Source organism: Streptomyces sp. NPDC096310 (genome assembly GCF_044763125.1).
In the GTDB taxonomy this organism is placed as follows: Bacteria; Actinomycetota; Actinomycetes; order Streptomycetales; family Streptomycetaceae; genus Streptomyces.
In genome coordinates this window covers 56351-109498 of the sequence record NZ_JBIWFO010000022.1, presented here as the reverse complement: position 1 = coordinate 109498, position 53148 = coordinate 56351, and the positions used below count along the sequence as shown (strand labels likewise).

Annotated in this window: 36 protein-coding genes and 6 pseudogenes (1 of these 42 running past the window's edge); 27 read left to right on the top strand and 15 right to left on the bottom strand. The window is 70.1% G+C overall.

Features of this window, described 5'->3' with window-relative positions; translation table 11 throughout:
* Positions 1–26 precede the first annotated feature (26 nt).
* The 4 genes from ACIQ7D_RS30230 (at position 27) to ACIQ7D_RS30215 (ending at position 16899) form a co-directional block, all read left to right on the top strand.
* Positions 27–12005, top strand: coding sequence for an amino acid adenylation domain-containing protein (locus tag ACIQ7D_RS30230; protein ID WP_403942974.1), 11979 nt, complete (start codon positions 27–29; stop codon positions 12003–12005).
* A gap of 68 nt (positions 12006–12073) precedes the next feature.
* Positions 12074–15271 (top strand): amino acid adenylation domain-containing protein, encoded by a 3198-nt coding sequence (locus ACIQ7D_RS30225; protein ID WP_403942972.1) that lies wholly within the window; start codon positions 12074–12076, stop codon positions 15269–15271.
* Positions 15272–15295: 24 nt separating this feature from the next.
* Positions 15296–15469, top strand: a complete 174-nt coding sequence (locus ACIQ7D_RS30220; RefSeq protein ID WP_403942970.1) for a hypothetical protein — start codon at positions 15296–15298, stop codon at positions 15467–15469.
* Positions 15466–16899: an FAD-dependent oxidoreductase gene (locus ACIQ7D_RS30215; RefSeq protein WP_403942967.1), complete on the top strand. Its 1434-nt coding sequence runs from the start codon at positions 15466–15468 to the stop codon at positions 16897–16899. The genes ACIQ7D_RS30220 and ACIQ7D_RS30215 overlap by 4 nt, the downstream gene beginning before the upstream one ends.
* A 137-nt stretch (positions 16900–17036) precedes the next feature.
* Here ACIQ7D_RS30215 and ACIQ7D_RS30210 read toward each other — a convergent pair whose 3' ends face one another.
* Positions 17037–17993 (bottom strand): TauD/TfdA dioxygenase family protein, encoded by a 957-nt coding sequence (locus ACIQ7D_RS30210; protein WP_403942965.1) that lies wholly within the window; start codon positions 17991–17993, stop codon positions 17037–17039.
* A gap of 283 nt (positions 17994–18276) precedes the next feature.
* Positions 18277–19209, bottom strand: coding sequence for a sulfotransferase domain-containing protein (locus ACIQ7D_RS30205; protein WP_403942963.1), 933 nt, complete (start codon positions 19207–19209; stop codon positions 18277–18279).
* A gap of 1300 nt (positions 19210–20509) precedes the next feature.
* Here ACIQ7D_RS30205 and ACIQ7D_RS30200 point away from each other — a divergent pair.
* Both ACIQ7D_RS30200 and ACIQ7D_RS30195 read left to right on the top strand, forming a co-directional pair.
* The gene (locus ACIQ7D_RS30200) at positions 20510–22450 is read left to right on the top strand and encodes a hypothetical protein (RefSeq protein WP_403942960.1); all 1941 of its coding nucleotides are present in this window, start codon (positions 20510–20512) and stop codon (positions 22448–22450) included.
* A gap of 254 nt (positions 22451–22704) precedes the next feature.
* Positions 22705–23421, top strand: a complete 717-nt coding sequence (locus tag ACIQ7D_RS30195; RefSeq protein WP_403942958.1) for a hypothetical protein — start codon at positions 22705–22707, stop codon at positions 23419–23421.
* Positions 23422–23502: 81 nt separating this feature from the next.
* Here ACIQ7D_RS30195 and ACIQ7D_RS30190 read toward each other — a convergent pair.
* Positions 23503–24457, bottom strand: a pseudogene (locus ACIQ7D_RS30190) (S8 family serine peptidase); the annotation flags it as partial.
* On the opposite strand from ACIQ7D_RS30190, the pseudogene ACIQ7D_RS30185 reads away from it, so the two are divergent.
* From ACIQ7D_RS30185 to ACIQ7D_RS30165, 5 genes and pseudogenes are all read left to right on the top strand, one after another.
* Positions 24406–24807, top strand: a pseudogene (locus ACIQ7D_RS30185) (pyridoxal-phosphate dependent enzyme); the annotation flags it as partial. The pseudogenes ACIQ7D_RS30190 and ACIQ7D_RS30185 sit on opposite strands and share 52 nt — an antisense overlap.
* Before the next feature lie 123 nt (positions 24808–24930).
* The gene (locus ACIQ7D_RS30180) at positions 24931–25551 is read left to right on the top strand and encodes a LysR family transcriptional regulator (RefSeq protein ID WP_403942955.1); all 621 of its coding nucleotides are present in this window, start codon (positions 24931–24933) and stop codon (positions 25549–25551) included.
* A gap of 312 nt (positions 25552–25863) precedes the next feature.
* Positions 25864–26247: pseudogene (locus tag ACIQ7D_RS30175) on the top strand (hypothetical protein); the annotation flags it as partial.
* A 260-nt stretch (positions 26248–26507) separates the two neighbouring features.
* Complete coding sequence (locus ACIQ7D_RS30170) at positions 26508–26846, top strand: hypothetical protein (protein ID WP_403943016.1); 339 nt, start codon at positions 26508–26510, stop codon at positions 26844–26846.
* A 130-nt stretch (positions 26847–26976) separates the two neighbouring features.
* Positions 26977–28467 (top strand): helix-turn-helix domain-containing protein, encoded by a 1491-nt coding sequence (locus ACIQ7D_RS30165; RefSeq protein WP_403942953.1) that lies wholly within the window; start codon positions 26977–26979, stop codon positions 28465–28467.
* 198 nt (positions 28468–28665) lie between these two features.
* On the opposite strand, the gene ACIQ7D_RS30160 is transcribed toward ACIQ7D_RS30165, so the two are convergent.
* Positions 28666–29139 (bottom strand): LacI family DNA-binding transcriptional regulator, encoded by a 474-nt coding sequence (locus ACIQ7D_RS30160; RefSeq protein ID WP_403943008.1) that lies wholly within the window; start codon positions 29137–29139, stop codon positions 28666–28668.
* A gap of 492 nt (positions 29140–29631) precedes the next feature.
* On the opposite strand from ACIQ7D_RS30160, the gene ACIQ7D_RS30155 reads away from it, so the two are divergent.
* From ACIQ7D_RS30155 to ACIQ7D_RS30140, 4 genes and pseudogenes are all read left to right on the top strand, one after another.
* Positions 29632–29997 carry a cupin domain-containing protein gene (locus tag ACIQ7D_RS30155; RefSeq protein ID WP_403943006.1) on the top strand — a complete coding sequence of 122 codons (366 nt, stop codon included), beginning with the start codon at positions 29632–29634 and terminating at the stop codon, positions 29995–29997.
* Between the two features lie 245 nt (positions 29998–30242).
* Positions 30243–30437 carry a hypothetical protein gene (locus ACIQ7D_RS30150; RefSeq protein WP_403942951.1) on the top strand — a complete coding sequence of 65 codons (195 nt, stop codon included), beginning with the start codon at positions 30243–30245 and terminating at the stop codon, positions 30435–30437.
* A gap of 118 nt (positions 30438–30555) precedes the next feature.
* Complete coding sequence (locus ACIQ7D_RS30145) at positions 30556–30849, top strand: hypothetical protein (protein ID WP_403943015.1); 294 nt, start codon at positions 30556–30558, stop codon at positions 30847–30849.
* 137 nt (positions 30850–30986) lie between these two features.
* Positions 30987–31799: pseudogene (locus tag ACIQ7D_RS30140) on the top strand (zinc-binding dehydrogenase); the annotation flags it as partial.
* 32 nt (positions 31800–31831) lie between these two features.
* Here the strand turns inward: ACIQ7D_RS30140 and ACIQ7D_RS30135 are convergent.
* From ACIQ7D_RS30135 to ACIQ7D_RS30120, 4 genes and pseudogenes are all read right to left on the bottom strand, one after another.
* The gene (locus tag ACIQ7D_RS30135; RefSeq protein WP_403942949.1) at positions 31832–33244 is read right to left on the bottom strand and encodes an MFS transporter; all 1413 of its coding nucleotides are present in this window, start codon (positions 33242–33244) and stop codon (positions 31832–31834) included.
* A gap of 115 nt (positions 33245–33359) precedes the next feature.
* Positions 33360–34340, bottom strand: coding sequence for a threonine/serine dehydratase (locus ACIQ7D_RS30130; RefSeq protein ID WP_403942947.1), 981 nt, complete (start codon positions 34338–34340; stop codon positions 33360–33362).
* Positions 34341–34414: 74 nt separating this feature from the next.
* A pseudogene (locus ACIQ7D_RS30125) lies at positions 34415–35624 on the bottom strand (IS256 family transposase).
* A 301-nt stretch (positions 35625–35925) separates the two neighbouring features.
* Positions 35926–36420, bottom strand: coding sequence for an RrF2 family transcriptional regulator (locus ACIQ7D_RS30120; protein WP_403942945.1), 495 nt, complete (start codon positions 36418–36420; stop codon positions 35926–35928).
* A gap of 141 nt (positions 36421–36561) precedes the next feature.
* Between ACIQ7D_RS30120 and ACIQ7D_RS30115 the strand changes: the two genes are divergently transcribed.
* Entirely contained in the window at positions 36562–37680 is a 1119-nt protein-coding gene (locus ACIQ7D_RS30115) for an NADH:flavin oxidoreductase (protein ID WP_403942942.1), read from the top strand.
* 48 nt (positions 37681–37728) lie between these two features.
* Here the strand turns inward: ACIQ7D_RS30115 and ACIQ7D_RS30110 are convergent, their stop codons facing one another.
* Positions 37729–38232, bottom strand: coding sequence for a DDE-type integrase/transposase/recombinase (locus tag ACIQ7D_RS30110; protein WP_403942940.1), 504 nt, complete (start codon positions 38230–38232; stop codon positions 37729–37731).
* Positions 38233–38249: 17 nt separating this feature from the next.
* Between ACIQ7D_RS30110 and ACIQ7D_RS30105 the strand changes: the two genes are divergently transcribed.
* From ACIQ7D_RS30105 to ACIQ7D_RS30085, 5 genes and pseudogenes are all read left to right on the top strand, one after another.
* Positions 38250–38441 carry a transposase gene (locus tag ACIQ7D_RS30105; RefSeq protein WP_403943004.1) on the top strand — a complete coding sequence of 64 codons (192 nt, stop codon included), beginning with the start codon at positions 38250–38252 and terminating at the stop codon, positions 38439–38441.
* Positions 38442–38662: 221 nt separating this feature from the next.
* Positions 38663–38986 (top strand): annotated as a pseudogene (locus ACIQ7D_RS30100) (integrase core domain-containing protein); the annotation flags it as partial.
* 118 nt (positions 38987–39104) lie between these two features.
* Entirely contained in the window at positions 39105–40373 is a 1269-nt protein-coding gene (locus ACIQ7D_RS30095; RefSeq protein ID WP_403942938.1) for an acyl-CoA dehydrogenase family protein, read from the top strand.
* Positions 40363–41463 carry an acyl-CoA dehydrogenase family protein gene (locus ACIQ7D_RS30090; RefSeq protein WP_403942935.1) on the top strand — a complete coding sequence of 367 codons (1101 nt, stop codon included), beginning with the start codon at positions 40363–40365 and terminating at the stop codon, positions 41461–41463. Before ACIQ7D_RS30095 ends, ACIQ7D_RS30090 begins: the two co-directional genes overlap by 11 nt.
* Positions 41460–42602 (top strand): iron-containing alcohol dehydrogenase family protein, encoded by a 1143-nt coding sequence (locus ACIQ7D_RS30085; protein WP_403942932.1) that lies wholly within the window; start codon positions 41460–41462, stop codon positions 42600–42602. The genes ACIQ7D_RS30090 and ACIQ7D_RS30085 overlap by 4 nt, the downstream gene beginning before the upstream one ends.
* Positions 42603–42671: 69 nt before the next feature.
* On the opposite strand, the gene ACIQ7D_RS30080 is transcribed toward ACIQ7D_RS30085, so the two are convergent.
* On the bottom strand, positions 42672–43139 hold the full coding sequence (locus ACIQ7D_RS30080) for an SRPBCC family protein (protein WP_403942930.1): 468 nt from the start codon (positions 43137–43139) through the stop codon (positions 42672–42674).
* A gap of 74 nt (positions 43140–43213) precedes the next feature.
* Positions 43214–43915: a GntR family transcriptional regulator gene (locus ACIQ7D_RS30075; protein WP_403942927.1), complete on the bottom strand. Its 702-nt coding sequence runs from the start codon at positions 43913–43915 to the stop codon at positions 43214–43216.
* 134 nt (positions 43916–44049) lie between these two features.
* Between ACIQ7D_RS30075 and ACIQ7D_RS30070 the strand changes: the two genes are divergently transcribed.
* Genes ACIQ7D_RS30070 through ACIQ7D_RS30055 form a run of 4 tightly spaced genes read left to right on the top strand, consistent with a single transcriptional unit; the run spans position 44050 to position 47747 of the window.
* Positions 44050–44814 carry an enoyl-CoA hydratase/isomerase family protein gene (locus ACIQ7D_RS30070; protein WP_403942925.1) on the top strand — a complete coding sequence of 255 codons (765 nt, stop codon included), beginning with the start codon at positions 44050–44052 and terminating at the stop codon, positions 44812–44814.
* Positions 44811–46190, top strand: a complete 1380-nt coding sequence (locus tag ACIQ7D_RS30065) for an acyclic terpene utilization AtuA family protein (RefSeq protein WP_403942922.1) — start codon at positions 44811–44813, stop codon at positions 46188–46190. Before ACIQ7D_RS30070 ends, ACIQ7D_RS30065 begins: the two co-directional genes overlap by 4 nt.
* Positions 46187–46549, top strand: coding sequence for a hypothetical protein (locus ACIQ7D_RS30060; protein WP_403942920.1), 363 nt, complete (start codon positions 46187–46189; stop codon positions 46547–46549). The genes ACIQ7D_RS30065 and ACIQ7D_RS30060 overlap by 4 nt, the downstream gene beginning before the upstream one ends.
* 1 nt (position 46550) lies before the next feature.
* Positions 46551–47747 carry an acyl-CoA dehydrogenase family protein gene (locus ACIQ7D_RS30055; RefSeq protein WP_403942917.1) on the top strand — a complete coding sequence of 399 codons (1197 nt, stop codon included), beginning with the start codon at positions 46551–46553 and terminating at the stop codon, positions 47745–47747.
* 56 nt (positions 47748–47803) lie between these two features.
* Here the strand turns inward: ACIQ7D_RS30055 and ACIQ7D_RS30050 are convergent, their stop codons facing one another.
* The 3 genes from ACIQ7D_RS30050 to ACIQ7D_RS30040 form a co-directional block, all read right to left on the bottom strand.
* Positions 47804–48796 (bottom strand): LLM class flavin-dependent oxidoreductase, encoded by a 993-nt coding sequence (locus ACIQ7D_RS30050; protein WP_403942915.1) that lies wholly within the window; start codon positions 48794–48796, stop codon positions 47804–47806.
* 214 nt (positions 48797–49010) lie between these two features.
* A complete protein-coding gene (locus ACIQ7D_RS30045) occupies positions 49011–49745 on the bottom strand; it encodes an NADPH-dependent F420 reductase (RefSeq protein WP_403942913.1) in 735 nt (244 codons plus the stop codon).
* Between the two features lie 130 nt (positions 49746–49875).
* Positions 49876–50472 (bottom strand): TetR/AcrR family transcriptional regulator, encoded by a 597-nt coding sequence (locus ACIQ7D_RS30040; RefSeq protein WP_403942911.1) that lies wholly within the window; start codon positions 50470–50472, stop codon positions 49876–49878.
* Between the two features lie 254 nt (positions 50473–50726).
* Between ACIQ7D_RS30040 and ACIQ7D_RS30035 the strand changes: the two genes are divergently transcribed.
* Together ACIQ7D_RS30035 and ACIQ7D_RS30030 are read left to right on the top strand one after the other, a co-directional pair.
* Positions 50727–51587 (top strand): LLM class F420-dependent oxidoreductase, encoded by an 861-nt coding sequence (locus ACIQ7D_RS30035; protein ID WP_403942909.1) that lies wholly within the window; start codon positions 50727–50729, stop codon positions 51585–51587.
* A complete protein-coding gene (locus ACIQ7D_RS30030) occupies positions 51584–52525 on the top strand; it encodes a zinc-binding dehydrogenase (RefSeq protein WP_403942907.1) in 942 nt (313 codons plus the stop codon). The genes ACIQ7D_RS30035 and ACIQ7D_RS30030 overlap by 4 nt, the downstream gene beginning before the upstream one ends.
* A 54-nt stretch (positions 52526–52579) precedes the next feature.
* On the opposite strand, the gene ACIQ7D_RS30025 is transcribed toward ACIQ7D_RS30030, so the two are convergent.
* On the bottom strand, positions 52580–53148 hold the end of the coding sequence (locus ACIQ7D_RS30025) for a class I adenylate-forming enzyme family protein (RefSeq protein WP_403942905.1). Its footprint extends 1099 nt past the window's final position; only the last 569 of its 1668 coding nucleotides appear in the window; the start codon falls outside the window, past its right edge; it ends in the stop codon at positions 52580–52582.

Genomic DNA, 53148 nt, shown 5'->3' with positions numbered 1-53148 from the left:
GCGGGCTTGAGGCGCGGATCGCGGAGGTGTCGGGGTACGTTTTCGATCTGGCCGTGGAACTTCCTTTTCGGGCGGTTCTGTTCACCCAGGGTCGGGGTCGTTCTGTTCTGGTGCTGGTGGTGCATCACATCGCGGGTGACGGGTGGTCGATGGGTCCGTTGTGGCGTGATCTGTCGGCGGCGTATGCGGCGCGGTGTGCGGGGCGGGCGCCGGAGTGGGAGCCGTTGCCGGTGCAGTACGCCGACTACGCGTTGTGGCAGCGGGACCTCCTCGGCGACCCGGACGACCCGGACAGCCTTCTCTCCGGCCAGCTCGCCTACTGGCGCGCGGCACTGGCCGGCGCCCCCGAGGAACTCGCCCTGCCCACCGACCGGCCCCGACCGGACGTCGAGAGCCACGCCGGTGAGCTGGTGCCGATGCACGTACCCACCGAACTGCACGGTCGGCTGGTGGAGTTGGCGCGGGCCGAGGGCGTGACGATGTTCATGGTGTGGCAGGCGGCCCTGGCCGTGCTGCTGTCCCGGCTCGGTGCGGGGGAGGACATCACACTGGGCGGCCCGGTGGCGGGCCGTACCGACGGAGCCGCGGACGACCTCGTCGGCTTCTTCGTCAACACCCTGGTGCTGCGCACCGACCTGTCCGGCGACCCGGACTTCACCGAGGTGCTGGCCCGGGTGCGGCAGGCCGCCCTCGGCGCCCTGGAACACCAGGACATCCCCTTCGAGCGGCTGGTCGAGGAGCTGTCACCGACCCGTTCCACGGGCCGCCACCCCCTCTTCCAGGTCGTTCTGGAGGTGCGGTCCGCCCCGCTCACCGTCCCCGAACTGACCGGCGCCGACGTCGAACCGCTCCCGTACGCCACCAGCGACGCCAAGTTCGACCTGGACCTGCAGATCGCGGAGAGCTTCGACGCCGTGGGCCGGCCCGCGGGCATGGCAGGTGCGCTCATCTACGCCACCGACCTCTTCGACCCCGGCACCGCCGAGACCCTCGTCGCACGCCTGTTGCGCGTCCTCGACGGCATGACACGGGATCCCGGCCGCCCCGTGCACACGGTCGACGTCCTCGAACCGGCCGAGCGGCAGCACGTCGTGGCGGAGTGGCCAGGCCGACAGCCGCACTACGCGGGCCCCGACGCCCGCGTCTACGTCCTGGACGCCCACCTCACCCCGGTGGCTCCGGGCGTACCCGGCGACGTGTACGTCATCGACGGCGCGGCCCGGGACGATGACGCCTCCGTACCCTGCCCGTTCACGGACGGCGGGAGCCTCATGCGACCCACCGGCGGCCGCGCTCGCTGGGACCGCGAAGGCCGGCTGCACGCGCTCGACCCGGAGCCCGGCCCGACCGCCGACGACACCGCCGCCGGACCGCCCGCGCGGCGTCCGGTGAGCCTGCGCGAGGAGTTGCTCTGCTCGGTGTTCGCCCATGTGCTGGGTGTGCCCCGGGTGGGGGTGGACGACGACTTCTTCGCGCTCGGCGGGCACTCGCTCCAGGCGGTGCGTCTGGCCAGCCGGATCCGCGCCGTCCTCGGTGTCGAACTCCGCGTCCGCACCCTGTTCGAGGCGCCGACCGTGGCGGGGCTGGCGGTCCGGCTGGCCGAGTCGGACGGTATTTCCGTGCGTCCCGGGTTGGCCGCTGGTCCGCGGCCGGGGCGGTTGCCGTTGTCGTTCGCGCAGCGCCGTCTGTGGTTCGTGGACCGTATGGAGGGTGCGAGCGCGCTGTACAACATTCCGTTGGTGCTGCGTCTGGCGGGCTGTGTCGACGTCGGTGCGCTGCGTATGGCTCTGGGGGATGTGCTGGGGCGGCACGAGACGTTGCGTACCCGGTTCCCGGAGGTGGACGGCGAGCCGTATCAGGAGATCGTGCCGGTCGCGGAGACTCCGGTCGAACTGCCGGTGATCCCCGTGGACGACGGCGGGCTTGAGGCGCGGATCGCGGAGGTGTCGGGGTACGTTTTCGATCTGGCCGTGGAACTTCCTTTTCGGGCGGTTCTGTTCACCCAGGGTCGGGATCGTTCTGTTCTGGTGCTGGTGGTGCATCACATCGCGGGTGACGGGTGGTCGATGGGTCCGTTGTGGCGTGATCTGTCGGCGGCGTATGCGGCGCGGTGTGCGGGGCGGGCGCCGGAGTGGGAGCCGTTGCCGGTGCAGTACGCCGACTACGCGTTGTGGCAGCGGGACCTCCTCGGCGACCCGGACGACCCCGACAGCCTCCTGCGCGGGCAGGTCGAGCACTGGCGGGCCGCACTCGACGGCGCCCCCCAGGAACTCACACTGCCACTCGACCGCCCCCGTACCGCCGGCACCGGACGCGGCGCCGGCTGGGCCGACATCGACGTCCCCACCGAACTGCACCGGCGGCTGGCGGAGTTGGCGCGGGCCGAGGGCGTGACGATGTTCATGGTGTGGCAGGCGGCCCTGGCCGTAATGCTGTCCCGGCTCGGTGCGGGGGAGGACATCACCCTCGGCAGCCCGGTGGCAGGCCGTACGGATGAGACGGTGGAGGACCTGGTGGGGTTCTTCGTCAACACCGTCGTGCTGCGCACCGACCTGTCCGGCGACCCGGACTTCACCGAGGTGCTGGCCCGGGTGCGGCAGGCCGCCCTCGGCGCCCTGGAACACCAGGACATCCCCTTCGACCGCCTCGTGGAGGAACTCGCTCCCACCCGCCACACCGGCCTCCACCCCCTCTTCCAGGTCATACTGGCCGTACAGAACATCCCGCGGAGCGACGTGGTGCTGCCCGGCCTTGAGGTCGACGCCCGTCCGGGCCTGCCCGCCCTGGCCAAGTTCGATCTCGACTTCCAGGTCGTCGAACTCTTCGACGACGCGGGCGAACCGGACGGCATGCTCGGCGGCCTCACCTACGCCACCGGCCTCTTCGATCCCGGTACCGCCGAGACCCTTGTCGCGCGCCTGCTGCGCGTCCTGGACGCCGTCACCACGGCCCCCCACCAGCCCGTCGCTCGCGTCGACCTTCTCGACCCCGCCGAACGGCGGCGCCTGGTCACCGAGTGGAACGCCACCCGCAGCGACACCCTGGCGCTCACCGTCCCGGAACTGTTCACCATCCGCGCCTCCCGCGCCCCGAAGGCCGTCGCCCTCATCTCCGGTACCGAACAGCTCACCTACGGCGAACTGGACGCCCGCTCCAACCGGCTCGCCCACCACCTCGTCGACCTCGGCGTCGCCCCCGAGACCCCGGTCGGCGTCGTCATGGACCGCTCGACCGACCTCGTCACCGCACTGCTCGCGATCCTCAAAGCCGGTGGCGCCTACGTCACCGTCGCCCCGGACCAGCCCGCCCCCCGGATCGCCGAGGTGCTGTCCCGCGCCGGGGTCGGCGTGTGCCTGGCCGACGGCAGGCACGCCGACGGCGTGCGCGACCACGTCTCCACCGTGGTCGTCGCCGACGACGGCGGCACCGCCTGGGCGGACCGCCCGGCCACCGCGGTCACCGGGCGAAGCCTGCCCGACCAGCTCGCCTACATCATGTTCACCTCCGGCTCCACCGGCGAACCGAAGGGCATCGCGACCACCCACCGGAACATCGCCGACCTCGCCGGCGACCGCTGCTGGCGGTTCCCCGGCACCGCCCGCGGCCTGTTCGCCGCACCGCACACCTTCGACGGCTCCACCGTGGAGCTGTGGGTGCGGCTGCTCACCAGCGGCGAACTCGTCGTCGCCCCGCCCGGCCGCCTGGACGCCGCCCGGCTGCGGTCCCTCGTCGCCCAGTACGCGCTGACACACGTACATCTGACGGCCGGCCTGTTCCGCGTCATCGCCGAGGAGGACCCGTCCGCCTTCGCCGGCGTCCGCGACGTGCTCACCGGAGCCGACGTCGTCCCCGAGGCCGCCGTACGGCAGATCCTCGAAGCGGTCCCCGGCATCGTCGTCCGCAGCAGCTACGGCCCCACCGAGGTCACCGTCATCGGCACCCAGATCCCACTGACCGATCCCCGGGGCATCGGCGAGATCGTCCCCATAGGCCGGCCCCTGGACAACACTCGCATGTACGTCCTCGACAACGCCCTGGACCCGGTCCCGGCGGGAGTCGCCGGAGAGCTGTACATCGCCGGGGCCGGCCTGGCCCGCGGCTACGTCGGCCGCGCCGGGCTCACCGCCGAACGCTTCGTGGCCTGCCCGTTCGACGGGGTCGGCGAACGTATGTACCGCACCGGTGACGTGGTGCGGTGGCGGGCCGACGGGGTGCTGGAGTTCGTCGGGCGCGTCGACGACCAGGTGAAGATCCGTGGGTTTCGGGTGGAGCCCGCGGAGGCCGAGTCACTGCTCGCCGCGCACCCGGCCGTGGCCCAGGCGGTGGTCGCAGTCCGGGAGGACACTCCGGGCGACAAACGCCTGGTGGCGTACGTGGTACCGGCGGCCGGCGCCGCCGGGCCGGCCGACGAGCTTCGCGATCACGTCGCCGCCCGGTTGCCGGACTACCTGGTGCCGAGCGCCGTGGTCACCCTGGGCCGGCTGCCGCTGACCGGCAACGGCAAGGTGGACCGGGCGGCGCTGCCCGCCCCCGAGACGGTCGCCGCCGGTGCGCCGGCCCGCCCGCCGTCGCTGCGCGAGGAACTGCTCTGCTCCGTCTTCGCCCATGTGCTGGGCGTGCCCCGGGTGGGGGTGGACGACGACTTCTTCGCGCTCGGCGGGCACTCGCTGCTCGCCGTACGCCTCGTCAGCCGCGTCCGCGCCGTTCTCGGCGCGGAGATTCCCGTGCACGCCGTCTTCGAGACGCCCAGCGTGACCGGACTGGCCGCGGCGATCGACGCGACCGGCGCCACCCCGGCCCGGCCCGCGCTCACGGCCAGGCCGCGGCCGGAGCGGCTGCCGCTGTCGTACGCCCAGCGCCGCCTGTGGTTCGTGGATCGCCTCGAAGGCGCCAGCGCGCTCTACAACATCCCTCTCGTGCTGCGGCTGACCGGCCTCCTCGACACCGGTGCGCTGCGTGCCGCCCTGGCCGACGTGGTGGCCCGGCACGAGAGCCTGCGCACCCGCTTCCCGCAGCAGGAGGGCCGGCCCCACCAGGACGTCGTACCCGCCGGCGAGGCCCGTCCGCGCCTGGACGTCGTGCCCGTCTCCCGCGCCGCGCTCGACGAGCGGATCGCCCAGGCCTCCCGCCACGTCTTCGACCTCGCCGGGGAACTCCCCGTGCGGGCCACCCTGTTCGACGTCGGCGGACCGGCCGCCGGTGGCGCGGCCGAATCGGCTGAAGGGGCCGGCGCGGCCGAGGCGGTGCTGGTCCTCGTCACCCACCACATCGCCGCCGACGGCTGGTCCCTGGCCCCGCTGCTGCGCGACCTGTCCACCGCCTATGCCGCCCGCCGCGCCGGGAGGCCGCCGCGCTGGGAACCGCTGCCGGTGCAGTACGCGGACCACACCCTGTGGCAGCGCGAACTCCTCGGCGACCCCGACGACCCGGACAGCCCCCTCAACGGCCAGGTCGCCTTCTGGAAGGACGCGCTGCGCGGCATCCCGGAGGAGCTGGAGCTGCCCACGGACCGGCCCCGGCCCGCGGTCGCGAGCCGGGAGGGGGACTGGGTGCCGCTGCGGGCGACGGACGAGTTGCACGGCGCACTGGCCGAATTGGCCGCCACACAGGGCGTCACGATGTTCATGGTGTGGCAGGCGGCCCTGGCCGTCCTGCTGTCCCGGCTCGGCGCGGGCGAGGACATCCCGCTGGGCAGCCCGGTCGCGGGCCGCACCGACGAGGCCGCCGACGACCTGGTCGGCTTCTTCGTCAACACCCTCGTGCTGCGCACCGATCTGTCCGGCGACCCCACCTTCGCCGAGGTCCTCGGCCGGGTACGAAGGTCGGCGCTGGGCGCGCTGGGACACCAGGAGGTGCCGTTCGAGCGGCTCGTGGAGGAACTGGCACCGGCCCGGTCCATGGCCCGCCACCCCCTCTTCCAGGTCATGCTGGCCGTACAGAACGTGCCCGCCGCCACCATCGACCTGCCGGGCCTGCGCATAGAGGGCGTCGCCACCGACGTGCCCGGCGCCAAGTTCGACCTCGACTTCCAGGTCGTCGAACGGTTCGACGACGAGGGCCGGCCCGCCGGCGTCGACGGCGGCCTCACCTACGCCGCCGACCTCTTCGACCGCGCCACCGCCGAGACCCTGGCCGCCCGGCTGCTGCACGTACTGCGCGTCGTCGCCGCGGACCCGCGGCTGCGGGTCCGCGACATCGACCCCCTGGACGCCACCGAACGGCACCACGTCCTCACCGGGTGGAACGCCACCGACCGGTCCGAGCCGGCCGCGACCGTGCCCGCCCGGTTCCGCGCGCAGGCCGCCCGTACCCCGGACGCCCCCGCTCTGATCGCCGACGGCACCCGCATGACGTACGCCGAACTCGACGCCGCCTCCGACCGGCTCGCGCGGCACCTCGTGCGCCACGGCGCCGGGCCGGAGAAGTACGTCGCCGTCGTCATGGACCGCTCACCGCGGATGGTCACCGCCCTCCTCGCCGTCCTGAAGACGGGCGGCGCCTATCTTCCCGTCGACACCGGATACCCGGCCGCCCGCATCGAGTTGATGCTCCGGGACACCGGCCCGGTCGCCCTCCTCACCACCAGCGACATCGCGGCCCGGCTGCCCGCGACGACCGCCGTACCGGTCCGCCTCGTCCTGGACGATCCGGCGACGCGTGCCGCCGTGCGCGCCGAGGCCGCCATGCCCCCGGCCCCGCTCCCGCACCTCGACGCCGCCGCCTATACCGTCTACACCTCCGGCTCCACCGGCACCCCCAAGGGCGTCGCCGTCACCCACCGCGCCATAGACCGGCTGGTCCGCCCCGCCGACTACGCGGGCGTCCGTGCCGGAGACGTCGTGGCGCACCTGGCGTCCGTGTCGTTCGACTGCACCACCTTCGAGATCTGGATCACCCTGCTCAACGGCGCCACCCTCGCCGTCGCCCCCGCCGGGACGCCGTCCGTCGCCTCCCTGCGCACCTTCCTGGCCGCGCACCGCGTCACCGTCGCCGTGCTGCCCACCGGACTGCTGCACCAGGTCGTCGACCTCGACGTCGACGCGCTGCGCGGTGTGCGCTCCCTGCTGACCGGCGGGGACGTGCTCTCCGTCGAGCACTGCCGTGCCCTGCTCGGCGCGTTGCCCGGCACCGTCCTGATCAACGGCTACGGCCCCACCGAGAGCACCACCTACACCCACAGCCACCCCGTCGGCCCGGCGGACGTCGACAGCGGCCGGGACATCCCCATCGGCCGCGCCCTGGCCCGCACCCGCGGCTACGTCCTTGACAGCGCCCTGCACCCGGCTCCCGTCGGTGTGCCCGGGGAGCTGTACATCGCCGGTGACGGACTCGCCCGCGGCTACGCCGGACGCCCCGGACTGACCGCCGAACGCTTCGTGGCCTGCCCGTTCGAGGGCGCGGGCGCCCGCATGTACCGCACCGGCGACCTGGTGCGGTGGCGGGCCGACGGGGTGCTTGAGTTCGTCGGACGCGTCGACGACCAGGCCAAGATCGGCGGATTCCGTGTCGAACCCGGCGAAGTGGAGGCCGTCGTGTCCGCGTACGCCGACGTGGCCCAGGCCGTGGTCACCGTCCGCGAGTACGGCCCCGACGACAAGCGCCTGGCGGCGTACGTGGTGCCGGCGGGCCCCGCCGTCGGTGCCGGACTGGTCTCCAGGCTGCGGGAGTTCGTGGCCGAGCGGCTGCCGAAACATCTGGTGCCGTCCTATGTGACGGTGCTCGACCGGCTGCCCCTGACCGCGAACGGCAAGGTGGACCGCGCCGGCCTGCCGGAGCCCGAACCCACGTCCGCGACCGATCCCGGACGCGCCCCGGCCTCCCCGCGCGAGGAACTCCTGTGCACCGCCTTCGCCTACGTGCTCGGTGTGCCGCGCGTCGGTCCCGACGACGACTTCTTCTCTCTGGGCGGGCACTCCCTGCTCGCGGTGCGGCTGGTCAGCCGCATCCGGGCCGTCCTCGGGTTGGAGACCTCCGTACGGGCGGTGTTCGAGGCGCCGACGGTGGCCGGACTCGCCCGGAAGCTGACACAGGCCGTCGGCCCGGTACGGCCGCCGGTGGCGCCCATGCCCCGGCCCGCCGTGCTGCCGGTGTCCTACGGGCAGAGCCGCCTGTGGTTCATGGACCGTCTGGAGGGCCCCAACCACCTCTACAACATCTGCCTGCTGCTGCGGCTGTCCGGGCCGTTGGACACCGCGGCCCTGCGGGCGGCCCTGGCCGATGTGGTGGCGCGGCACGAGAGCCTGCGGACGACCTTCCCCATGGTGGGCGATGAGCCGTCGCAGCTCGTCCACCCCGCCGGAGAAGCGGTCGTCGACCTGCCGACGACCACCGTCACGGCAGCGGAGCTGGCGGAGCGCCGCGGTGAGCTGGCCGCCCACGCCTTCGACCTCGCCACCGAACTGCCCGTGAAGGCCGACCTGTTCCGCCTCACGGACGATGAGTCACCCGGTGGCGAGGAATGGGCGCTCTCCCTGGTCGTCCATCACATCGCGGGCGACGGATGGTCGATGGGTCCCCTGTGGCGGGATCTGTCGGAGGCGTACGCGGCACGGCGCGCGGGGCACGGGCCGGGCTGGGAGCCGCTGCGGACGCAGTACGCCGACTACACGCTGTGGCAGCGGGACCTGCTGGGAGATATGGATCACCCGGACAGTGTGCTCGCCGAACAGGTGGCCTACTGGAAGGCCCAGCTCGGAGGGGCGCCCCAGGAGCTGGCCCTCCCGGTGGACCGGGTGCGGCCGGCCGTGGCCGGCCGCCGGGCCGGCTGGGTCCCGCTGCGGATACCGGCCCGATTGCACGCGCGACTGGTCGAGCTGACGCTCGGGCAGGGCGTGACGATGTTCATGCTGCTCCACGCGGCGGTGTCGGTGCTGCTGTCGAAGAGCGGCGCCGGGCGGGACATCGTGATCGGCAGCCCGGTGGCCGGGCGGATGGATCAGAGCCTGGACAAGCTGGTCGGATTCTTCTCCAACACCGTCGTGATGCGGACCGACCTGTCGGGCGACCCGGACTTCGTGGAACTGCTCCACCGGGTGCGTGCCACCGGTCTGGAGGCGTTCGAGCACCAGGACGTGCCCTTCGAGCGGCTCGTGGAGGAGCTGGCACCGGCCCGTTCGATGGCCAGGCACCCGCTGTTCCAGGTCCTGCTCGCCGTACAGAACAACCCCCGGTCGGTGCCGCAACTGCCCGGCGTGCGGGTGACCGAGGATTCCACCGGTCTGCCGTCGGCCAGGTTCGACCTGGACATCGAGGTCCACGAGCAGTTCGACGAGACGGGTGCGCCGGCGGGCCTGGACGGCGAGGTGGTGTTCGCCACCGAGCTGTTCGACCGGTCCACCGTGGAGCTCCTGACGGCCCGGCTCGTACGGGTCCTGGAGGCGGTCACCGCGGACCCCACCACGCCGGTGCACGGCATCGACCTGCTCGACGGTACGGAACGGCGGCGGGTGCTCGGGGAGTGGAACGACACCGCCCGCCCGGTGCCGGAGGCGACCCTTGCCGAACTCCTCCACCAGCAGGCCGAACGCACCCCCGACGCCATCGCCCTGTTCGCCGAGGAGGAGCGGGTCTCCTACGCCGAGCTGGACGCGCGGACGAACAGGCTCGCCCGGTACCTGATCGCCCGTGGGGCGGGACCGGAAGCCCCGGTCGGCGTGGTCATGGACCGCTCCGTGGAACAGGTCGTCGCACTGCTGGCCGTCATCAAGGCCGGCGGCGCCTACCTGGCCATCGACACCGACCAGCCGCTCCGGCGCGTGGACCGCACGCTTGCCGACGCCTCTCCGGTCGCCGTGGTGAGCACGGCGGGCGTCGCCTCCCGGCTCCGGCGCCCCACCGGCCCGTCCCGCCCGGCCTCAGCCGTGGCGGAGTGGATCACGCTGGACGACCCGGAGGTACGGGCGGCGGTGGCCGCGGCGGACGCCCGGGCGGTCACCGACGCCGACCGGACCACACCACTGCGGTCCGGCCATCCGGCCTATGTGATGTACACCTCCGGGTCCACCGGCACCCCGAAGGGCGTCACCGTCACGCACCACGGAGTGGTCAACCAGCTCGCCTGGATGCAGGAGGAGTTCCATCTGCGAGCGGTGGACAGGATCCTGCAGAAGGCTTCGTTCGGGTTCGACGCCTCGGTGTGGGAGCTGTTCTGGCCGTTGCTGAACGGCGCCGGGATCGTGCTGGCCCGGCCGGGCGGGCACCGGGATCCCCGCTACCTGACCGAGTTGATCAACCGGGAACGGGTGACGGTCGTTCAGCTCGTCCCCTCAGTGCTGCGGACGTTCCTGGAAGAAGCGGCCATGGAGAGGTGCACCAGCCTGCGGACGGTCCTCTGCCTCGGGGAGGCGCTGCCGGCGCCGGTGCGCGACCGCTGCCGAGCCGTGCTGGGCGTGCCGTTGCACAACCTCTACGGGCCCACCGAAGCCTCGATCGCCGTCACCTCCTGGGAGTGCGATCCGGAGCGGGACGGCGGGACCGTGCCCATCGGACGGCCCATCTGGAACATCAGGGCCTATGTGCTCGACGCCGGGCTCCGGCCCGTGCCACCCGGTGTGGCGGGGGAGTTGTACCTGGCCGGCGACGGGCTGGCCCGGGGCTATCTGGGGCGTCCCGCGCTCACCGCCGAGCGGTTCGTGGCCTGCCCGTTCGGGCCGACCGGTGAACGGATGTACCGGACAGGGGACGTGGCCCGGTGGGATGCCGCGGGCCGGCTGGAGTTCGTCGGCCGAGTCGACGACCAGGTCAAGATGCGCGGATTCCGGATCGAGCCGGGTGAGGTCGAGGCGGCACTGGCCGGGCACGAGCGGGTGGCGCAGGCCGCCGTCGTCGTCAGGGAGGACCTTCCCGGTTCTCCGCGCCTGGTGGCCTACGTCGTCGCCGGTACCGGAACCGGTGACGACAGGGTGCGGCTGGCGGCGGCGGTACGGGAGTTCGCGGCGAGCCGGCTGCCGGAGTACATGGTGCCGTCGGCGGTGGTCGTGCTGGAGGAACTGCCGCTGACGGCGAACGGCAAGCTGGACCGCGCCGCGCTCCCCGTCCCCGACCACGGGGCCGGTCCCGGATCGCGCGGGCGCGGCCCGGTCACCCTGCGGGAGCAACTGCTCTGCTCGATCTTCGAGCAGGTGCTGGAAGTACCGTCCGTCGAGGTCGAGGAGAGCTTCTTCGAGCGGGGTGGGAACTCGCTGCTGGCGGTGCGCCTGGTCAACCGCATCCGGGCGGTCCTCGACGCGGAGGTCCCGGTACGGGCGGTCTTCGAGGCGCCGACCGTCGCCGGCCTCCTCGACCGGATCGCCCGGGGCGGGCAGCAGAAGTCCACGGATGTGCTGGTGCCCATGCGTTCGAGCGGCGACCGGACGCCGATCTTCTGCGCCCACACCGTGCTGGGGCTCGGTTGGGAGTACGGCTGGCTCGCCAACTGCGTATCGGACCGGTATCCGCTCTACGCCCTGCGGCCCCGGGGCACGGACACGGGCGCGGCCGAACTGCCCGACTCGCTGTCGCGGATGGCCGCCGACTACGTCGCACAGATCCGCACCGTGCAGGCCACGGGCCCCTACCAACTGCTCGGCTGGTCCTTCGGCGGGAATGTCGTCCAGGAGATGGCCGCCCAGCTCCGGGACGCCGGCGAGGAGGTGTCGCTCCTGGTCGTGCTGGATTCGAGCCCGATGGACGGCGCCCCCACCGCGGAGCAGCGGGCGGGCTTCGTCGAGCAGGAGAACACGGTGGCCGGGGCGCTCACCGGAGAGGAGCACGAGGCGTACGTCCGGATCGTACGCAACAACACGAAGATCCTTCTCGCACACCGGACCCGGAAGACGACCGGTGACCTGCTGCTGCTCTCCGCGGACGCGGAACCGAAGGCCGACCTGTGGCATCCCCTCGTCGCCGGCGAGGTCCGGGAGCACACTCTCGACTGCTCCCACCGCGAGATGCTGACCAACCCTGACGTCGCCCGGCGGATCTGGGACATCGTGGCCGCCGAGTTGGACGGCAGGCCGGCCGAGTAGTTCCCGCCGGGACCATCCGCGGGGAAGCCGCCCCGCGCCGTTTCACCGATCAGCAGGAGGAGACCCCCATGCAGGACACAGCCCCCGGCGCCGAACGGGCGGCGGCCGGTGAGTGCGCGGAGGCGGTCGCCGCCCTGGCCCGCTCGTGCGGCGCCGGGGACGAGGCGGTGCGTCGCGCCGTGCGGCTGAAGGTCGCCTCGGTGGTCCTGGGGGCGCCCGTGCTGCCGCCCGACGCCACCTGGCGCGACCTGATCCTGCGCGCGGCCACCGCGGAGGGGCGCGAGGAAGCCGAGGAAGCCTGGGAAGGCACCCGCGCACAGACCCACATACCCGCCGAGCGCCTGGACCATTACGTCCGGCGGGCCCTGTACCTGCTGACCGGCGCCCCCGACACGCCGCACACCCGGCACGGGCTGCTCTCGGCGGCGGAGGCGGAGGAGGTCATCGCCGCAGGCTCCGGCCCCGTACGGCCGCTGCCCGGCCGCCGTTTCCACGAACTCTTCGAGGAGCGCGTCCGCCGCCACCCCGACGCGGTCGCCGTTGTGCACGGCCCGGCCACCCGGACGTACCGCGAGGTCAACGAGGACGCCAACAGGATCGCCTGGGAGCTGCACCGGCGGGGGCTGCGCCCGGAGGACGTGGTGGCCGTCGTCACCGAGCGCACCCCGCACTGGCTCTCCGCCGTGCTCGCCGTGTTCAAGGCGGGCGGCTGCTACCTGCCGCTGGAGCCCCGTTTCCCCGCCGGGCGCATGGCCAGGACCCTCACCCGGTCGGAGTGCCGCTGGGTCCTCGCCGAACGCGACGTACCACCTCTGGACGAGGCGCTCGACGGTCGCGACGAGGTGCACCGCATGGACGTACGCGAAACGATCGACGCCGACGGTCCCCGCCACGACCCGGGCATCCCCGTCGCCGGTGACCAACTGGCGTACGTGTACTTCACCTCGGGCTCCACCGGCGAACCCAAGGGTGCCCTGTGCGAGCACGACGGTTTTCTCAACCACCTCTACGCCAAGATCGAGGATCTCGGCGTCCAGGAGGGCGACACCGTCGCGCAGACCGCGCCGCAGTGCTTCGACATCTCCCTGTGGCAACTGGTCTCCCCGCTGCTGCTGGGCGGCCGTACCCTGCTGGTCGAGCAGGAGGCCGTGCTCGACGTGCGCCGGTTCGTCGACCTGATGGCCCGCCACCGCGTCCAGGTCGCCCAGTTGGTGCCGACCTACCTCGAACTCCTCCTCGCGCAGACGCCCGCCGGCCGCGCCGCACTGCCCGGCCTGCGCGTCATGGCCGTCACCGGGGAGGCGTTGAAGAAGGAGCTGGTGCGCCGCTGGTTCGCGGCCTTCCCCGGCGTCCCCCTGGTCAACTGCTACGGGCTCACCGAGGTCAGCGACGACTCCAATCACGGCGTCATGCACGCGGTGCCCGGCCACCGCTCCGTGCCGCTGGGTGCCACCGTCCGCAACTGCCGCGTGTACGTGATGGACGAACAGCTCCATCTCGTGCCCATCGGCGCGCCCGGCGAGATCGTCATGGCCGGCGTCTGTGTCGGCCGCGGCTACGTCAACGACCCCGACCGCACGGCGGCCGTCTACGGGCACGACCCCTACCGGCCCGCCGACCGCCTCTACCGCTCGGGCGACTTCGGACGCCGGCTGCCCTCCGGCGACTTCGAGTACCTGGGGCGACGCGACTCCCAGGTGAAGATCAGCGGATTCCGCATCGAGATCGGCGAGATCGAGGACCGGCTGCTGCAGGTGCCCGGTGTGCGCGACGGCGCCGTCGTCGTCGCCGGAACCCAGGACGATCCCCAACTCGTCGCCTACTACACCGGCGAGGACGCCCCCGACGGCGACGGTGTCGCCCACGACCTGGGCGCCGCCCTGCCCGACTACATGGTGCCGCCCCGGCTGTACCGCACGGACGAGCTTCCCCTGTCCGGCAACGGAAAGATCGACAAGATCGCCCTCACCGCCCGCGCCCGCCGCGGTACCGACGGCGCCGGCGGCACCGGTACGGGCACCCCGCAGCTCGCCACGGACACCGAACGCCGCGTCGCCGCCCTGTGGGCCCGGCTGCTGAAGGTGCCCGAGGAGCGCATCGGCCGCGGCTCCCGCTTCGCCGAACTCGGTGGCACCTCGCTGTCCGCGATCCGGCTGTCCATCGCCCTCGACCGCCTGGTGACCGTCGCCGACCTCAAGGACACCCCCACGGTCGCCGACGTCGCAGCCCTCCTCGACCGCGCGTCGGCGGCGCCGGCCGGGGACGGCGCCCCTGCGGACCCCGCCCCCGCCACGGTCCCGGCCGCGCACGCCCCACTGCGCGTGCTCGACGCCCACGTCGGCCCGGACCCCGCCGGGCGGGCCGCCGCCCACCGCGTCGCGGCCCACGCCGCGCTCGCCGAGTCCGGCGCCGTCATGCTGCGCGGCCTGGGCGTCCGCACCCCCGGCGATGTCGCCGACGTCGCCGGGGCGCTGGGCATCGCGGCGATGACGGAGCGCGAGGGCTTCGCGCCCCGCACCGCCCACGCGCCGGGCGTGTACTCCGGCAGCCACTGGCCCGCCGACGAACCGATGTGCATGCACCACGAGTTGAGCTACGGCGCCACCGTCCCCGGCACCCTCCTCCTCGGCTGCCTCACCGCACCCGGCAGCGGCGGCCGCACCACCGTCGCCGACTCCCAGCGGGTCCTCGCCGCCCTGCCACCCGGCCTTGTCGCCCCCTTCGAGCGCCACGGCTGGCTGCTGCGCCGCATGTACCACGACGTGGGGGTCCCCTGGTCCGACGCGTTCGGCACCACCGACCGCTCGGCCGTCGACGCCTACTGCGCCGCGGCCGGGATCGAGCACGCCTGGCTGTCCGACGACCGGCTCGCCACCCGGCAGCGCCGCACCGCTGTCGTACGCCACCCGCGCACCGGGACGCCCGGCTGGTTCAACCAGATCGCCTTCCTCAACGGGCTCACCATGGACCCGGCGGTCCGCGACTACCTCACCGACGTCTACGGGCCCGAAGGGCTCCCCTTCGACACCACGACCGGCGACGGCACCCCCGTCACCGCCGCCACGGTGGACGGCGTCAACGCCGTCTACGACCGGTTCACCGTCGGCGAGACCTGGCAGGAGGGCGACGTCCTCCTCGTCGACAACATCCGCACCGCCCACGCCCGCGAACCGTACGGAGGGCGGCGCGACATCGCCGTCGTCCTGGGCGATCCCACCGAACTGCCCGGCCACGTGCTGCCGGTGAGCGACAGCACGTACCCGTGACCCCATCCCGAGGAGCGGCACGCGATGAACCTCACCATCGGCACGGAACGGTGCGCGGGCGCGGGCGCGGGCCGGAGCGTACTGGCCGCGCGGGGCGTCTTCGACCGGAACGACGACCGCCGTGGCCTGACGGCGCCTCTCCCACCGGTCGGCGCCGCCGGCCGGATTCCCCTTGCGCGGAAGGTCCATCCCTCATGACACATCCCGCCGACGACAAGGTCCACGACGTACTGGTCGCCGGAGGCGGCCCCGCCGGTTCGTCCGTGGCGGCGTTCGCGGCCATGCAGGGCCACCGGGTCCTGCTGCTGGAGAAGGAGGAGTTTCCCCGGTACCAGATCGGCGAGTCCCTGCTGCCGTCCACGGTGCACGGGATCTGCGGTCTGCTCGGCGTCACGGAGGAACTGGAGCGCGCCGGGTTCGTGCGCAAGCGCGGCGGCACCTTCCGCTGGGGCTCCAACACAGAGCCCTGGTCCTTCGACTTCGCGCTCTCCGAGAAGTTCGCCGGTCCGACCTCCTACGCCTACCAGGTCGAACGCGCGAAGTTCGACCAGTTGCTCCTCGACAATGCCCGCCACAAGGGCGTCGAGGTGCGCGAACGGTGCGCGGTGCGCGACGTTCTGGAGGACGACGGCCGGGTCAGCGGCGTCCGCTACACCGACCCGGACGGTGCCGAGCGCGTGGCGCACGCCCAGTTCGTGGTGGACGCCACCGGCAACCAGAGCCGCCTCCAGCGGAGCGTCGGCGGACAGCGCCGCTACTCGGAGTTCTTCCAGAACATCGCCCTGTTCGGCTACTTCGAGGGCGGCCGGCGGCTACCCGCGCCCCACACCGGCAACATCTCCTGTGTGGCCTTCCCCTCGGGCTGGTTCTGGTACATCCCGCTGAGCGACACCCTCACCTCGATCGGCGCCGTGGTGCGCAAGGACTGCGCGGACCAGGTGCGCGGCGACCGGGCCGAGGCGCTGGCCGCGCTGATCGCGGACTGCCCGCTGATCTCCGACTACCTCTCCGACGCCCGGCGGGTGACCAGCGGCCCGTACGGCGAGGTCCGCGTCCGCAAGGACTGGTCCTACCTCCACGACACCTTCTGGCGGCCGGGCATGGCCCTCGTCGGCGACACCGTCGGCTTCATCGACCCGCTGTTCTCCTCCGGCGTCCACATGGCCACCTACAGCGCCCTGCTGGCCGCCCGCTCCCTCAACACCGCGCTCCGCGGCGACCTGGGGGAGCGCGAGTGCTTCGCGGAGTACGAGGCCCGGTACCGCAAGGAGTACCAGTCCTTCCACGACTTCCTCGTCACCTTCTACGACGTCAACCGCGACGAGCAGCAGTACTTCGAGGAGGCCAGGCGCGTCACCCGGGACACCGCGTCCGGCGCTGGGGCGTTCGTCGGGCTGGTCGGCGGCGGCGCCTCCAACGAGGCGCTGCTGACCTCCGAGTCCTACCGCGACAAGCGCAAGAAGGACCTTCTCGAACAGTCGCGGGACGTCCACCGGGAGGGGCACCGCATCCAGTTGCAGGCAGCCTTCGGCGAAGCGGTCGACGACGCCCCGCTCGGCGCGGACGGCCTGGTCGTCAGCCAGGACGGTATGCACTGGGAGAAGAGCGTGACGTCCCCGGTGGTGTGACGAGCTCGCCGAACGATGTGGCACCCGGTCCAACAGGGCCGGGTGCGGTCGAAGGGCGCCGGCGTGCTCCGGCCCACCCGGCCCCGTCCAGGAGCTGTTCGGGCAGCCAACAGCGGGGCCGGCGACAGGGGGTGCCCTCAGTAGCCGGCGCGGGCGTTGACGCGGCGCGGGTAGTATCGTTCGTCGCCGTTCGGCTCGTAGTCGGGCTTGCGCGGGGTGTCGCTCATCGGCCGGTCCCCGGGGACGGTGACGCGCTGGCCCCGGCGGTATTCCTGGTAGTCGTTGATGGCGACGTGCTGGGTGGCCCGGTTGTCCCAGAGCGCCACGGTGTGCGGGTCCCAGCGATGCCGGCAGGTGAAGCGCGGCTGCTCGGAGTGCTCGTACAGGTGCTGGAGTACGGCGTCGCTCTCGTGCCGGGTCAGTTGCGGGATGTGCGAGGTCCACATCCGGGTGACGTAGAGCGACCGGCGCCCGGTCACCGGGTGCACGCGTACGACGGGGTGCTCGGCGGACATCTCGACGACCGGCGGTATCTTCAGCACATGGACGGCGGTGAGGCCGTCGAGCATCTCCTGGAACGGCGCGGACAGAGTGTCGTACGCGAGATACTGGTTGCTCCACATGGTGTCGCCGCCCGAGGGCGGACAGGTGACCAGGTGCAGGATCGAGGCGATGGGCGGGTTGGGGCTGAAGCTGACGTCGATGTGCCACTCGTCGGCCTTCCCACCCTTGTCGGACTCGATCAGCGTGACCTCGGGGTACTCCTCCAGCTTGGGCAGGAACGGGTGGACCTCGACCTCGCCGAAGCGCCTGCCGAATGCCACGTGCGCCTTCGGGGTGAGGTTCTGCTGGTCCGGGAAGAACAGCACGAGGTGTTCGAGCATGAGCGCGTGGATCCGGTCGAACTGCGCGTCCGTGACCTCGTTCAGATCGATTCCGCGCACCTCGGCGCCGAGGGCGCCGGAGACGAGGCGGATGTCGAGCTCGTCGCCGGAACCGGAACCGGAACCGGAACCGGAACCGGAAGCGGAACCGGAAGCGGAAGCGGCGGCCGGAGCAGTGGCGGTGAGCTGCGGGGATGCGGACTGCGTCACAGCGGTATCTCCTTCATCTGTACGGGAGTCGGGGTACGAGGGGAGCGGTGGCAGCGTGGTGGCTCAGCCCACCGGCACCGGTGGGAGCGCGGTTCGTCCAGCAGGCCGACCTGCTGGAGCCGGTCCGGTGGGGTCATCGGCAGGGGGCCGGGGCCGCCGCCCTGGCGGCGTCCACCGTCACCGCCGTCAGCCGCGGCCGGCCGGCCGCGGCGTTCGCGAGCCCGGGAAGCGGCCTGGCCGGGCAGGCGGATCGGGCCCCCGGTCGGTGTGGAGCCGCCTCAGCTCACCCGAGGGCGCTCGCTCCACCGCCGTCGGCTTGCGGGTCGCGGTGCAGCCAGTCCAGGAACGGCTGCGGAGCGAGGGCACCGACCCGCTTCTGGTACGAGTCGAGGTCGTCCTCGGTCAGGAGATCGCGGCCGGCACCCGAGCGCCCTTCGCGGAAGAATTCCACCGGATCCGTGAGGACTTCCGTGTCCGGCGCCAGCCATTGCGCGCGGCCCTTCATCTCCTCGAACGTAGCGGCCTTCACCAACTCGGGCCAGAGCGCCCCGTCCACCGTGATTCCCAACCACCCGGCCAGTTCCGCCATTTGGCCCGCGAGGTCGGTGCACAGGTCGTCGTAGTGCAGCAGCCTGATGTTCGGCTGCGCCCGCCGTTTCCAGGCGTCGAGGGGATGATGGAGCTCGGCTGCGGCCACGTCCTGTTCCCAGCCGTCGCTCGAACCGGGCTGACACCACTTCAGCAGCCACTCGCGCACCGGCGGAAGCGTGAGCGAGGACGGACTGGAAGACTCTGTGTCCGGGCCGCTCCGGAAGGCGTGCAGCCACTCGGCGCGGATGCCGGCGGCCTGGTGGTACATGGACAGCGCCCGATCGAGAGGATGCCGGGCGACGACGATGTAGCTGACGCGCGGGTCGAGCGGTAGACCGTCGAGCGGGACGTGCGTCTTGAGGATGCGACGGTGCTCCTGCTCGGCGAGTTGTGCGTACATCTTCTCCCGCGGCGTGAACAGTTGGTCCAACCACGGTGACAGGACCGACAGCGGCTTCGGGAGATCAGGCGTCTGGAAGATGAGCAGCGCGCACATCATCTGCACCCACGTCGTACCCGACTTCGCTGGACTGCTGATCACGATGTCACCGTCACGCAGCGGGAAATCGTTCCAGCGGGCGCTGTCCTGCTGCGGCGAGTGGTACCGGCGCGGTGCTTGCGCCATCATCGCCCCCGACCGGTAGGAGGATGTCGCTCCGTACCCATCCGCCACCGTCACAGGTGGCCGGGAACGGCACGGGGCGGTGTTCGTTCAGGGCCGGGTCTTGAACACGCATGACGGCATTCCTCAAAGGAGAACGGAGAGGCGGCGGATACCCTCCCAACCTGCCGTCGCCGTCGTGGGGAAACATCCACGATCGCCACAGTTACGGCCGTACGGTGGCCCCTCCACCGCGCGGCGAGGCCACTGACCCGAGCGATCTCACCGCCACGTTGGCCCTCGACGGAGACGTCAAGCGCGGCCGTCCGCCCCGGCTTCCCCGACCAGGTCCTGGCAGCCGTCCTTCACCTGCGGGCCGCCCTGGCCGCGGAACCCCTCGCCGTGCTTTCTGTCGGTCCAGGCGGAGGGTACTTTCTATGTGCGGGCTATCCGAGCGCCGACATCCTCCGTCGATAGGCCGTCAGGATGACGGCTGAGAAGAAGATGGCTACGGCAACGCAGTTTCGTAGTCTGTTCCCCACTGCCTGGATCGCTCGCGCTGCGGAGCGAGACGAGTCGGCCGAAAACATCCTGGCCGAGCAACATGGCCAACGGTCCCGCGTCCGGCTCTGTCATGTGAAGCGTCCCCATACGCGGGTCGGAGTTGCCGTGCACAATCTGGAGTCGGCAGGCTGTTATTGATCACGCGCGGTAACCGTCACAGATGGTTCGGCGGAGAACTCGCGACAGTTGAATACGCGTGCCCACCAGTACCAACGCCGTGCACCCCGCGCAGGCAGCCGGGTCCGTACAAAGCTGGAGCCCAAGATCCGACTCGACCACCCCAGGCCGCCGTACATCCATGCCGGTGAGTGCACCATGGCGCAGCGCCCGGCGGGTTCCGGCGAGGTATAGGGCCGCCTGCCCCCCCTCACGCTCGCAGGTAACCGTTTCCGCTCGATGCAGCGCGGGCGATCCGGCACGGGCGGTGGATCACAGGCTGCGCCCATCGGGGGCGATGACCTCATGAGATGGCGCCCGGTGAACACCACGAGCGTGGTCGCTTCGACCAGTCTTGACGCGTACTCATCACGCTGCTTCTATCGGCCGTGTAAACGGTTTCACTTTCCCGGGGGCTTCCGGCCCGAGCCGAGGGCCAGAGCAGGCACCGGCGGGACGGAGTGCCCGGACGAGCGTGGCGAACGCGGGTGGCTCGCCGACACCCGACCGACGTGAGGCACACCAGTGTGAGCGGTCGAGCGCGATCCGCACCCCGTAAACCCGCACCACGAGCTCAACCACCAGAATGTCAAAGGAGACTGTCATGCACTTGAAGCCTCGGTGGCGAGCCGCCCGCCGGGCGCCGGCCACCATCTCGGCGGTCCTGACCCTCTGCGCCACCATGGCCATCGGCGGCCCCGCGGATCCCGCTTCGCCCCACACATCCACGGCCGTCGCCACCGCCACAGTCGGCGGCGCGGCGGCGAAGGCCGGACGCGTGATGGAGAATCTCGGTCGTGGGGTCGTGGCGGTGCGCTCCAGCGGTACCCAGGTTCTGGTCTCCTGGCGGCTGTTGGGACTCGACCCGGAGGGCATCGGCTTCAACGTGTACCGGTCCACCGGCGGTGGGTACGCCAAGCTCAACTCCGGCGTGCTGACGGGTGGGACCAACTACGTGGACTCCACGGCCGACCTGGCGCGGTCCAACAGCTACCGAGTGGCTCCGGTCATCAACGGGCAGGAGATGGCGCCCAGCGGGGCTTTCACGTTGACGGCCAACCACGCCACGGAGCCCGTGGTCCGCGTGCCGTTGCGTTCCGGTGGTCCGGTGAAGTTCGTCTGGGTCGGCGACCTCAACGGTGACGGTGAGTACGACTACGTAGTGGACCGGCAGACCTCCCCCCAGAAACTGGAGGCGTACAGCGGCGACGGCGACTTCCTCTGGGAGGTCGGCATGGGGCCGAACAGTCAGGGTCAGGACAACATCGAACCGGGGTCGTCCGCGATCGACCTGGGCCACTGGGACGGCGTCACCGTCTACGACTTCGACAGCGACGGCCGCGCGGAGGTCGCCGTACGGATCGCCGACGGAGTCACCTTCGGTGACGGGACGACCTGGACGCACGAGGACGACGCGCGTCAGTTCATGGCGATCCTCGACGGCCGGACCGGAGCGCTCCGCAACTGGTCCGCGGTGCCGACCACGTACCTGAGCGACGGTCCCATGGGTGCGCGTCTCGGTGTGGCCTATCTCAACGGCACCACGCCCAGCCTGGTCGCCTACATGAAGAACCGGCGCGACGACGGGTCCTTCAACCTGATGATGGCCGCCTGGAAGTACGACGGCGATTCCCTGGACCGGCAGTGGACGTGGCTGCGCGGCAGCCAGAACGCGCCCGACGGGCACAACACCCGCGCCATCGACGTCAACGGCGACGGAAAGGACGAGGTCGCCGAGATCGGGTTCGTACTCAACGGCGACGGCTCCCTGCGCTACTCGATGGCGCCCAAAGGCATCGTCCACGGCGACCGCTTCCACCTCGCGGACATGGACCCCAGCCGTCCGGGTCTGGAGGGCTACGGAGTGCAGCAGGACAACCCGAGCGGCCTGCTCGAGTACTACTACGACGCCGCGAACGGCTCCGTCATCTGGGAACACAAGGGCAGTGGCCGCGCCGACGTCGGCCGTGGCATGGCCGGCGATGTCGATCCGCGCTTCCCCGGCATGGAGACCTGGTCCTTCTCGGGTCTGTACAACGGGCCCACCAACAGGCTCACCGAACCGGACACGTCGCTGCGCCCGTGGCCGCAGCTGGGCCTCTGGTGGGACGGCGACCTCGGCATCGAGCTGCTGAACGACGGCAAGATCGAGCAGTGGGACCCGCAGAATCCGACACCGAGCGGCAGCCTGCCCCGGCTGGTCAGCACCTGGAACTACGGCGCGGTCAAGGCTGCCCAGGGCGGGCCCACCCTCGTCGGCGACCTTTTCGGCGATTGGCGCGAGGAGGCCGTGTACACCAACGCGTCCTACGATGAGTTGATCATCTTTTCCACGAATCAACCGACGAGTGACCGGCTGTACACACTGGCCCACAACCCTGCGTACCGGAACGCCATGACGTTCAAGGGGTACATGCAGTCCCATCACGTCGACTACTTCCTCGGAACCGGCATGGCCAAGCCGCCTCGGCCGAACATCTCCTACGCGAAGGGTGGCGCCGCCACCATGGGGGCACCGGACCGCCCGACAGGCTCTCGCGGGTAGGCACTTCTCGCGGACACCCTCCTCACGTCCGGGCATCTCCGGCCACCTGCGGATCTCGTGATCAAGGAGCTGCGTCCGACCAGCGTGACGCCCATCGATGTGTCAGCACATGGCCACAGCCTCGGATGCCTTACCGCCTGGCCCTGTCCGGTAAACGTCTGTGGACGGTACGGCATGTCGAACGCTGTTCACGGTACCGGCGGATGGTGCTAACTTGCGCTCGTCGTGGACCACTTCAACGAGGAGGGTGCCCGGTGGAAGAATGCAGGATTACGCGGCGCAGAGTGCTGGCCGCGACCGCAGGGATCGTGGTCGCCGGTTCGGGGGCGTTGACCGGAACGGCCGAGGCGGCGACTGGATCGACGACGAGAACGCTCGCCGACCCGCCGACCGGAACAGTCCGGGTGTTCTGGCTCAGGCCCAAGGACGTGACGTACGACCAGCGGTACCCCGACGGCATCAGCAACGTGCTGAAGGAGGCACAGCGCTACTACCGGCAGGAACTCGGCAGGACGTTCACGTTGAACACCCCGGCGGTGGAGGTGGTGACCGGCGACCACGACCGGATCTGGTACGAGACCACCCCGAACGGCGGCGAGGAGTACTGGTGGGTGGTCTTCAACATGCAGCAGGAGCTGATGGCCAAGTTCCGTATCGGCTCCCCGGACCCGCGCTGGCTGTGTGTCGGCGAGATCAGCGCCGAAGGCAGGGGCTCCGGCGGTGGTGGTGGCGCCGGCTGGGTCATCCTCAGTGGCCATGACGCCGATGGCGCCGCCGGGACCAACGGAGCCATGAACCGGTGGTACGGCGGTATGGTGCACGAACTGGGCCACGCCCTCGGTCTGCCCGACTCCACATCCACCGACGGCACACCGATGTCGGCCTCGTTCTACGAGTACCCGAACTGTCACTTCAGTCAGACCCAGAAGAACGGCATCCTGAACGGACCCTACGCCCGTTTCCTGACCTGAACCGCCGCCCGTTCTCGCCCTGACGCCGATCGGGCCGTCCCGGGTGTGCGCCGGCGGCCCGAAAAGGTGCAAGACGTTCTTGGTCGAGCGCTTGGTGAGCCATTGCGTGAGGGATTTCGAGGTGGCGTGCGGGTGTCTTTCCTTGTAGAGGGCAGCGACTCCGGCTACGCGCGGACTGGCCTGGGAAGTCCCTGATTCGATGCTGGAACCTCCGCCAAGCTGGGCCGAGGTGATATCGACTCCCGGGGCGTACAGACACACACCGGCCCCAGTTGCTGACGTGTGACTCGGAGTCCTCTGCGTCGGTCATACCGACAGCGACAGCCCGTGCAGCGCGAGAGGGAGACCGGAGGCAGGCATCCTCACCTGCGTTGCCGACGGAGACGACAGGCAGGATGCCCTCGGCCGCGACAGCGTTGACGGCCGCGTCGACCGCGGAGGACGGCGGAGTGTAGAGAGACGCGTTGAGGACCGCAGGTTGCCTGGCGTGCTTGGCCACCCATTCGAAACCGGCAAGGACGCTTGCTCCGGAGCCGGCGCCGTCGCAAGCCAGTACACGGACGCCGGCGAGCGAGACGGAGCGGGCCACACCGTAGGTGGCGCCGCCCAGAATGCCGGCGACATGGGTGCCGTGGAAACCGCAGCTCTCCGGCGGAATGTCGTCTTTGTGGAAATCGAAACGGTTGGTTGCGCGGCCGCGGAACTCCCTGTGCCTGGTCTCGATCCCGTCATCCACGACATACGCTGTCACGCCCCTGCCGGTGGCCCTCACGTTGAACCTGCCGTCGAGGGGAAGCCGACGCTGGTCGATCCGGCCCAAGCCCCAACTTTTGGGCACCCGCCGACGGCCACCGGGCCGCTCCACCTCGGGCGTTGATGTAGCGACGCCGTTCTCCTCGACAGCCACGACGCCGGGCAGGGCTCGTACCCGGTCCAGGCCAGTCGGGCTGAGTTCGGCGGCAAAGCCGCGAAAGATGGTGTCGTAAGGCTCTGGCGCCGGACGTCGAGGTGATCTGCGTCCAGCCGCTGGGCGCACCGGCGATGACCCACTCGTGGCGCCGACGACGTGTCGTCACCACCGATGCGACCGACACCATCGCCGACGGGGTGGCCGGCCGGTGCTCCATTCCGGCCGTCCTGGACGACCTCCTTCTGGTCGCCGACGCAGTGCTGGTCCAGGAGGCGTCGATCACCGCCGGTATGCGGATGCTCCTCGACCACGCCGGCCTCGTCGTCGAACCGTCGGCCGCGCTCGGTATCGCGGCGGTCCTCGAAGACCGTGAACGTTTCGCCGGCCGGCACGTGGTCACCATCGTCTGCGGCAGCAATGTGGACGTGGACGCTTATCGCCGTCGGGTCGGCGCGGCTCCCGTCCCCAGGGCCTGACCCTCGTCCGGGGCGGGACGGCCGGGGTCGCTCCGCCGCTCCCACGGTGCCGATCGGGCCGACTGCCGTCGCCACGGTGGAGGCAGATCCTGGCGCCGACCTGGGCATCGAGAGCGGGTAACCATGAGCAGCATCCCCAATGTGGGCTTCACCTTGGTGCAATTGCGCTATTTCGCCGCGGCGGCCGAACTCGGCAGCATGACCGCGGCGTCGCGGCAGCTCAATGTCTCCCAGTCGGTCGTGTCCACGGCCGTTGCCCACCTGGAGAAAGAGCTCGGTGTCCAGCTGCTGCTGCGTCACGCCCGCGGCCTGACCCTGACCGCGGCCGGTGAGGACTTCCAGCGTGAGCTGCCCAGCTATCTGGAGCACACGGCCGAGCCGGTCGAGATGGCCGGAAACGCCGGCGAGGTGCTGACGTGCGACCTGTCGATCGGTTGCTCCTCCACCCTGGGCCCCTTCGGGCTGCCCCGCCTCCCCGCGGGAGTCCGGCCGCAGGTGCGGCACCGGAGCAGTGGGTTCGAGACGGTGCGCGCGATGGTCGGGAGCGGCATGGGCTGGTCGGTGCTCAACCAGCGGCCGGCCCACTCCCTGACCTACGACGGCGGGGAGGTGGTCACCCTCGAACTCGTAGAGCGCTTCGAGCCGTTGCCGACCGTCCTGGCGTCCGTGAAAGGTGTCCGGCTGACGCGTCGGGCGCGGGCCTTCATCGGTTCCGCGCGGCGGGCCGCGCATGAGAGCCGCTGACCTCCTGGGACCACCGGCCGGGTGTCGGCCGCCCCGAACCTCAGTCATGTGTGAAACAGATGACATGAAACGAGAACATCTGTTGGACAGGGTTTTGGGCCTGTCCAAGGATGTCTCCTGCGGTAGCGAGGTCGACACGACACCGAGATGGACTATCGCTGGAGTGGAGGCATACATGTCGAGTGAAGAAACCGAAGTCGTCGTCGGGGCGGGGCGGGCCGGCGTGGCGATGAGCGAGCACCTGGGGGCCCACGGCATACCCCACGTGGTCCTGGAACGGCACCGCGTCGCGGAGCGCTGGCGTACGGAGCGGTGGGACTCCTTGGTCGCGAACGGGCCCGCGTGGCACGACCGGTTCCCCGGACCGGAGTTCCCCGACGTCGCCTCCGACGCCTTCGCCTCGAAGGAGCAGGTCGCCGACTACTTCGTCGCGTACGCCGAGAAGATCGGCGCCCCGGTCCGGTGCGGTGTCGAGGTGACCTCGGTGCGCAAGCACGACGGCCGGCCCGGCTTCCGGTCGAGACGTCGGAGGGTTCGATCGACGCGCGGTTCGTCGTGGCCGCGACCGGTCCGTTCCAGCGGCCCGTGCTCCCGCCCGTCGTCCCGGACGGCGCCGTACCCGTGCAGACGCGCTCCAGCGGCTACCGCAACCCGGACCAACTGCCCGATGGCGCCGTGCTCGTGGTCGGTGCCGGCTCCCCGGGGGTCCAGATCGCCGACGAGCTGCGCCGCTCCGGTCGCCGCGTCCTCCTCTCCGTCGGGCCGCACGACCGTCCTCCCCGCGAGTACCGCGGACGCGATTTCTGCTGGTGGCTCGGTGCGCTCGGGCGCTGGGACGCCGAGACGCCTTCGCAGGGTGCCGAGCATGAGCATGTCACCATCGCGGTCAGCGGCGCCCGTGGCGGCCACACCGTGGACTTCCGCGCCCTCGCCGCCGAGTACTGTCCGACGGCCCGGTGCGCCTCCTCGTCGGTACGTCCTCGCGGGACCTGCCGCACGCCGTCACCGTGCTGGCCCACACCGACGTGCCCCGGTGGAAACCGCTGCGCCGCGACACCGCTCCCGCCGCCGCCCTCGGCAATCCGGTCGCGCGCCGCGCCGTGGCCGGTCTGCCGGCCGGCCGTCTTGATGTCGACGCGGAGACGGCTGACGGGCTGCTGCAGGAGTGCCGGCGTTCGCTCGTGAACGTATTCGACACCCTGGCGAACCGGTTCCGGCTGGTGCTGGACGAGGCGGAGATCGCCCAGGTGATCGCCCAGGTCGCGGACGAGGAGGCCGGCCGGGCCGGACGTTGATCCACACCGCGTGTCCGGGCGACCGCCGGCCGCTGCCGTACCGTCACCTCCGCCGCGGGATCCTGTACGGGCCACGCATCGGCGTCCGGTGCGGCGGTGACACGTGACGGGGGCGGGAAGGAGTACGGCGGTGGATGGTCAGGAGAGCGCGGGACGGCTCGACGAACTGTTGCGCGAGGTGCGACGCCAGATGACCCGGGGAACCGGGCTGGAGCCGCGAGCGGTCGTGGACTGGCTCGGCCGGCAGACCCGTACGGAGGTCGCGCTGGTGGCGGGCACGGGCGTGGTGCAGGCCTCCACCGAAGGCTTCCCGCGCGGGCTGCCGGCCTCGATCGAGCCGCTGCTCGCACGGCTCTCCGGCGGTCGGGCGGCCGCGGCCGCCACCGAGAGCGGATCGCTTCACGTACGTCTCGAAGCGCTCGGGACGCGGAGCCCGCGCCCCGTGCTGGTGGTGGCCGGCGCCTCCACGCCGACGCGGGACGCGGCGTCGCTGATCTCGCACGCGGCGAGCGTCATCGCGCTGCTGGGCCAGGCGCGGGACGCCGACACGACGTTCCACGGCTACCAGTACAAGGCGCGGCAGCTGCGATTCGCGGTGCTGAGCGCCCTGTTGGCGGGAGACCTCACCCTGGCCCGCCGCATGACAACGGGTGCGGTCCCGGCACTCCTGGACGCCGACCGGCTGCGCGTCTATCTGCTGCGCTGTCCGACAGAGGACCGGGACCGGCTCGTCCAGCTCCATCAGGACCGCTCGGGCTATCACGGTACGGGCCTGATGGCGCACTGCCCCGCCTTCAAGGAGCACCTCATCTGTCTGGTCACCGAGGACGCGGAGACCGGGGGTCCACACGATCAGGGCACAGTGCTGCGCCGGCTGGTGCGCGAGAACTCCGGGTACGCGCTGGGCATCAGCGGCCCGTACCCGCTCGACTCGACGGCCGAGGCGTACGGCCAGGCCCTGCATGCCCTGGCCGCCGCGCGCACCGCGCCCGAGCGGGTGGCCGCCTATCTCGGCCAGGCGCACCTGGTGCGGCTGCTGCCGCGACAGGCCGCACTCGCCTGGGCGAGTACCTTCCTGCTGCCACTGGACTCCGTGCCGAAGGCGACCCTCGACATCACGCGCCTCGCCGTGACCTTCCCGCGGTCCGCCGTGGCCCGACTGCTGGACATCAGCCGCAACACGGTCACCAGCCATCTCAAGCGGGTGGAGACAACTCTCGGGCTGGACCTGGGGGACGTCCGCACCCGTGCCGTACTCGACCTGGCCTTCGCCCTGACCGGTACGCGGTCCGCCGGTGAGATCGCCGACCGGGAGCCGCTTCCGGCCCCGGCGCTGGACGACGTGCTCGGCACTCACCCGGCGCGCACCTGGGCGCGGGCATTCCTGCACCCCCTTCAGGACACCCCTCGCCGGGACCTGCGCACCACCGTGCGGACCTGGATCGACGCGAACACCGACGCCCAGCGCACCGCCGGGAGCCTCGGTGTCAGCCGCAATACGGTCAGGGCCCATCTGCGGGCCGCCGAGGGCCTGCTCGGCCGCGACCTGCTCACCACCGGCTCGGGCATCCATGACGTCGTCCTCGCCCTTCACATCACCCGGGCCGACCCCGAGGACTGATTGAGCACCGTGCACACCCCGGGGCCGGCCTGTGCGCACCGTGCACCGTTGCCGCGGGGATATGACGCTTCTAGCGTTACCCACGCCGCGGTTCAGCGCCGCTTGTCACCGGTCGGCCGGGGGAACGCCGGGAGCGACGGGTTTGGCGTGACGACTGACGACGGCCTGCATCACAGGGGAATGCAGGCCGTCGTCGTACTACGGAGACGCGTGGCGGGCCAGCTCGGTGGCCAGGCGTTGCATGACCGTCCGGTTGGCACGTCGCGTCGCGGCCCGGACCACGGGCGCCAGCAGACGGTCGGCGAGAGGGACGCGCGCCCAGGCATACGTGAACGACACGTGACTCCCACCGGTCCGCAGCGGCTCGATGGTGTACGTGCCGTGCGCCAGGCGCCGGCCGGCCGCGCTGACGTTGCGTTCGGCGATGCGCCGCGGCGGGTCGGTCTCGACGACCTCGATGGTGACGTCGGTCGTCGTACCGCCCAGCGCGGCGGTGACCGTGGCGCACGATCCGATGCCGAGCGACCGGGCGGGTCCGTTGGCGATGTAGCCCAGCTCGGCCGCGGCGGCGAGCACGCGGGACCGGGAGTCGGGCGAGGTCTGGCTGCTGCCGCTGAGCTCCCGGGACGCGGTACCGACCGCGACCCCGGCCCGCGCCGCGACGTCCTTGATCGTGTGGTCACCGGCTCCATCTCTTCATGGAAACGTTTCCATGGCGGGAATGCCTCAAAGATCGGACACAGAAACGCGAAAGGACCAAGACCCGTCCCCGTCCCGAGGCGGAAGCACCGCACGGGAGAACTCGGCCCCGGCGCGGGACGCCCGGTTCCGAATGCTGGGCGATCCCACAGATCTCGCTCGGTAACTCGACAGGAAATCAGGGGACTTGAAAGTCCGTGGCAGGTGGCGGGGACGGCCCGGATCACCGTGACGCGGGCGCTGCTGCGCGTGCGCCCGGCCGGCCGGCGCCGGGCGACGTCGGCCGGGGGCGCACCGCGCGGCCGGCGCCGATCCCTGTGCCGATGGGATCCCACCCGCAGGGGAATGCGGAGCCGCTCCCGGCCGTTTTCCGAGACCTTTGCCGCCACGGGTGGCCACCGGCTCTCCGGCGGCAGCACCATGGAAGGGCAAGGGGGGCGGTTGGAGGGATACCTCATGACGGCAATGATGGAAGTCAAGACGATCGACAAGGCAGATGAAAGGCGTGACTTTCCGCGGGGTCACCTCGAAGTTCTCCACCTGACGGGGCTGGACTTCGCCGTGGGCACCTTCGAGCCCGGCTGGCACTGGACCGAATCCCTGGGCCCGCTCGCCGGCACGGAGAGCTGCGAGGTCCAGCACAACGGCTTCGTGGTCCAGGGCAGGATGGGCCTCCGGATGAACGACGGCGCCGAGTGTGAAATCGGGCCGGGGGACGTCTTCGTCTGCCCGCCAGGTCACGATGCCTGGGTGGTCGGCGATGAACAGGTCATCTTGTACGACTTTGCGGGCTCGATGGCACAGGAGTACGGCCGGTCGAAGCAGAGCTGAGGGCTGCGGGGGCAGCCGGCAGTGACGTCAGGCCCGGCATCCGACACCTGTCGGATGCCGGGGTACCGGCAGGTGCGCCCGCCTCCGGCGGGCGACCCCCGAGTTCAGCGGGGACCGGGCGGCTGTCCCGGTCGCCTTCGCCCCGGCATCAGAATGGCGGGGCATGGCAGGGCTCCATGGCAACAGGCGGAAGCATGAGCCCGGCACGTCGGGGACCTGGTGGAAGGAACGTCCCTCCGCTCCGCGTGAAGAGATACGGGGGCGCGGGGGACGCGGAGCGGAAGGGCAGCCACGGGCAGCCGGAGACCACGCCCACCGCGGAAGCCTGGTGCGGACCGGGGAAGGACCGTCCTACGGAGGCATCCCGGACCGCACGCCCGCCGGAGCGTGACGTCTTCCGCGAGGACCACGCCGCCGGGCTCGTCATCCTGTGGACGTAAATCCGTGGGCCGATGCGGCCCGAGTGGGGTGCCTGACAGGGTGACGTCCATGGTTACGGGCCGTCAGACCGGGCTTCCGTGACGCATCCGACGTTCAGGAACACTCCGGGGAGGGCCCGTGACCGTAACGCCGTTCACCAACCGGGACACAATGACACGCCGCCGCGTACTGGGCGCCGTGGTCGCGTCCGGTGCCGCCGCCGAGCCGCTCGCCGCCGCGGGTCCCGCCCGTGCCGTCCCGGCCCGGACCCGCCAGGGCGCCACCACACCGGCCCCGGCACGGCTCGTCCTGCCGGGGCCCACCGGCCCCTACTCGGTGGGCACCGTGGAGCTGCACCTCGTCGACGCCTCCCGCCCCGATCCCGACGCCGGCCCCGGCCACCACCGCCAGTTGATGCCCGGTGTCTGGTAGCCCGCCCGTGGGGACGCCGATCGGACGAAGTCGTCCGCCGTCACACCGGGCCGGATGGTGCCCGCCTCCTCGGCGGCGCGGAGCAGGAGCGCGGTCGGCACGGCGGGCGGAACAGCCCGCCGTGCCGTGGTGACAGCGGGGCGGGTGCTTCAGAGCAAGGGCCGGATTCGGTCGGCGACCGGGTCGCCGTCGGCTGGTTGGGCGGGAGTTGCGGGCACTGCAAGCCCTGCGGGCAGGGCGACTTCATCGTCTGCCGGAACCTGAAGGTTCCCGGGTGGACCTACGACGGGGGATTCGCCGAGAAGGTGATCGCACCCGTCGACGCACTGGCCCGCATCTCCGACGGGCTGACGGCTTCCGACGCCGGGCCTCTCGCGTGCGCCGGTGTGACGGTCTTCAACGGGCTGCGGCGCAGCTCCGCCCGGCCCGGAGACCTGGTCGCGGTACTCGGGCTCGGCGGCCTCGGGCACCTCGCCGTGCGGTACGCGGTCGCGATGGGGTTCGAGACCGTGGCGATCGCCCGCGGTCCCGAGAACGCCGACGTCGCCGGATGACTCGGTTCCCATCACTACGTGGACAGCGCGGCCGGCACCCCGGACGCCGAGAGCCTGCGGTCCCTCGGCGGTGCCAAGGTCCTCCTGGCGACCGCCGCGAACTCCGCAGCCATCACCTCCGTCGTGAACGGCATGGCGCCCCGGGGCGAACTCGTCGTCATCGGAGCCCGCACCGCACCACTGGGCATCAACCCGTCCCAACTGCTCTCGGACGCCTACGTCATCAGGGGCCATCCCTCCGGCCCCGCACAGGACGTCGAGGACACCATGGCGTTCGGCACCCTGCACGACATCCGGCCCATGACCGAGCCCATGCCGCTGGACCGCGCGGAGGAGGCATTCCAGAAGATGCTCGCCGGCAAGGCCCGCTTCCGGATGGTCCTCACGGTCGGCTGAGAAGAACATGTCCGCCGCCGCGCGCCACCCATTCAGCCGGGGGAGTGGCGGGGGGTCTTCCGCGGGATACAGAGGAGCGCGAAGGTGGCGGCCGCCAGGTACGCGGCCGCGCCGACGGCCATGCTGGTCCGCAGCCCGGCGGTGAAGCTGGTCGCGGCGGCCAGCAGGGAGCCTCCCAGCGCGACGCCCGCAGCACTGCCCACCTGACGGGTGGTGTTGAACAGGGCGGAGGCGGTGCCGGAGTACTGGTCCGGGGCGGCCGACATCACGGTGGTGGTCGATCCGGTGAGGGCGAAGGACGTCCCGAAGCCCGCCGCCATCATCGGCACCACGAGCAGCGGATAGTCCGGGTCAGGTCCGGCCGCGGCCCAGCCCGCCAGGCCCGCCGCGCCCAGCAGCATGCCGGTGACCACGAGCGGGCGGTGTCCGGTGCGGCGCGCGAGTCGCCCGGACAGGACAGAGGCGAACATGGTCATGGCCACCGCGGGGAAGAGGGCGAACCCGGTGCGCAGCGCGGTCAGTCCCCGCTCGTGCTGGAAGTACAGACTGGCGGTGAAGATCATGCCGTAGAAGGCGAAGTTGAACAGCAGGCCGATGGCCGCTCCGCCGCTCATCGGGCGGGAGCACAGCAGCCGCAGGGGCAGCAGGGGAGTACGGGCCAGGTGCTCGCGCAGGACGAACGCGGCGGCCGCCAGCAGGCACAGGCCCGCCCCGGTCGCAATCAGTGGGTCCGTCCAGCCGCGTCGTCCGGCCTCGTTGAGGACGGCGGTGAGCAGGGCCACCACCGCGATGACCGCGCACTGGGCCGGCCAGTCCACGGGACGGTCCGTGCGCCGGGCCGAGGCGGGCACGCGGCGCAGTGTGAGCAGCAGGCAGGCACACCCGACGGGCAGGTTGATGAAGAACACCCAGCGCCAGCCCAGGGTGGTGACCAGGAGCCCGCCCAGGAGCGGGCCTGCGGAGGCGGCGACACCTGCCATGGAGCCCCACAGACCGAAGGCCCGGGAGCGCTCGGCGGGTGAAGGGAAGGCGTGTTGGAGGAGGGCGAGGGAGGCGGGCACGATCAGTGCCGCGCCCAGTCCCTCCAACAGCCGGGCGGCGACGAGGGTGCCGGTGCTCCAGGCCAGCCCACAGCCGGCCGAGGCGACGGTGAACACCGCCACCCCGGTGCAGAAGATCCGGCGGTTGCCCAGCCGGTCACCCAGCGCACCGCCGGTGAGCAGCAGGCCGGCGAAGATCAGGGTGTAACCGTTGGTGATCCACTGGATCCCGGTGAGGGACGCCGACAGTTCCCGTCCCACCACCGGAACGGCGACGTTGATGACGGTCACGTCCAGGATGACCATGAAGTAACCCGCGCAGACCGCGAGCAGCGGAGCGAGGGACCGGTCCGAAGGTGCAGACCCATCCGGTCCACGGGCATGGAGACCACCGGCGCGCACCATGGCCACACGGTATTTCACACATTGCGCATTCCGTGGCAGCCCGGCTCCGTGCCCGTGCTCTCACACCGAACGAGTTGTCGGCAACGGTCCGGACGCCCGAATCACTGAGTAATTGTCAAGACCTGTGGATGGGAGCCGCGCCAACCCAGCGATGGTAGGCGTCTACATCGACGTTGCTGCCGCACACGATGGTGACAACGTGTCGGCCGGCAAAGCGGTCGCGGTCTTCGAGGATCGCCGCGATGCCGAGCGCGGCCGAAGGTTCGACCACGAGGCCGGCGTGGTCAAGGAGCATCCGCATACCAGAGATGATCGACGCCTCCTGGACCAGGACGGCGTCGTCAGCGACCAGGAGGAGATCGTCCAGGACGGCCGGGATGGGACGTCGGCCGGCGACGCCGTCGGCGATGGTGTCGATCGAGTCGGTGATGACGACACGTCGCTGGCGCCACGAGTGGGTCAGCGCCGGTGCGCCCAGCGGCTGGACACAGATCACCTCGACGTCGGGTGCCAAGGCCTTCACCACATGGCCCACGCCGGTGGCCAGCGCCCCGCCGCCGAGAGCGATCAGGACGGCGTCGAACGACGGAGCGGTGTCCACCAGTTCCAAGCCGATAGTCGCCGCACCCTCGCAGGTCTCGATGTCCAGGCTGTCTTCGACCAGCCGGATGCCCTTGTACCGCGCCATGGCCGCCGCCCGCTCACGAGCCAGCTCGTGGTCGCCGTCCACCAGCTCCAACCCAGCGCCCAACGCGCGGATGCGATCAAGCTTGGCCCGAGTCGCAAAGCGGGATGCCACAACGGTCACGTCGAGCCCCCGGCCGCGACCGGACCACGCGAGGGCCTGGCCAAGGTTGCCCGCGCTCGCGCACACCACGGCTCGCGAGCCCTTGTCGGCCAGCAGGCTCGCGACTACCTCGGTGCCGCGGGCCTTGAAGCTGCGGACCGGGTTCGCCGTTTCGAGCTTGATACTCACCGTGCACCCGAGGCCGGGCTCCAGCGCCTCGCAGCGGTACAACGGAGTGTCGAGAAAGACCGGGTCGATCACCCGGCGAGCCGCCCGGATCCGAACAGTGTCGAGACGCGTCTCCTGCACGACACAGCAGCGTAGCGCCATCGGCGCTGGTCCATGAGCAACGGCCAGACGTTGCAGGTCGGTTGAGGGGGGTGTCACGCTGCGGCGGGTTCCTCGGGGCGTTCGACGAGGTGACCGTTCTCGAAGCGGGCCCCGTTGCGGACGAGGGCGACGAGGTGAGGTGCGGTGATCGCGCGCCAGCGGGCCTGGGCGGACTCGACGAGCTTGAACACCATCGCCAGGGCCGCGGCCGGGCTGCCCGCACCGCGGGTGACCTTGGTCCTCAGCTTCACGGTGCTGAAAGTGGACTCGATGGGATTTGTCGTGCGCAGGTGCACCCAGTGCTCGGCGGGGAAGTCGTAGAACGCGAGGAGCTCGTCCGGCCTCGTCGGTGACCTTCTTGGTTGCTTTCGGCCACTTCGCTGCGTAGGCGCGCTCGAAGTCCTTGATCGCCTTCTCGGCTTGGTCACGATCCTCGGCATTGTAGATCTCCTGCAGGGCCTTCTTTGCACCGGGCTGAGCCGACTTCGGTAGCGCGTTCATGACATTGCGGACCTTGTGAACCCAGCACCTCTGGTGCCTGGCCTGCGGAAACACCTCCGCGAGGGCCCTCCACAGGCCCATCGCGCCGTCACCGACGACGAGTTCGGGATCGCGCATGCCGCGTCGGCGGCAGTCACGCAGCAGATCCGCCCACGACTCGGTCGATTCACGCAGCCCCTCGGCCAGCGCGATGAGTTCCTTGCGGCCGTCGGGGCGCACACCCATGAGGACCAGGACGCAGGAGTGGGCCTGGTCGAGGCGGACCTTGGGGTGGACGCCGTCGGCCCACACGTAGACGTAGTCGGAATCTGACAGTTCGCGGGCCTGGAAGGCGGTGTGGTCGTCGGTCCACTGCTTCGTCAGCCGGGTCACCGTCGCTGGCGAGAGACCGGCCGAGGAACCCAGGAACTGCTCCATCGCGGGCACGAAATCCCCCGAGGACAGTCCGTGGAGGTAGAGCAGCGGCAGGACCTCGCTGATCTTCGGGGACTTGCGACACCACGGCGCGAGGATCTTCGACGAGAACCGCTTGCGCTCACCGGTCTCCGCATCGACGCGCCTGTCGTTCACGCGGGGCGCCTTCACCACGACCGGCCCGGCGGCGGTGGTCACCGCCCGTTCGCGATGACGGCCGTTGCGGACCACCAGACGGCGGCCGGCCTCATCCCGCTCGTCGGCCAACTCGGCTATGTACTGGTTGACTTCGGCCTCCAGGGCCGCGGCGAGCATCCGCCGGGCACCCTCGCGGACGATGTCGTCCATCAGGGATCCGGTCTCGGTAGTTCCGCCGGTGTTGACTAGGCTGAGCACGGGCGTGCCTTCCCGACCTGCGGTGCAACGCGGGTCTACTCGGTGACCAACAATCGATCACTCGGGAAGGTACGCCCTCCGCGTTTCGCGAGGCACCCCTCCCGAGGCCGATCCACAGGTCTTGAGCATTGCTCCGATCAAAAAAAAACTGAGCGCCGCACCTTACCCGAGGGACGAACCGAAGCGCTCGGTCCCACACCGTGGCGAAGGTCGGACGCCCGTTCCGCACTGATGGTGAGGCGACGTCAGCAGATCACGCCTGAGCCTGCGTACCGCCGGTGTGGGTCCGGCCGGTGGCCGGAACGGTCGGACGGGTGTGATGGTCCGTGCAGCGCAGCTCGTGCATGGCGTCGGCGAGCGTCTGGTCGCCGAGCATCGTGAGTACGGCCTGCTCCGCGCGCTCGGTCAGCCGGGCGAAGAACCCGGCGGTGTGTGCCGACACCTGGCAGGCGCGCCGGCCCTCGGGGCGGCATGTCCACAGTGGCTTGTCGCCGATGACGCTGACGTAGACCTCGGCGAGCGGGATGTCCTGCGGGGAGCGGGCCAGTTTCGCGCCACCGGTGCGCCCCTTCACCGAGTCCACCAAACCGTCCCTGACGAGGGGGGCCAGGAGTTTGCGGACCAGGCTCGGGTTGGTGTTCAGGCCCTCGGCGAGCTGGCTGGAGCTCACCACCGCGGTGCCTTCCTCGGCCGCGACGCCGAGGAACACCAACGTCGTCAGGGCGCTGGAGAACCGGACGTCCAACACGGGGGTACCACCCTTTCTCCTCAAGTACAGCCTATCGGGCATCCCTCCCAGACCTTAAAGCGTACTCGTCACAGTTGCACTTTGAGGGTGGGATATGTATGTTTGAAAAGTACACATAACTCGTCCTGGGAGTACGTCTTCATGCCTTCGCGCGCAGCTCAGTACCTGGCCAGGCCCTTCACGCTGGGTTCCATGGCATTGCGGAACCGGATCGTGATGGCTCCGATGACCCGGGCCCAGTCCCCGGGCGGTGTGCCGGGGGAGGACGTCGCCGCCTACTACGCGCGGCGGGCCGCGGGCGGAACCGGGCTGATCGTCACCGAGGGCACCTACGTCGATCACCCGAGCGCGGGCGACGTGGAGAGCGTGCCGCGTTTCCACGGTACGGAGCAGCTCGCCGGCTGGCGCCGTGTCGTCGACGCCGTGCACGCCGAAGGCGGCCGGATCGTGCCCCAGTTGTGGCACGTCGGCATCGCGCGGAAGGCCGGCAACCCGCCGTTCGCCGAGGCACCGTCGGTCGGTCCGTCCGGCATCGCGCTCGACGGCACCCCCGGAGCCGGAACGACGCTGTCCCTTTCCGACATCGACGACATCATCGGGGCCTTCGGTGATGCCGCACGGGAAGCCGAACGCATCGGGTTCGACGGCGTGGAACTGCACGGCGCGCACGGCTATCTCATCGACGAGTTCCTGTGGCAGCGGACCAACCGGCGCACCGACGCCTACGGCGGCAACGTTCTTTCGCGGGTGAAGTTCGCCGCCGACATCGTCGCCGCCGTCCGTGAACGGGTCTCGCCCGACTTTCCGGTGATCCTGCGCTTCTCCCAGTGGAAGGCGTACCAGTACGACGCCCGGCTGGCCGCCGGTCCGGACGAACTCCAGGAACTGCTGGACCCGTTGACCCAGGCCGGTGTCGACGCCTTCCACGCCTCGGGCCGCCGTTACTGGGAACCCGAGTTCCCCGAGACCGGGCTCGACCTGAACCTCGCGGGCTGGACGAGGAAGCTCACCGGCAAGCCCGTCATCACGGTCGGCTCGGTGGGGCTGGACGCCGTCTTCGACCCCAGCACCCTCGGGGCCGCGCGCGTCGGGGTGGACAGCGTCGAGCGTCTCCTGGAACGCCTGGAGCGCGATGAATTCGACCTCGTGGCCGTCGGCCGGGCGATGCTGGCGGACCCGCAATGGGCGAACAAGATCCTCGGCGGCAAGGAGTCCGAGCTCGTTCCCTTCGGCGCCGAAGCTCTCCAGACCCTGAACTAGCTTGACTCTGTCGGGGATCTTTGAACCGTTCCGGGTTCGGTAGAGACCTTAGATTGTGGCTTTGACCTGGGGTTTCGTGGTCGTGAGGTAGTAGTTGGTCTCGCATTCGACGGGCGGGATGTGCCCTATTTCACCGTGGAGTCGGCGGTGGCAGTACCAGTCCACCCACTCGGCCGTGGCGAGATCGACCTGGGAGAGTGTTTTCCAGGGCCGTTGCGGCTTGATCAACTCGGTTTTGTAGAGACCGATCGTGGATTCCATCAACGCGTTGTCCAGGGCGTCCCCGACCGTGCCGATGCTCGCCGCGAGACCAGCGGCGTCCAGGTGTTCGGCGAGCCGGAAACTCGTGTACGGCGACCCGGCATCCGAGTGGTGGACCAACCCGCCTCGAATGTACGGGTGTTGGTCGCGGTCGCGTTGCCACAGGGCCATCTCCAGGGCGTCCAGGACGAGCTGGGTCTCTTTCGGCGTGGCGGCTGACCATCCGACGATGCGGCGGGAGAAGGTGTCGACGACGAAGGCGACGTAGACGACACCGGCCCAGGTCGCCACGTGGGTGAAGTCCGCGACTGGGCTTTCCCCCGCGAGAGCTCCGCGACCTGCAACTCCGCGTCCGCACCGAGCAACAGACACCCGAGTGGAAGACCCGCTACGCGGCCCGCTCCGGGGTGGAAGGCACGGTCAACGAATTCGCCCATGGACACGGCATGCGGCGCTGCCGCTACCGAGGACAGGGAAGACCCACATCCAGCACGTCCTGACAGCCATCGCTGTCAACATCGAGCGCCTCAGCAGACTGCCACCAACCGAGGAAACACACCAACCCCGCCAGCCGACCGCTTTCCAGAACTACCTCGTGCAGCACGAGATCCCCCGGCCGAAGTCCTGGCGAACCCTGGCACCTGACCTCGACGGCTCCAAGATCCCCGACAGAGTCAAGCTAGGTCTTGTCCCGTAAATGATCTCTGATTGGGTGCGACCTCACTCCGACGCCGGGTCGCAATATACGAGTTTCCGGCTCGCCGAGCACCTGGACGCCGCCGGCATCGCGGCCTCGATCGGGTCGGTCGGCGACGCCTACGACAACGCCCTCATGGAAAGCACGATCGGCCTGTTCAAAACTGAGCTGATCAAGCCCCGACGTCCATGGAAGACGCTTTCCCAGGTCGAACTCGCTACCGCCGAGTGGATCGACTGGTACTGCCACCGTCGGCTCCACGGTGAAATAGGGCACATCCCACCCGTCGAATACGAGACCAACTACTACCTCACCAGCACGAAACACCAGGTCACAACCACACGCTGAAGTCTCTACCGAACCCGGAACGGTTCAGGTGCGAGACCCGACCGTCAAGGGATATACCATCGTGCATGCCATTGGGTATTCTTTCGGTTCAGCCTGCCGTCTGGTGACTGGAGAAAAGATGGATCTGCACTACTCGGATGCTGAGCAGGGCTACCGGATACGCATCCGCGATCTTCTCCATCGGCTGCTCGGCCCGAATTGGCGCGGGTTCGGAGCGTTGGCCGAGGAAGAGCGCCAGCGATTCCGTACGTCTTGGCGGGTCGCGTTGCTGGAGCACGGGCTGTTGGCGCCGGGCTGGCCGGCGGAGTACGGCGGTGGCGGCCTGAGCCTGATTGAGCAGTCGATCGTGGCTGAGGAGCTGGCAGAAGCCGGGGCGCCGCAGTTCCCGGCCCCGAACGATGCCAACGGCATCGTGCTCCTGGGCCCGACGCTGATGCACTACGGCTCGGCCGAACAGAAGGAGCGCTTCCTCCCGCGCACCCTTTCGGGCGACATCAAGTGGGCCCAGGGGTACTCGGAACCGGAGGCGGGCTCGGACCTCTTCAACGTCCGTACCCGAGCCGTCCGGCAGGGCGACTCCTGGGTGATCAACGGGCAGAAGATCTGGCAGACCGCCGGCCTCACCGCCAACTGGCTCTTCGGATTGTTCCGGACCGATCCCGAGGCACCCGGCGGCAAGGGAATCAGCTTCATGCTGCTGGCGATGGACCAGCCGGGCGTCACCGTCCGAGGCATCCGCAACATGGCGGGCGAGACCGAGTTCGCCGAGGTCTTCTTCACCGACGCGATCGCTTCCCACGCTCATGTCGTGGGCGGCGTCGGCAAGGGCGCGAGTGTCGCTCTGGGGCTGCTCGGTTTCGAGCGGGGCGCGGGGGGAGTGGCCGCGGCCGCTGCGGCTCGTATCGAGGTCGAGCGGCTTGCCGAACTGGCGCGGGCGACAGGGGGCGCGAAAGACCCTGCCCTACGAGCTCGGATCGCACGGTGTCGCGCCGATGTGCATGTTCTGCACTGCCTGGCACTCCGTAGTCTCGCGGCCGGGGTATCCGGCGATCCGCCGGGCCCCGAGTCGTCGATCACCAAGATGTTCACGTCGCAATATCGCCAGCGGGTCACCGAACTCGCGATGGACATCCTCGGACCGCGAGCGCTCGCGTTCGACGGGCCGAGTGCCGTGGCTGCCCTAGGCCCGCAGCCGCGCGGTCTCGATCCGTCGTCCGCCACGGCGTGGATCCAGGATGCTCTGCACGCCCGCCCCGGAACCGTCTACGGCGGCTCGCTCCAGATTCAGCGCAACACGATCGCCGAACGGGTCCTCGGCCTTCCGCGAGAGCCGCGGCCGGCGACATCTCGCAACGCATCGACAAGGGGGAGTATCCGTGCGGTTTGATCTCAGCGACGAGCAGAGCGACTTGGAGCGACACGCACGGGACTTCTTCGGTGAGGCACGGGATGCGGACCTTGAGGCAGTGCTGGGTAGCAAGCCGGTCGCCGACCCCGGCATATGGGGGCAATTGGCAGGAGAACTGGGGCTCGCCGGTATCGCGGTCGCCGAGGACGACGGGGGAGCGGGGGGCAACCTCGTTGATCTCGCCGTAGTTCTCGATGCGGCGGGATACGCCCTGTCCACGCAGCCGTTGCTGGCCAGCGCCGGCTGCGCGGTCGCAGCCCTGCAGGCCGGCCGCGGCGACCGGGCGAAGGCGTGGCTGGGCGACTTGGCCACCGGCGCGTTGGTCGGAACCTGGGCGAACCCAGGGGACCTGGCTGAGCCAGTCATTGCCGAGCGTATGGAGGATGGCTGGCGGCTGCGTGGCCGAGTCACCCAGGTGGTCTGCCCGGACCGCGCCGACCTCTTCCTCGTGGTCGCGCAGACCGGGGGTGAGGAGCAGGTCTTCGGAGTGCGGCGGACGGCCCCGGGCCTCCACATGGGGCAGGAGTCGGCCCTCGACCCGACCCGGCCCCTGGCCACCATCTCGCTGGACGGCGCCGAGGCGACACCGGCCCACGCCGAGGTGGATGCGGCCGCTCTGAGCAGAGCCCGCTCCGTGGCAGTCGTCCTGCTCGCCGCCGAGCTGGCCGGCGTGGCGCGCGGCGCCTTCGACGTGGCGGTGGCGTACGCGCGCGACCGCGAGCAGTTCGGACGTGCCATCGGGAGCTTCCAGGCCGTCAAACACCTCCTGGCCGACATGTTCGTCGACGTGGAGACCGCGCGGGACGTCGCTCGCTACGGGGTGTGGAGTCTGGACGCCGATGCCGACGCCCCGGAGGAGCTGGCCGCGATGACCCATGCCCATGTCTCCGCGTGCTCGATCCGGGTGACGGCCTCGATGCTCCAGGTACTCGGCGGCATCGGCTACACGTGGGAGCATCCCGCGCACCTTTACTACAAGCGCGCCTTGAGCTCTGCCCGCCTGTTCACGACCGTCGACCGTGAACTCGACCGGCTCGCGGCGCGGGTCGGACTCGGCGAAGCGCCATGACCGTCCAGGCCTTTTCGCGCAAGCCGTTGAGGGTGAACTGGGGAGAGGGCAGCGTTGCGCGGCTCGCAGAGGAGCTGGACCGCGTCGGATCAAGGCGGCCGATGGTGGTGTGCACACCGAGCGTCGCTCGCAACGGCGATCTGCTGCACCTCATCGAGCGGTCTGCCCGCCGCGCGCTCTCGGGGGTCGTGAGCGATGTCCGCCCGCACAGTCCGATCGAGACGGTTCGGATGGTGGCCGGCCGACTTGCGTCAGCGGACTCGGTCGTGGTGGTTGGGGGCGGCTCCGCCATTGTGACCGCGCGGGCCGCCAACATCCTGTGCTGCGAAGGGGGCGACGTGGAGATGCTCGCAACCCGCCGGGACACCGGCGGTGGGCTTACCAGCCCAAGGCTGACGGCCCGCAAGCTGCCCATGGTGATCGTTCCGACGACGCCGACGACCGCGGCACCGAAGGCAGGAGCCGCGGTCACCCGGCAGGGGGCGGCCAGTCGTCTCGCACTGTTCGATCCGGCGGCCCGCGCCCGCTGCGTGATCATCGATCCCGAGCTGACCGCCGGAGCACCGGTCACGGTGACGCGGGATGCGGCGTTGAACGCGCTTGTCATGGCGTTCGAGGGCCTGACGACCCGCCGCCGCAACCTCTTCGCCGACGCGGCCCTCGGTCACGCGGCGCGCCAACTGCCCGCCCGGATCGGCATGTTGGCCACGCGCCCGAACGACTCCGCGCTGCGGGTTGAACTGGCGCTGCTGGCCGTGCTGGTGGGCGACGGTACGGACTCCTCCGGCGGCGGCCTGACCGCTGCGCTGTCGCACAGCGTGGGCCATCGCGTGCAGGCGCACAACGGAGTGGTGGACGCCCTCCTGCTCCCACATGTCCTGCGACTGGTGACCCGGCGGGATCCATCGGCTCTGGCTTCGATCGCGGAGCTGCTCGCCGTCGTGCCGATGGACGTGACCCAGGCCGTCGAGGAGATTCTGGCCCCGCTGTCGAAGCTGCGGACTCTGCGTGAACTCGGGGTCCTGGAAGACGACTTGCCGTTGCTGGTCGGTGCGGCCATGGACGACTTCGCTTCCCGGGGAGCGACCTTTCGGGTTGAAGACCGAGACGTCGAGCGGTTGCTCAAGGAAGCGCTGTAAGTGACCGTGCCTCCTGGCCTCCCCTTGCGAGCTGGAGTGACCGGGAGGCAGGGCCGAGCCGGACGGGGGTCAGGCCGACGCGGCGACGACGGCCTTCTCCAGGTGAGTGCGCAGATCACCCAGGAACTCCGTATAGATGCCTCGCAGGCCGGCCTCGATGGCTGAAGCCGCGTCCGAATTCGCGCACGCGTACTGGCCGTACCACTCCACAAACGTACGGCCCGAGTCGGTCACCGGCAGGACATGGATGGTGGCCAGGTAGTCCGTCATTCCAAAGGGCAGTGGGCGCTGGGCCACTTCGTAGGTCATCAGGCGGTTCCCCGAGTCGTAGGAGACGAGCCGCTCGCGCGCGACGTGCCCGTCCGCTCCGACGGTGAGCTGACGCACCGAACCGATGGTCGGCGACCGGTCGCCGCTCTCCGGGGTTGACGCGTGCACCCTCGCCATCCACGCGTCGACTCGGTGGAAATCCCCGAGCGAGGCCCAGACGACCTCCATGGGCTGCTCGAACACTGTGCTCACGTATACCTTGCGCATGGCACCCTCCGGCCAGTTGTGTCGGCGATTATGCATGCAGAATCATGGTATGGAAAGGGTTGGGGTATGCGCCCTCAGCCGACAGGCAGCCGGTTGCCGACGAGTTCTACGGCGTTCTGGGGCAGTGTCAGCACGGCCGGATCCGCGGACGGGCCGAGCATGTCCTGCAGCATCGTTCGGGAGCCGAACCGGTGTCGGTCCATGAGTGCGATCAGTTCCTCGGCGTCGGCTGCCTCGATTGCGGCGATCATGGCGTCGTGATCGATGGCGGCACGCTTCCGTCGCTGCGGGTCGGCCTGGTAATGCAGCGCCCGATAGGGATCCGACAGACGCCAGATGCGTCCGATCTCGTTCACGAAGATCTTCAGCGGTGACCAGCTGAATGTAAGGAAATGGAAAGCGCGGTTGGCCTCGATGAGTCGCTCGACATCGCCGGACTCGGCGGCGGCACGGCACGCCTCGTTCAAGGCTTTGAGCTCATCGACGCTGTCACGCCCGGGCCATTCGATGGCGCGGAGAGCCTCGGTCTCCAGCAGCGTACGCATGGAATAGCACTGCAGCAGGTCGCTGGCGCTCAGCTTCGCCACGGCGTAACCGGCATTGGGGACCCGCGTCAGTATGCCGTCGGACGCGAGGGCTCTGAGTGCCTCGCGCAGGGGGGTGCGGCTGACGTCGAGCCGCTCCGCGACGACTCGCTGGTCGACGCGCTGGCCAGGGGACAGTTCCCCTGTGCGGATTAGTCGGCACAAACCGTCCGTCAGGGGGTCGTTGGTCATCCGGCACTGCTCCGATTGAGGAGAACCATGTCGACCATCCTACATGCAAAGGAAGTTGACATCCTGAAGTCACAACATTGACCCGACTCTAAATTGCATGCAAGATAATCGACACGACGATGGGGATGGTGTTGATGACCGACGTCCTGCAGTCCGAATCGCGCGACGGCGTCCTGCTGCTCACCCTGAACCGACCGGAGGCGCGCAACGCGGTCAACAGCGCGTTGCGCGAGGCGCTGGCCGCGGCCATGCACGAGTTTGCGACGGACGACGCGCACCGCGTGGCGATCGTCACGGGTGCCGGGGACAGGGCCTTCTGTGCGGGAGCGGACCTCAAGGAGATGGCGCGCAGGTCCACGGGACGTCCGCCGATGGACTACTTCGCCGAGTTCGGACCGGACGACTTCATTGAGAAGCCGGTGATTACCGCGGTCAACGGCGCCGCCTTCGCCGGCGGCTTCCGGCTCGCCCAGTTCGGCGACCTCTGCCTGGCCTCGGAAACGGCGTCCTTCGCCATCTCCGAAGCCAAGTGGAGTCGTGGCGCGCCGTGGGCGGCGCCCTTGACGCGCATGCTGCCGCGCCGTGTACTCGCCGAGTTGCTGCTGACCGCGCAGCCGATCTCGGCGCGCCGCGCCTACGAGGTGGGTCTGGTCAACGAGGTGGTGTCGGCTGCGGACCTGCTTCCCAGGGCTTGGGAGGTTGCGCGGACCATCGCCGACAACGCACCGCTGTCCGTTAAGGCTTTCAAGTGGCTCATGCGCGTGGGGGCGGAGGCCGGGGTTGGGGCCACCAGCGCCATCGCCACGGAAATCTTCCGGCCCGTGTACGACAGCGAGGACGCCAGGGAAGGCCCGCGCGCCTTCCGCGAGGGCCGACGACCGAAGTGGCAGGGACGATGAAGGCGACCGTACGTATCGGAGGCGGCCTCGGGTACTGGGGCGACGACATCTCCGCGCCCGGCAGGCTCGTCCGCGAGGGCCGCATCGACTACCTCGTGATGGACTTCCTCGCCGAAGTGACGATGTCGATCCTGCGTAAGCAGATGCAACGGGAGCCGGAGGCCGGATACGCGACCGACATCATCCCGATCCTGCGCGACGTACTGCCCGACGCGGTCGAACGCGGGGTGACGATCATCTGCAACGCGGGGGGAATGAACCCAGCGGGATGTGCGCGGCGGGTGCAGGAACTGGCGAGCGAACTGGGCGTGGGAGACAAGGTCCGCATCGCCGCGGTGTCCGGGGACGACCTCATGCCCCACATCAACGAACTCGCCGACGAATCGGTTGACTTGGACAACATAGAGACCGGTGAGCCGTTCTCCCAGGTGGCGGACCGCATCGCCAGCGCCAACGTCTACATCGGTGCCGAACCGGTCGTGGAAGCACTGCGCCGCAGGGCGAATGTGGTGATCACAGGCCGGGTCGCCGACCCGTCCCTGACACTCGGGGCGCTCCGGTACGAGTTCGGGTGGAAGCACGACGAGTGGGATCTGCTCGCCGCAGGCATTGTCGCCGGCCACCTGATCGAGTGCGGAGCACATGTCACCGGCGGCAACCATCAGGCGGGCTGGCAGGATGTCCCGGACATGGCGGCGATCGGCTTCCCGATCGTCGAAGTCGACGCACACGGCCGGATCGAGCTCGGCAAGACACCCGGCAGCGGCGGACTGGTGGACGAGACGACCACGATCGAGCAATTGCTCTACGAGATCGGCGACCCCCGCGCCTACCTGACCCCGGACGTCACCGCGGATTGGACCACCCTCCGCGTAAGCCAACTCGCCCCCGATCTCGTGGAGATCACCGGAGCGACCGGGCGCCCCGCCCCCAGCACTCTGAAGGTGTCGGCCTGCTATGCGGACGGCTACTCGACCAGCTCGCTCTGGCTCTACTCCGCGCCCGACGCCGTCGGCCGTGCCCGCAAGGCGCGGGAGGTGCTCGAGCAACGCATCGCGCGGCTCGGCCTCCCGATCGAGGAAGTGCACTGGGATCTCATCGGAACCGGGGCCGTCCACGAACACAGGACGCCGCGCACCTTCGGCGGGCAGCCCAGCGAGGTCGTGCTGCGTTTCGCGGCCAGGTCGGACAGCCGTGAGGCCCTGCAACGCGTAGTCGTCGAACTGGGCACGGTGTTCCACGGGCCGCCCGGCAAAACCACCCTGTCTCCCGGGCGCGCACGCGTGTCCGCGGTGATGAGTTACTGGCCGGCCCTCGTACCCCGCGAGTTGATCCGCCCCGCAGTCGAACTGCTCGAGGAAGGACCCCGTTCATGAAAGTCCCGGTGGGCCGCATCGCCTACGCCCGCTCGGGCGACAAGGGAGGCACCGCGAATATCGGGGTGGCCGCACGGCACCCGCACTGGTACCCCGCGCTCCAGAGGGAGTTGACGGCGCCGCGAGTACAAGACCACTTCCACGACCGAGCCACTGGGACTGAGCGCTTCGAGCTCGAGAACCTGCACGCCCTCAACTTCCTGCTGTACGGGATTCTCGGTCGCGGCGGGACCAGCACTCTGCGCTTGGACCCCCAGGGCAAGGCACTCGCCGACGCGCTGTGCTTCCTGGAGATCGAGCTCACCGACACCGAATCCACCCTGCTCGACGCGGATGCTGACGACGAGGAGCTCAACTGACATGAGTATCAGGCAAGAACACCTGCCGATCACGACGCTCGGCCACGACGACATCCGCGACGCGGTCAAGGCGATCAACGCCAAGTACCCGCTGGAGTACTGGAGTGGGAAAGAAGAGCGCCAGGAGTTTCCGGAGGAGTACTACCGGGACTTCGTCGAGAGCGGGTTCACCACCATGACGGTGCCCGAGGAGTACGGCGGTGGCGGGGCGAGCCTGAGCCAGGCCGCGGCCATGCTGGAGGAGGTCGGCGCCGGTGGCGGGGCCACCGCGGCGTGCAGCACCGTGCACTCCAGCCACATCGCCCTCGGTTCGATCATCAAGTACGGCAGCCGCGAGATTCAGGACAAGTACCTCGGACGCATGGTCTCCGGTGACCTGGCCGTCAGCTTCGGCGTCACCGAACCGGACGCAGGAACTGACACGTCCCGCATCAAGACGACTGCCGTGCGACAGGGCGATCAGTACATCGTCAACGGGCAGAAGGTGTGGAACTCGCACGCGCAGCGCGCCGAGAAGTGCCTGCTGCTCTGCCGCACCGCCAGCCGCGGGGCCGACGGTACGGAGCAGACGTCGGGCATGTCCATGCTCATCGCCGACCTCAAGGTCCCCCAGGTGACGATCAAGAAGATCGCCAAGCTGGGACGTAACGCTGTCGACTCCAACGAGGTCTGGTTCGACAACCTTCCGGTACCCGTATCCGACCTGGTCGGCGAGGAAGGTCAGGGATTCCGGCAGATTCTGGCTAGCGTGAACTCCGAGCGCATCCTGCTCGCGGCCGAGTGCGTCGGCATGGGCCGCTGGTGCCTTGAGCGCGGCGTGGACTACGCCGGCGAACGCGTCGTCTTCGGCCGGACCATCGGCCAGAACCAGTCGGTGCAGCACCCGCTGGCCGACTCCTACATACAGCTCAACGCCGCCGCCCTCGCGGTGCGGGAGGCCGCAGCGGCCTACGACGCGGGCGCACCCCCCAAGGAGATCGGCCGCGTCGCCAACATGGCGAAGTACCTGGCGTCCGAGGCCGCCTTCCGGACCGCCGATGCCGTCATGCAGGTGCACGGCGGGTACTCGTTCGCCACCGAGTACCACATCGGCCGGCACTGGATCGAGCTCCGGCCCCATCGCATCGCCCCCGTCAACAACCAGATGGTGCTGAACTTCATCGGGGAGAAGGTGCTGGGGCTCGAGAAGAGCTACTGAACTCGCGAACCTCGCCGGCCTCGACGGGTCAGCGAGGTTCGCGCCGCTCGGCGGCCTCAGAGCCCCAGCGCCTCGGCCAGCAGTGCGCGGGAGTGGGCCCGGTCGGCTGGGGCGGCGATGATGTCCTGGACCATCACCTCGTCCACGCCCGCGGCCTTCGTCATCTGCTCCAGCTGGTCCCGTACGGTCGCCGGGCTTCCGGCGAGCTGGCGGGGCCAGCGGCCGTCCGTGATGACCGTGGGTATGTCCTTCTGCGCCTGGCCGAGTTCCCGCTCGGCTTCCTCGACAGTGGGCACGGGTGCGGCCGCGCCCATCCGTCCCAGGCGTGCCATCAACGCGGTCCTCGTCCAGTTCAGACGCTGTGCCTCGGAGTCTGTATCGGCGACCACCGCGCTGACGGAGAGGATGCCGCGGGCCGCCGGCCCGGCGAACGCGCCGTGGCGGAGCAGGGCGCGTTCGGCCCCGTCGGGGTTGATGAAGCCCGCGAAGGCATAGCCGAGACCGAGTTCGCCTGCCATGCGGGCGCTGTTGCCGGAGGAGCCGAGGATCCATACCTCGGGCCGTGTGGCGACGCCCGCGGCCGGGTTCAGCCGGGCGAAGGCGTGGCCGGCCGGGAAGCGGCCGTCGAAGTAGGCGAGCACTTCCTGGACCTGCTGCGCGAAGTCGTCGGTAGCCGGTGCGTCGCGGTCGCGGCGCAGGGCGAGGTCGACCACGGGACCGGCGGTGGCGCGGCCCAGTCCGAGGTCGATGCGGCCCGGCGCGAGCGCTTCGAGCTGGAGGAAGGACTCGGTGACCTTGTACGGGCTGTAGTGGTTGAGCAGGACCGCTCCCGAGCCGACACGGATACGCGAAGTGGCGTTCGCCGCAAGCGCGATGAGGATCTCGGGCGCCGAGGAGGCGGTGCTGGCGGAGTCGTGGTGCTCGGCGTACCAGATACGGTGGTAACCGAGGTCCTCCGCCTGCTTCGCGGCGTCGATCGAGTCCTTGAGTGCCTGTCGCTTGTCGCTGCCGGGGGCGACGGTAGAGAGCTCGACGAGAGAGAGTTTCATGATCTTTCGGTCCTTGCTGCCGGCTCGGTTGCGGGGTCGGCGGGAAATGCTGTGGAGCGGGCGCCTGCCCGGCTTCTGACGTGGTGTGTAGTGGCTGTTCGGTCCTGTCGCGGCCAGGACAGGGCCGCGGCACGGTTCCGAGGACGCGCTTTACGACTTTGTCATGTCACCGTGGCCGCGACCCAGCGTGGGCGCTGCTGGTTCCGCGTGTGGTTCAGCGGTGGGCGGCGCGATTCATCTCGACGACCTCGTCCACGGTGGGGTTGGCCCCAAGAGCGGCGATACGCTCTGGCATGCTGTTGCGGACGGCATGGTCCTTGACCGGGTCGGCCGCGGCCAGGGCGGCCGGGAGCTCGTCGAGCGTGAGCTCGGTGCAGTACGCGGGGCCCATGGGCTGCTGGCGCCACGAGTCGGCCAGCACGCCGGCGTCGTACGGGTCGAAGCCCGTGTCGTCCACCAGTTGCATGGCCACCGTCCGCGCCTCGTCGGAGTCGCTCGCCACGGGGATGGCGATGCGCCCCGGCGTGCCCGCGGGAACGCCCTTGGTGGCCTGAGTGCCGGCGAGCGCGGCGTTCCACGCCTTGGTGACGGGCCGGCCGAGCAGCTCGGATGCGTAGACGCTCTCGACCTTGCCGTCGTCCACGGCCTCGATCTGCCCGCTCATGAATGGGTAATAGTTCGAGGTGTCGATGACCACGGTCTCCGCGGGCACCGAGGCGAACAGGTCGGCCAGCTGTCCCTGCACCCCGAACGGGATCGCCAGGATGATCGCGTCCCTGCCCTGTACCGAGTCGTCCAGATCCACGGCGCGGGCGCCGGTTTGCAGCACCTCGGGCGCAACGGCCTCGGGTCCACGGGCGTCCGCTACCTGGACATCGTGACCGGCCGTGCTGAGCTTGGCCGCGAGGTTTCCGCCGATTGCTCCGGCTCCGACAACTGTGATTTTCATGATTTGTCCCTTCGGGGATTGTGCCACCCTGACAGCGGCAAGATCTGATGATGGTTTGGTGGGATCGGTGGGACTCGGCGGAGATCCCACGACGACGGGTGCTCCCGAGCGGTCGCCGGCCGGGTGACCTTTATGCCTGGTCGTCCGGCTCGCGGTACCCGCTGGCCATTACTGCACGAAGGCGGTCGAGTGACTCCTCGTCCGTAGCGCCGTAGCCCTTGATCCAGGCGATGGAGAGTGCTGCCAGGAACAGGTCGTAACTCCGCACCGAGCGTCGCACGTGTCCCGCCACCTGTGCAGCGCGAACGTACCCGTCGGTGGCGGCGATCAAGGTGCTACAGGGGGGCGTCAGCGGATTGTCCGGCTCCTGCGCCCTGGCGGCAGCCATGAGAGGTTCTGGCAGGCCGCTGAAGGCGCTGAAGTACTCCTCTATCGCCCGCAGCCACAGTTTCAGTGCTTCGCCGGCGTCGCCGATCAGCTTGATGCCCGCCTGGCGGGCTACGAGTTCCTCGGATCGCGTCTGCAGCACGGCCGCGAGCAGCGCCTGCCGGGTGGGGAAGTGCCGGTACAGCGTGCCGGCTCCGACGCCGGCCTCTTTGGCAACCGCCTCCAGTGACGTGTCGACCCCGTATGCCATGAAGTGACGCTGAGCCGCCTCCAGGAGTGCCACATGGTTGCGCTGGACGTCGGCGCGCGGCTTGCGCTCCGGCTGCCCCGTGCTGCTCATGTGTCCTCCTCTCGGCAACGGTCTTGCGGCGCCAACGAAACGGAGGATGTCTCCGCGTGGGCTCCACTGTAAAACGGAGGCACCATCCGGTCAAGTCGGCGGTGCTATCGTTCCGCGGGCGCCGAAACCGCGCGGCCTTCCGTGGGGCGGCTGAGGACGCGACGCACTGGACCGGACCGACGATCGAGTAGAGGAGTGGGCTCCACAACCGCGTGGTAGATGTGCCGGAGAGTTCTCGATCGCTGGAGGTGTGCATGGACGCCGGCCGAGTGGGTGTGTGGAACATCGGACTTCGTGTGGGGGACGTCAATCGGAACGCCGAAGCGGCAGCGGAGTTGGAGGAGCTCGGGTACGGGGCGGTATGGCTGGGCGGCAACCCAGGCGTAGCCGACGCCGCGCCGCTGCTGCGGGCGACTTCCCGACTGGTCGTGGCGACCGGCATTCTGAGCATCCGGGACTATTCGCCGGAGGTGGTGGCCGAGCAGAGCGCGTCGCTCGAGCGAGACCATCCCGGCCGGTTCCTGCTCGGCCTGGGGGTCAGTCATGGCTACGCGCGCCCCTACAGCGCGATGATCGATTATCTGGACCGGCTCGACGCACGGGACTTCCCGGCCGACCGCCGGGTCCTTGCGGCCTTGGGGCCGAAGATGCTCGCGACGGCCCGGGACCGTGCCGCCGGCGCCCACCCGTACCTCGTCACACCCGAGCACACGCACAGGGCCCGTGAGATCCTCGGCGCGGGGCGGCTGCTCGCCCCGGAGGTCAAGGTGGTTTTGAACCGCGACCTGTCCGCTGCTCGCGAGGTGGCGCGCGGGCACCTGGACATGTACTTGCGGATGCCGAACTACACAAGCAGCCTCCGGAGGCTCGGGTTCAGCGAGGGCGACCTGGCAGGCGGGGGCAGCGACCACCTCATCGACTCCGTTTTCGCGTTGGGCGACGTGGAGGCCGTGGACCGTCGTGTCACCGAGCACTACGACGCCGGTGCGGACCACGTGGCGATCCAGGTGGTTACCCCGGGCATGGCTGATGTCCCGCTCGCCGAGTGGCGCGAACTCGCGCCACTGGCGACGAGCGGCGGCACCACACGAGGCGATGGAGGAAAGACCCGATGAAGGCGTGGATTCTCGACGGTGCGCACCACGAGCTGCGATTCGAGGAGCGTCTCGTGCCCGCGCCCGGCCCCGGGCAGGTCCTGGTCAAGGTCACGGCTTCGGGCCTGTGTCACAGCGACGTCGGCTATATGGAGGGCACCATGCCCTTCCTGACCGAGCCGCCCATCATCCTCGGGCACGAGGCCGCGGGCACGATCGCCGCCCTCGGCGAGGGCGTGACCGGCTGGGAGGTCGGCGACGGCGTGGTCAGCGCAACCGACGCCGACGACGCTCCCGGCGTGACCCGTGACGGCGCCTACGCCGAGTACATGATCGCCAACGTCGACCGTCTGGTGCGCCTGCCCGAGGGCATCGACTGGTCCCAGGCCGCCACTGCCACGGACGCCGGCATGACCTCCCACGCGGCCGTGGTCGCCTATGGCAAGGTCCAGCCCGGCGAGAAGGTCCTGATCGTTGGCCTCGGTGGCCTGGGCATGGTTGCCGCACAGATCGCGATCGCCAAGGGCGCCGAGGTCTACGGAGCCGAGCCGAGGGAGGCGGGTCGCAGGGCTGCGCTGGCCCTTGGGTTCCAAGATGCCGTGGCCAACGCCGCCGAGTACGCCGGGCGCGGCTTCGACGCCGCCCTGGACTTCGCTGGGTTCGGCACCACCACGACCGCCGCCATGGCCGCCACCAAGAACGGTGGGCGGGTCGTCCTGGTCGGCATGGGCAAGCCCGAATGGACCATCCGTTCCTTCGACCTGGTTATGCGCCCCCTTACGCTGCAGGGCGCCACGCCTACGGGCCGGGTCGAGCACCTGCAGGACGTCATCGATATGGTCATGGCCGGTCAGATCAAGGTCCAGGCCGAGGAGATCACCTTCGAGGAGATTCCCGAGGGTCTCGAGCGCCTGCGCCGAGGTGAAGTCCAGGGCCGCCTGGTCGCTCGCTTCGCTTAGAAGACTGCCGCACCCATGGCCGAGCAGGTCAGACCCCAGATGCGGCACTCCAGGTCACCGAACTACGTCGAACCCGGGCTTGACAGGTGTGATGGGCCGATCGGGCTCTGATTGCCGCGCGGCGGCGCGGAGGTCCTGCTTGCGCAGCTTGCCCATCGGAGTGGTGGGCCACTCACCGGGAGCGACCTGGAGAAACCGCTTGGGGATCTTGTATCCGGCGAGCCGCCCGCGGCACGCTTCCCGAAGCGCATCCGAGTCGAACTTCACTCCCGGGGCGAGTTCGACGTAGGCGACGACGGCCTCGCCCCACCGCTCGTCCGGAACGCCGACCACGGCGGCTGAGGCGACGCCCTCCACCTCGCGGATCAGGAAGCTCTCCACCTCGGTCTCGGAGACGTTCTCGCCACCGGTCTTGATCATCATCGAGTAACGGCCCCGGTAGTAGAGCCGACCCGCGTCGTCGAGCCAGCCGTAGTCACCGGTGTGGAAGAAGCCCTCGGCGTCGATGGCTTCCTGCGTCAGGTCGGGAGCCTTGAAATAGCCCGAGAAGAGGTTCCATCCCTTGAAGCAGATCTCCCCTGCGGCGTCGGGAGGCTGAGGTGCCCGTGTCACGGGGCCGCAGA

Coding starts and splice junctions, on each gene's coding strand:
- ACIQ7D_RS30225 (WP_403942972.1), top strand. CDS start 12,074: ATGCAGGACACAGCCCCCGGCGCCGAACGGGCGGCGGCCGGTGAGTGC.
- ACIQ7D_RS30220 (WP_403942970.1), top strand. CDS start 15,296: ATGAACCTCACCATCGGCACGGAACGGTGCGCGGGCGCGGGCGCGGGC.
- ACIQ7D_RS30215 (WP_403942967.1), top strand. CDS start 15,466: ATGACACATCCCGCCGACGACAAGGTCCACGACGTACTGGTCGCCGGA.
- ACIQ7D_RS30205 (WP_403942963.1), bottom strand. CDS start 19,209: ATGGCGCAAGCACCGCGCCGGTACCACTCGCCGCAGCAGGACAGCGCC.
- ACIQ7D_RS30200 (WP_403942960.1), top strand. CDS start 20,510: ATGCACTTGAAGCCTCGGTGGCGAGCCGCCCGCCGGGCGCCGGCCACC.
- ACIQ7D_RS30180 (WP_403942955.1), top strand. CDS start 24,931: ATGAGCAGCATCCCCAATGTGGGCTTCACCTTGGTGCAATTGCGCTAT.
- ACIQ7D_RS30155 (WP_403943006.1), top strand. CDS start 29,632: ATGATGGAAGTCAAGACGATCGACAAGGCAGATGAAAGGCGTGACTTT.
- ACIQ7D_RS30135 (WP_403942949.1), bottom strand. CDS start 33,244: ATGGTGCGCGCCGGTGGTCTCCATGCCCGTGGACCGGATGGGTCTGCA.
- ACIQ7D_RS30115 (WP_403942942.1), top strand. CDS start 36,562: ATGCCTTCGCGCGCAGCTCAGTACCTGGCCAGGCCCTTCACGCTGGGT.
- ACIQ7D_RS30095 (WP_403942938.1), top strand. CDS start 39,105: ATGGATCTGCACTACTCGGATGCTGAGCAGGGCTACCGGATACGCATC.
- ACIQ7D_RS30085 (WP_403942932.1), top strand. CDS start 41,460: ATGACCGTCCAGGCCTTTTCGCGCAAGCCGTTGAGGGTGAACTGGGGA.
- ACIQ7D_RS30080 (WP_403942930.1), bottom strand. CDS start 43,139: ATGCGCAAGGTATACGTGAGCACAGTGTTCGAGCAGCCCATGGAGGTC.
- ACIQ7D_RS30075 (WP_403942927.1), bottom strand. CDS start 43,915: ATGACCAACGACCCCCTGACGGACGGTTTGTGCCGACTAATCCGCACA.
- ACIQ7D_RS30070 (WP_403942925.1), top strand. CDS start 44,050: ATGACCGACGTCCTGCAGTCCGAATCGCGCGACGGCGTCCTGCTGCTC.
- ACIQ7D_RS30065 (WP_403942922.1), top strand. CDS start 44,811: ATGAAGGCGACCGTACGTATCGGAGGCGGCCTCGGGTACTGGGGCGAC.
- ACIQ7D_RS30060 (WP_403942920.1), top strand. CDS start 46,187: ATGAAAGTCCCGGTGGGCCGCATCGCCTACGCCCGCTCGGGCGACAAG.
- ACIQ7D_RS30055 (WP_403942917.1), top strand. CDS start 46,551: ATGAGTATCAGGCAAGAACACCTGCCGATCACGACGCTCGGCCACGAC.
- ACIQ7D_RS30050 (WP_403942915.1), bottom strand. CDS start 48,796: ATGAAACTCTCTCTCGTCGAGCTCTCTACCGTCGCCCCCGGCAGCGAC.
- ACIQ7D_RS30045 (WP_403942913.1), bottom strand. CDS start 49,745: ATGAAAATCACAGTTGTCGGAGCCGGAGCAATCGGCGGAAACCTCGCG.
- ACIQ7D_RS30040 (WP_403942911.1), bottom strand. CDS start 50,472: ATGAGCAGCACGGGGCAGCCGGAGCGCAAGCCGCGCGCCGACGTCCAG.
- ACIQ7D_RS30035 (WP_403942909.1), top strand. CDS start 50,727: ATGGACGCCGGCCGAGTGGGTGTGTGGAACATCGGACTTCGTGTGGGG.
- ACIQ7D_RS30030 (WP_403942907.1), top strand. CDS start 51,584: ATGAAGGCGTGGATTCTCGACGGTGCGCACCACGAGCTGCGATTCGAG.